Here is a 57,671-nt window from a genome sequence, read left to right on the forward strand (position 1 = left end):
ACCATTGAAAGAAACACTTAAAGAGCAAGGCATTGATTTAATTACTTATCCAAGAAAAAATATGAGAGTGACCTTATTGCCATTTTCTGATGAATTTCATCTACGACAACGTAAAAGAATTGAAACATTGATAGGATTATTGAAAGAAAAATATCACTTAGTTACGAGTAAACATCGTTCGATTGCTGGTTTTTTAGCAGGCGTATTTTCTTCACTATGTGCGTATCAACTTTGCCAAAAGAATAAGCCTAAAATTCATGTGATTAAATCTTTGGCTTATCCGTAACTGGGGTTATATTAAGGATTTGTTATCAAAATTTTGATTTATAATGAAAAAATAAAAATAATCACGCAAAAATTTGAGTAGTAATTTTAAACAGTTTTATCCACCGATTATTCCGTTACACAACTGCTCTAGGATTGAACAGCAAGAGTTATCTATAGTCTTGACTAATTCAATTGAACCAATTTTATCGCAAGATTTGTGCAGGCTTGCATTTCAAATCATTAGACTTTGTGAATCGTGGCTGAGGGGAATTTAATGCAATATTTAAAATCACAGGTGTTTTTGGGTGCTGTCGCTTTAAGTTCAGTATTGCTATTGACTGCATGTCAGCCAAAGAGTGAGGCAACTTCTAAAACCGAAGCAGAGCAAGCTGCGCCTGCATCTATCGCAGCTGATATTCCTGTGATTCAAGCTAAAGTGGTGGCGCTTAAATTGCCACAACAGCAAATTTGTGATGAAGGTGGTTGTACTGCTTACGATATTCAGACGGTAAAAACCAATGTGGCGTGGATTGATGAATATTTTATGCAGCGCTTGCAAAAGGCAGACCCAATTGCATTTTCAAAAGCTGCGGCATCAACTGAAACGCCAAAGGTAGAAGAAACTGATCCTATGCGGCTGAGTCAGAGTTCAAGCTATGTGCGATATATCGGGCAACATGCCAATTTAGCGACGTTTAGTTTGCAAAGCTACAGTTACCCTGCGGGTGCGGCGCATGGTATCCATCACCAAGAATTTGTGACTTTTGATTTAAAACAGAAAAAGCGTTTGGCGTTGCAAGATATTATGCTGCCCAATACGGAAGCCAAAATGACAGAAGAATTATTTAACCATAATTATAACTGGCTAGATGAACATGATATTTCCCGTGAAAAGTTTAAATTGAGCGATAATTTTTATTATGGCGCTAATGGTTTGGTCTTTGTCTATCCGTTGTATGAATTAGCATCTTATGCAGAAGGTATGCCTGAGTTGATTCTGCCTTACTATGCGACGGAAAAATTAATTAAGCCTGAATATTTGCCAAGTTTGCCGCAGTATCCTCGCCAATAAAATTGCACAAAAATACGCAGAGATTGCTGTAATAAGGTGCAGCCGTGAATCGGGTTACTGTATTTTTTAACCCGAAGCGCTTACACTATAGCCAGTTTTTTTCTTATTCCAAGATTGGCTATGATTGACCCGAAATTACTCAGAAATAATATTGAGGCTGTAAATTTAGCCTTGGCAAAACGTGGTGTGCAATTAGATGTGGCAGAGTGGGCAGCACTTGAAGCACGTCGTAAAGAATTGCAATCTAAAACCGAAGCATTACAGGCAGAGCGTAATTCGGGCGCAAAACAAGTCGGTCAGATTAAAAAAGCAGGTGGTGATGCTTCTGAAATTATGGCTCGCATGGCTGCTATTGGCGATGAAATCAAAGCCGCTGAAGTCGCTTTGGCAGAGTTACAAGATGAGTTAGAAGCTAAATCATTGTCTATTCCAAACTTGCCAGATGAGTCTGTGCCTGAAGGTAAAGATGAAGCTGATAATGTGGAAGTATTGAAATGGGGCACACCACGCCAGTTTGATTTTGAAATTAAAGATCATACCGACCTTGGCGAAATGATGGGTGGTTTGGAATTTGAAACTGCAACCAAATTAACAGGTTCTCGTTTTAGCGTTCTGAAAGGGCCATTGGCGCGTTTACAACGTGCGATTACACAGTTCATGTTAGATACGCATACTGTTCAAAATGGTTATACCGAAGCGTATGTACCGTATTTGGTCAATGCAGATTCATTGCGTGGTACTGGTCAGCTGCCTAAATTTGAAGAAGATTTGTTCAAGCTACAAGGTGAAAAAGAATACTATCTAATTCCAACTGCCGAAGTTCCAGTAACCAACTTTGTGCGTGATGAAATCATTGATCCTGAACGCTTGCCATTAAAATATGCCGCTCATACCCCTTGTTTCCGCAGCGAAGCAGGTTCTTATGGTCGCGATACTCGTGGTTTAATCCGCCAACACCAATTTGATAAAGTCGAAATGGTGCAGATTGTAAAACCAGAAACCTCAATGCAGGCTTTAGAAGAATTGACTGGACATGCAGAAGGTATTTTGCAGGCACTTGGTTTACCGTACCGTAAAATTATTCTATGTGGTGGCGATATGGGCTTTGGCGCAACCAAAACCTATGACTTAGAAGTTTGGGTGCCAAGTCAAAACACTTACCGTGAAATTTCATCATGCTCAAACATGGGGGATTTCCAAGCGCGTCGTATGAAAGCACGCTACCGTGCCGACCAAAAGAAAACTGAATTTGTGCATACATTAAACGGTTCAGGTTTGGCGGTAGGACGTACTTTATTGGCTGTTATGGAAAACTATCAACGTGCCGATGGTTCGATTGAAATTCCTGCAGTATTACGTCCGTACATGGGCGGTTTAGAGTTTATTGACTAAGTTGAGTGCAGGTCGACTTAGGATGAAATTGCTTACAATCAGATTTAAATATTGAGGTTTAGTGTGGATATTTTTCCAATCTCGTTAAAGTTGCAGCAGCAACCTTGTCTGATTGTGGGCGGTGGACATATTGCTTATCGCAAAGCGGTGTTACTGGCTAAAGCGGGCGCAAAAGTTGATGTGCTTGCCCCTGAAATTGATGTCAATTTATTGCAACTGGTGCAACAAAGTCAGGGGCAGTATGTACAGGATGTTTTTAGTCCATCTACTGCGTTACGTCACTATCGTTTGGTGATTGCTGCAACGGATAACAATTTGGTCAATCAGCAAGTTTTTGCAGCTTGCGAAGCCGAAAATGTGCTGGTCAATAGTGTTGATGATCCACCACATTGCCGTTTTATGGTGCCTGCCATCATTGACCGTTCGCCTTTGGTGATTTCAGTCGCGAGTAATGGCACATCGCCTGTATTGTCACGTCAAATTCGTACACAACTGGAAAGTACCATTCCGCATGGTATGGGCAAACTGGCAGAGTTTTCAGGTCAGTGGCGTGCCGCAGTAAAACAGAAAATTGTAAATCCAGATGAGCGCCGTATTTTTTGGGAGGAGCTATATGCCAGTCCTCTTAAAGAACAGGTGTTCAACGACAATCTTGACGCTGCAAACCAAAGTATCCAACAGGCTTTAGCGGAATGGCAAACACCGAAAGGCGAGGTGTATTTGGTTGGTGCAGGGCCAGGTGATCCTGAGTTACTGACCTTAAAAGCCTTGCGTTTAATGCAGCAAGCCGATGTGGTGATTTATGATCGTTTGGTGTCTGCACCTATTTTAGAATTGTGTCGCCGTGATGCCGAAAAAGTCTATGTCGGAAAAGCACGTTCTAACCATGCTGTACCGCAAGAAGGCATCAATGCATTATTGGTGAAATATGCACAAGCAGGTAAGCGAGTTTGCCGTTTAAAAGGTGGCGATCCGTTTATTTTTGGGCGTGGCGGTGAAGAAATTCAAGAATTGTATGAAGCAGGTGTGTCATTTCAGGTCGTACCGGGCATCACCGCAGCCTCGGGCTGTTCGGCTTATGCAGGTATTCCACTGACTCATCGAGATTATGCGCAAAGTGTGCGTTTTCTTACTGGACATTTAAAAGAAGGTTCGCCTGAATTGCCGTGGTCAGAATTGGTGTATGAACAGCAAACTTTGGTGCTGTATATGGGCTTGGTTGGCTTAGAAAGCATTTGTGAAAAACTGATTGCACATGGACAACGGGCGGATATGCCTGTCGCCTTAATTTCTAAAGGCACGACACCTGAACAGAAAGTGGTGGTGGGGACGTTGGCGGATATTGCCAGTAAAGTCGCACAGCATCACATTCAGGCACCTACCTTGACCATTATTGGTGAGGTGGTCAATTTACGTGAACAGTTGAAATGGTAATGAATCTCCCCCAACCCCTCTTTTAAAAAGAGGGGAGTTCCCACATTTTCTAAAGGGAGCTGAGGAGGGATTGTGAAAAGTAGAGAAAATTTGTGATCCACGTTGTTTTATATGAGCCTGAAATTCCAGCCAATACAGGCAATATCATTCGTTTGTGTGCCAATACAGGTGCGCAATTGCATTTGATTAAGCCATTGGGTTTTGAGCTGGATGATAAAAAGCTGAAACGTGCAGGTTTGGATTATCACGAATGGGCACGTATGCAAATTTGGGACAATCTTGAGCAATGCTTGGCTAATTTAGACAGCAAAGGCGTGGGGTTGGATGCGATTTATCCATTAACCACCAAAGGCACAGAAACACCACATACTTCGGATTTAAACCGACCTGTTGCCTTGTTGATGGGGCCTGAAACACGTGGTTTGCCAGAAGCAGTACGCATGTTGTTTCCGCAGCAGCACTGGATTCGTTTACCCATGGCAGAAAACTCACGCAGTTTAAACTTGTCTAATGCAACGGCTGTGATTGTGTATGAGGCATGGCGTCAGCAAGGTTTTAAAGCATTGCTCTAATTTGAGCATCAATTCATTTCAAATTTAATGCGATCTTTAGCATCAATGCGTACAATTGATAGATAAAAAGCTGAGACAAAACTGTACTCAGCTTTTTTGTTTTCGCTATTTTGCTGATTTAACGCTGCAATCCATTTGAGGCATAAGAAAAGGCGCATAAAGCGCCTGATCTTAAAGTTGTGATGCTATTTGTCTTAGCGATCATCAAACTCATTGTGCTGCGGAGCAGGGTGTTTAAAGCCTTTGGTTTTATAACCGAGGTATAAAACCCCAAACATTGCCCACCATAAGCCATACTTCAATGAAGTTTCATCGACTTCGAGCCATAAAGCAAAGACTGCAATAAAGCCGCACAACGGTACGATCACAAAATTGAGAATGTCTTTAAAGCCTTTGGTGCGACCATCACGTAGCGCATAACGTGAAATCACCGATAAATTCACAAAGCTAAATGCGGTGAGGGCACCAAAACTGATTAATGAAATGACAAAATCCAAGTTCATAAAACCAGCAGTTAACGCCACAGCACCTACAATTAAAATATTGTATGAAGGTGTATAGCTACGTGGGCTGATATGACCAAAGATTTTTTTGTTAATCACGCCATCACGACCCATCACGTACATTAAACGCGAAACGCCTGCATGAGCCGAAATACCAGATGCCATTACCGTTACAATAGCAAAGGCAAGCACATAAGACTGGAACAGCGAGCCGCCGACCAAGAGCAGAATTTCTGGCTGCGTTTCTGCAATATTTTTAAAGTAGCTGCCCGGTTCATTTGGGAAGAAAATCTGCATGAAATAGGTGCTGACAATAAAAATTACACCCGCAATTAGCGCAGTTAAGAACATTGCCTTCGGTAAGGTTTTTTCAGTGTCTTTGGTTTCTTCTGCAAGTGAGCTGAGTGAGTCAAAACCTGTAAATGAGAAGCAGAGTAGGGTTGCACCTGTAATCAATGCGCCTACCGAAGTAAGTTCATTCCAGAAAGGTTCTAAGCTCCATAACTGATAACGTTGCTCGGCAGTAATTGGACCATCGGCATTGAAGCCTGCCTGAAGTTTGGTGTACATCATCCATGTAAATACGCCAATGACCACCAACTGTACCAAAACGATCATACTGTTAAAGTTGGCGACAAAACGCGCGCCACGCAAGTTGACACCCGTCATAAATGCCGTGAGTACCACCACCCAAATCCAGTGATTCACATCAGGGAATAAGGCTTCCAGATAAATCACCGCCAAGATGATGTTGACCATTGGTGAGAGTAAATAATCTAGCCAAGATGACCAACCCACCATAAAACCAACGTTGGGATGAATCGATTTTTGTGCATAGGTATACGCCGACCCAGAAGAAGGATAACGACGAATCATGTGACCATAACTTAAAGAAGTTAAAAGAATGGCAACCAGTGCAAAAATATAAGATGTGGGTACGTGAAAATGACTTTCTTCCGATACTAAGCCGAAAGTGTCGAATAACGTCATCGGTTGAATGTAGGCTAAACCAATAATAATAATGTGCCAGAGTCCTAGCGTTTTTTGCAGTTTAGCTGCCGATTGAGTCCCAGAGATATTTGTCAACGGCGTTATCCTCTTAATCGTTGATCAAGGATCAGTCATGTTTGTTCAGGATTGTTTGAGACGAACAATCCCCCCTACATAAAAAGTAAAAACGCGCCAATCTACTCCATAATGACGCGCTTTGTCAGTATCTTTGCTTTCTTTTTTAGCAGAAAAAACGCCATATTGATGAAAAAACATCAGACGCAGCAGTCTACCAATGAAAAGCCCGATGTTTAGAAAAACATCAGGCTAGATTTTCGGCTATGTTCGCCTATTTTGTAGGAATTACCAAGCCTTTTTTAAGATAGCTTTGAGTTCTTCTAAATTGGCTTCTTTCGGGTTGTAAATAATCGAACCATCGTTCAGGGCTTTTTCAGCGACTTCATCTAATTGTGCTTCGCTGACTCTACCAGTTTCTTGTAAAGTGCGTGGCAATTTGGTCAGTGCATATAAGCGGTCACGAATAGCTAAGAGTGTCGCAATGGTTTTATCGGCACGTAAATGTGCAGGGGTTTGCGCATAGACGTCTGCGCCTGCCAACGGTAATAGCAGCTCGGCAATTTTATCGGCATTGACGTCTTTGTTGTATTCCAACACGTATGGCAAGAATAAATTCATGCACAGTCCATGTGGCAAATGTGCCACAGCACCCAACGCATGACCTAGGGAATGCACTAAACCAACCATGGAATTTGAAAATGCAATGCCCGCCATAGTAGATGCTTGTGCCAGTTCCAAACGGCCTTGTTCATCGCTTGGGTTGTCTAATACATTGAACAGGTTATTGCTGATTTTTTTAATTGCTGCAGTAGCATAAGCATCAGAAATTGGGTTGGCTGCCATGCAACTATAAGCTTCAATGGCGTGCGTCATGGCATCCATAGCCGTCATTGCTGTTAAATGTGGTGGCAAAGTTTGCGTCATACGTGAGTCTAAAATGGCTGCATGTGGCATTAAGTAATACGATGCAAATGGCATTTTGACGTTCTTTTCGGTGTCGGATACCACCGCAACCATAGTCACTTCTGAACCTGTGCCTGATGTGGTTGGAATCACAAAAAAAGGTTTCAGTGGACGTGGTAAGTTATGCGCACCTGAATATTGCAATAAGTCATCACCACCTTCACTGACTAAAATATTGGTGGCTTTAGAGGTGTCAATGACTGAACCGCCACCCACCGCGATAATGGCATCACAGTTGTTTTCGCGGTACAACTGCGCAGCACGGCGAACTGTCGCCACACTTGAATCTTGCGGGACATCATCAAAAACATAGCCAATCACGGCATCGGTAGATTCAAAAGCCGCTTCAATCGGTGCAAGCAAATTGTTGGAACGCACGCCTTTGTCGGTAATGATCATTGGGCGCTGCGAACCGAGTGTCGCCAATTCAAACGGAATATGTTCAAGCGCTGCATGACCTGCAATGACTTTGACTGGGCAAAAAAATTCGTAATAAGGCTTCGCCATGTTATGCACTCCGTTTGAAATAAGATTGGGCAACTTTTAGATAGATATTGGCTGCACCTGATAGTTTTTCTTTTAAGCTGAGTTCAGTCGGATATTGTTTTACCGCCAGTTCTGCCAGTAATTTAGGCAAGATCAGTGCTTCCATTTTATTCAGGCAACGTACCAAGCGAATTGCATAAGACACATCACCATCAGCAATCATGCGGTCATGCGCAAAGGCCTGTGCGGTACTTTCCTGAAATGAAAACACTAAAAATGCATGATTTAAGTGTTTGAAGGTAATGGTTAAATCGGGTTTTTGTGCCGTATTCTGTAACAGTTCTAATTGATGATCTGCAGTGACTTTGGCAACAAAGGCTGGACCATTCGGAAAAACTTTCATAGACAACACAAAGTTGCTGGGGAATTTTGCAACTTCCTGTTTAATTTCTTCATCGACCTGACTTGCCATGACTAAACCTCTGCCAATCACATCCATCATGAGTTTGACATAGGCCAGTTGCAAAGCGGGTTTCACAGATTTAGTTGAAATCACGCGCTGAATCCCTGTGTTATAAATCATTATTTAGAGTAAATACTCTATTTTATTTCTTATTGAAAAGAAAGCCATTTATACGTGAATGACTTGAACGTCATTAAAGTAACCGCTGTTTTGTAAAGTTTCAATGATATCTGCGCAGAAGTTTTCAAAATGTGGATAGTCATTGACTAAATCCATCACACGTACCATTTCCAAACCTGCATAGCCGCAAGGGTTGATACTTTGAAAACCAGTCAAGTCACAATCAATATTGAGGGCTAAACCGTGATAACTACGGCCTTTACGAATTTTAAAACCGAGTGAGCCAATTTTTCGTTCATTGACATATACCCCTGGTGCATCTGCTTTGGCATAGGCTTCAATGCCGTATTTTTTAAGCAGCTCAATCATCAAGTTTTCAGCATAAGATACCAAAGTACGGACATTCCAGCCTAAACGGTTCAGGTCAAACATGAAGTAGGCGACCAATTGGCCTGGGCCATGCCATGTGACTTGACCACCACGATCAGTCTGTACCACAGGAATATCTGTCGCCATTAAAATATGTTCGGCTTTGCCTGCTTGCCCTTGGGTCAGTACATTCGGATGTTGCAAAATCCAGAGTTGGTCAGGGCTGTCTGCATCACGTTGTTCAGTCCACTCTTTCATTTCCTGAAAGCGTGCTTGATAGTCAGTCAGGTCATGATATTGACGAATAATCAGGTTTGGCCGTTGTGCAGTATCCACAGTGATGCAGTCCTATCCATAAAAGCAAGAAATTGATTTTATTATACGAAAATGTGGCGGTAGTAGGGGATTTGTGGATTGAATAAGATTTTGTCGGTACAGAAACAAAAAACACGCCCGAAAGCGTGTTTTTAAGACCAATCTGCAAAATTACAATGCAGTTTTAATCAGTGGGCAAGCTGCCAAATCTGCATAAATGGCATGCACTTGTTCCAATTCTTCAAAACGCAATTGTGCTGTAATTGAATGATACTTGCCTGTGCGTGATGGGGTAATGCTGATGCTTTGTGCATCAAACTCAGGGAAGTGTTTCACTAAAATTTCAACCACAGCAATACGCAGTTCATCACCCGCGTCACCAATGAGTTTAATTGGGTAATCCATTGGAAACACCCAAAGATGCTCTTGTAGTTCACGAGATGGGGTACGGTTGAATAACGTCATAAGCGTGTGTCTCTATCTCTATATCAAACGCCTGCATAGGGCAGGCGTTTTTTTCTTGTTGAATAAATGAGGCTGAATTTTAAAATTTCAATAGCTCATTTATGCAGTAATCTTAGTCATTTTCCAAGAACGAGCGTAAGTGTTCAGAACGAGAAGGGTGACGAAGTTTACGTAAGGCTTTGGCTTCAATCTGACGGATACGTTCACGGGTCACATCAAACTGCTTCCCAACTTCTTCCAAAGTATGATCGGTTGGCATATCAATACCAAAACGCATTTTCAGAACTTTGGCTTCACGTTCAGTCAAGTTTTCAAGCACTTCACGGGTCGCTTCTTTTAAGCCTTCAGAGGTTGCCGCATCAACAGGTGAGGTGATGTTGCTGTCCTCAATGAAGTCACCCAAATGTGAATCTTCATCATCACCAATTGGCGTTTCCATAGAAATCGGCTCTTTGGCAATTTTCAGAACTTTACGAACTTTAACTTCATCCATTTCCAAGCGTTCGCCTAATTCTTCTGGAGTCGGTTCACGACCCATTTCCTGAAGCAATTGACGCGATACACGGTTGATCTTGTTAATGGTTTCGATCATGTGTACTGGAATACGAATGGTACGCGCTTGGTCGGCAATAGAACGGGTAATCGCCTGACGAATCCACCATGTTGCATAAGTCGAGAACTTATAACCACGACGGTATTCGAACTTGTCTACCGCTTTCATCAAGCCGATGTTACCTTCCTGAATCAAGTCTAGGAATTGTAAACCACGGTTGGTGTATTTTTTTGCAATCGAAATAACCAGACGCAAGTTGGCTTCAACCATTTCTTTCTTCGCACGACGGGCTTTGGCTTCGCCTACTGCCATACGCTTAGAAATTTCTTTGATGCCTTTAACATCTAAGCCTAACTCTTTTTCAATGTCGGCAATTTTTTGTTGGAACGCCAAAATATCTGGACGTACTTTTTCCAAATAGCCTTTTTGGTCGGCAGGTGCTTTGGCAATGTGCTCGTCTAACCAAGCAAAGTTAGATTCCTGACCTGGGAATGAGGTACGGAATTGAGTACGATCCATACGACCACGACGCACCGCATAACGCATCACTTCACGTTCAGCAGTACGAATTTGTTCATGTGTACCACGAATCATTTCCGAAATAATATCGAATAAACGTGGCGTAAATTTAAACATCATGAATACAGTCGCTAAAGCTTCTAAAGCCTCTTGAGCTTCGGCACTTTCACGACCATGTTTTTCAATGGCAGCAATTTTTGCAAGATAAGCCTGTTCCAATTCACCAAAACGCATTCTTGCAATTTCTGGGTCTGGACCTGAATCTGCTTCAGATTCTTCTTCGGCTTCAGCTTCTTCTTCCTCATCGTCATCATCAAGTTTGACGTCTTTGGTTGGTTTGTTGCTGGTGTCTTCTTCTTTGTCTAAATCGGCTTCGTCTTCTAAAACTTCTGGAATTTCTTCATCGGTTTCAGGGTCTAAATAACCTGATAAAATATCGGCAAGGCGACGTTCGCCTGCTTCATAATCTTTATATTCTTGCAGTACCACTTGCACTGCGTTTGGCCAGTAGGCAATCGAGTGAAGTACATCGCGAATCCCTTCTTCAATACGTTTCGCAATGCTAATTTCACCTTCACGCGTTAACAGCTCAACCGTACCCATTTCACGCATATACATACGCACAGGGTCTGTGGTGCGACCAGGCTCATTTTCTACAGAGGCAAGTACCGCTGCAGCTTCTTCTTCAGCAACTTCGTCGGCAGCTTCCGCATTATCCTCGAACATTGCATCATCAGATTCAGGCGCACGTTCATGCACAGGAATACCGACGTCTTGAAGCATTTGAATAATGTCTTCAATCTGCTCGCTTTCTGTGATTGAGTCCGGGAGATGATCGTTAACCTCAGCGTAAGTTAGGTAACCTTGCTCTTTGCCTCGGCTAATCAGAGCCGCTACTTGCGAAGTAGGGGAATTCATATCGCTCATCTTTGCTTACTCTTCGTTGAATCTGTGGCAGTGAAAAACCGTGCATGATAGCACAATTCGCTTTAAATAGGGGGTGAATTGATCAATCAAGCATGATTTTAAAATGATGTTTGAATGAAGAATGTGATAGGAATATGGGGCTTCATTACTGTTTTTCAAGTCAATTTCCTTTTTGCCCGCAAAATATTTTTATGATTGGGGCGAATCTCAAATAATGATACTAACTTGTTCATAAATACACAAATTTGCCGCAATGTTGCAAGCTGTCTATGTTGCAGTTTTTTGAAAAAAATAAATAAAACTTGACAATATTTATAAAGGCAGATAAATAGCGGCTAGACCCTTCACATTTTTTCATTCTGAGGTAGTTTTAGTGTCTTCTACAGATTTTGAACTAGATGATAACTACGGTGATGATGATGTTAATTTCGATGAGGCATCAAACAAAATAAGCGCGAAAGAATCTTTAGAAAAGCGCCGTTTGATTGATGATTTACTCGCACAACGTCGTTTGGAACGTGAGCTCAAAGATTTTGATTATGATTTTGACGATGACGACGATTTTGACGATGAAGATGACTAAAATCAGGTACTGTATCTGGCATTGAAAATGCTATGCTACACCCCTAAATTGACACCGATGGATTTGAAATGACTGCTTTAGATTTAGACCTGTTAAGTGAATATCTAGATGGTGACCAAAACGAGTATGGTCTAGACTTCGCTGCAACGCATGGTTTCTTGTGTGCCATTGCAGTTGGACCTCAATTTGACCCATGGTTAAATGAATTGTTTGAAGGCAACCAAAAGAAAGTGCCTGCTGAAATTATTGCGCAAATTCAGGCTTGGTTAGAAAGCATTCGCCAAAGTTTAGCCAATGAAGAAGGCATTGAGTTTCCATTTGAAATTGAAGAAGCAGAAGTTGATTCAAGTTTGGGTGATTGGAGCGTTGGCTTTGTCGATGCGATGTTCTTAAACGAAGAAGCATGGTTTACGCCTGAATTTGAAGAGCAATTGGTTGATTTAACTTTGCCAATGATGGTGTTTAGCGGCATTGATGAAGAAGATCCACAAATGGAATCTTTCCGTCGCAATGGTCAGTTAATGGACGAAATTGCAGAAGAAATTCCTGAAAACCTGAATGAATTATATTTGATGTACCACACGCCTGATTAATGGCTTGGTTTACATATTGTGTAATATGTAATCCTCATAAAAAAAACGCACTGCGCAAATCGCAGTGCGTTTTTTATTATGGCGCTTCAATGATCATGTTACCAATTAGCGTGTCGCACGATCCCAAGCATCTTTGACAGCAAATTTAGCTTGTTCCCACGTTAAGCGTGAACTGCCTTTAATTTGCCCCCATTTGCTTCTTAGATCGGGCTCAACATCTTCGAAACGTGTGTGCGTATCATAATGTGGGCGGTTTTCATAACCAATGCGATAGGCATTTTGATAGTCACGATCATAATCTAAATCATGATAATGGTTGCGTGTTTCTGTAAAGTAGGTTGTATTTAAGCTATTGGTACGCCAGTAAGCTTCTTCTTCGGTAGGGTTCACAACTTCTGCTGCACCTTTACCTGCCAAACCACCCACTACAGCGCCTACAGCACCACCGACCACAGCACCTACTGGACCACCCAGCGCACCTACTGTTGCACCAGTAGCCGCACCGCCAACAGCACCTAAACCAGTACCGACAGGGTGTGCACCAGGTTCTCCTGTAATTGGATCGGCATTTAAGCGATCACGTTCTTCTTTTGGTAAGTTCTTAACCACATCACGGTCAATTTTTTCATTGCGTTCAAAATCTGACATTCGAATCACCTTTTTATCTTTGTATGCGTTATAGCGTTCCTATATTCATAAATCGCTATGAATAGGCTTAATCTACGCTGCTACAATGTAGGCTTATAGCCTATTCAGAATGCATTTCAGTTACAGCGCATGTCAGACGTAAATTTATGTGTGATATATCAGCCTGATGTTGATTTTAAGTGTTTGATGTTGCGGTTCAGTGTGAAATACGTACTTTAGGTAAGCTTATAAGTACTTTTTTTGATAATAACGGTTCGCATACCAACCATAGGCAACATGAAAAACTGCACCATGAATCGCAATCAAACACAGCATCACCACCGCAGCCAGTGCTAGTCCTGCTTTATCTGCAGCTTTTAAAATGGCTTCTGCATTCGGATTCATCAGCACCAAGAAAAACACAAAGAAGCTACCAATAATAATTGCCACCGCACTTGAGCCCCAAACCAGTTGAATTTTTTCATCACTGCTCGGTAAGCGTTGTTCTTTTTTGACAAAATGTCCTGCGCTAATGAATGCTGCGGCAATTAATGCAGGGAGCAAGGTCAAGCCACCTAAGTTCAGACCAAAAATCAATACGGTAATGAGTAAGACCAGCGTAATACTGTAAACCGCAGCAAAAAATAATAAATATGGTTTCATGTCTGATTTTCCCCAAAAAATTGATTCAATTGCGCAGCAACACAAGCATTAGTCACGCATTTTACGGCGATGCCTACGGTATAAAATAATTGCGATGACTAAGAGCACCAAGCCTATAATGACATGGCTGACCTGACTGAAAATTTGCTGCATCAATTGTTGGTTTTCACCAAAATAATAACCCACGCAAGCTAAAAAAGTGGTCCAAATAATTGTGCCTAAACCACTATAAAACATAAATTTCCAAAATGGCATGTGGCTCATGCCTGCAGGAATACTGATGAGAGAACGAATAGCGGGAATCATGCGCCCAAAAAATACAATCCGATGTCCATATTGTTCAAACCAATGCAGGGAGTTTCGGACGTCTTGTTCTTTAATCCATAGATATTTACCGTAGCGATTGACCCAGTGGTAAATACTTTCATGTTTGCAGCGATAACCTACCCAATATAACACTGCCGCTGCGAACAACGAGCCGATACAGCCTGCAATGATGACACCCAATAGCAGTAATTGCCCTTGCGATGCAGAATAGCCTGCAGAGGGCATAATAATTTCAGAAGGAACGGGTGGAAAAACATTATCTAGAAACATTAACAGGGCAATACCAAGGTAGCCCAGTTGTTCCATAATGGAAATAATCCATTCAGTTAAGTTCATGCAGGTTGTGCTTTAGAAAAGTGCTTCTATCCTAAGCAGTATTGGACGAACAGTAAAGTCTTGCGCAATTTAGACTTAATCAAGCTCTGCATGGGTCAGGGTATAGATATATACACGTCTTAAGCTATATGCCACAAGTATAGGAATGGCACAGAGCAGGGCGTAATTCAAGAAATGCGCTTGTAGATGATAGCCAACAAATGCCGCAATAATACCGCCTAAAATTGCACCTAAAGCCACAATAAAAGTATGAGATTCATGTTCCAAACCATCTTGCATTGTTGCGCTATGCGTAGCAGTCACAGATTTTACAGGCGTAAAACGTAGTGTGTGCATTGAATTTGAAATTGTTGTTTTAGGCATAGCGTCACTCCTGATTGCGGCATATAAATTTAGGAATACATAACGATCCTTGAATTTTGGGTTATGGGAGATGTTGAGTTTGTGCTGAACATCTGCACCAATATAGCCACAGATTTTGTGGCTTATTTTGATTGAATGCTATCACCCAATCTGGGGATATTGCGCAATGCTTGGTAAACAAGCGTTGTATTTTTATGTTCTATGTAATCTTGCGTGAAGCATATATGTAGACATAAAAAATCCCCATACTGGATGAGGACTTTTTCAATATGATTAGAGTGGTCGATACAACATCAACATGGCTTTTGTTAGACCTTGTTGATGTGTATGAGCCTGTACGGATTACAGACGTTTACGTTTAGCTGCGGCAATTTGTGATTGGCGCATACGGAAACCTTCTTTTTGTTTCTCACTGGTTTTATCAATACAGTACACACAAGATACACCGTGTTCATAGCTTGGTAATTCAACTTCTTCAGGCAGTAATGGCCAACCGCAAGCATGACATTTGGTGTTTTGACCTTCTTGCATACCATGTGTCACCGCAGTACGGCCATCAAATACGAAACATTCACCTTCCCATAAGCTTTCATCTGCTGGTGTTTCTTCTAAGTATTTAAGTACGCCACCTTTTAAGTGATAAACCTCGGTAAAACCTTCTTGCAACAATAACGAGGTCGATTTCTCACAACGAATCCCGCCTGTGCAGAACATCGCAATTTTTTTATCTTTATGCTGTTCTAGGTTTTGTTTCACATATTCTGGAAATTCACGGAACGTTTCAGTTTTCGGGTCAATTGCGCCCTTAAACGTTCCTGCTTTGTATTCATAGTCATTACGGGTATCAATCAGAATGACATCGTCACGGGCAATCAGTTCATTCCATTCTTTCGGGTCTAGGTAGTGACCGACTAAATCACGTGGTTTTACTTCTACACCCAAAGTCACAATTTCTTTTTTCAGCTTGATTTTCATTTTACGGAATGGCTTTTCAGAGCTGTGCGACTCTTTGTATTCCATTGTAGTAAAGCCTTCATTCAACAGAAATTGGTGAACTTGATCAATCGCGGCACGATCACCCGCTACAGTTCCATTAATGCCTTCACCTGCCACAATAAGAGTACCGCAAAGGTTGATTGAATTTACCAAATCTAATAAGCGTTGTTGAAGATCGGCAGGATCTGCAACTTCTTTGAATTGATAAAGTGCGGCAACAACCCAAGTCGTGGTCGCTGGCTGTTCTACAGGTGCAAGCTGTTCTACAGTAGCGTTCATGGAGTACTCCAATAGATGAAAGACAAAAATTTAAGGCGCATATTCTAACCTGCTTTGTGTGAATATGCGAGAAAACCGAGTGCGGTACATGGTTTTAAAGCACGACACAACATTTTAAAAATGTAGCAGAACGGGGTATGATGCCACTCGTTTCAAAGAAGAATGTTGTGTTCATGTTGATGCGCCAACAGGTGTTGTTAAATATTGGAGTGTTGTGTTGAGTAAGGATCGTCAAATTGCCACTTTAACCCCGTGTGCAGGTCGTTGTTCTACGGTGTTTGGTGATGCTGTCTGTCGAGGTTGCCGTCGCTTTAACCATGAAGTGATTCAATGGAACAGTTATACGCCTGAACAACACACTGCCGTTTGGCGTCGTTTAGATGCACAGCTTGATCAGATTTTAGTGCCTATGTTGCCTTTTGCTGACTTGCGTCATGTCGAAGGGTTTATCCGCTCTAAGCGTGTGCGTTTACGCGATGATGCTTCAAAAGGGCGTAAGCTGTATCACGCACTGAAAATTTGTGAAAAAAATCGACATTTTACCGATGAAAGCGGCTTGGGCATTCACTACAAAGAAGTGCGACCTTTGTGGCAGGAGTTTGAACGTCGCGTGTTGGCGCTTGCAACCGCAAGTTATGATTTTGCATTTTTAAGGGCTGATGGTATTAGCCATAGCTTATTGCATAGCTTGCAAGATGATTAATTTGTAATTCTTGCGATTAAAGGTTAGAAAGACTTTTATTGAACCATAAAAAAACTCGCAAAATTTGCGAGTTTTTTTATTTTGTACAGGAATGGCTTAAGCCACTTGTACAGGAATACAGTTTGCAGTGTGACTCACGGTATTGTCTGGGTTTGCATAGACCAAACGTGGTTCGTGTGCATTGGCTTCTGCTTCAGTGAAGTCACCAAAGGTTGCAATAATAATAATATCGCCTACATCGGCTTGGTGTGCAGCACCACCATTGACTGAAATGATGCCTGAGTTGTCTTCACCACGAATTGCATAAGTTGTGAAGCGCTTACCATTGGTCACGTTCCATACGTGGATTTCTTCATATTCACGAATGCCAGCCAAATCCATGAGTGTTCCGTCAATTGCACATGAACCTTCGTAGTGAAGTTCTGCATGAGTTACAAAAGCACGGTGGATTTTGCATTTTAATAAACGAGATAGCATGGTGAGCGTCTCCTTAGTGGACCTAAGATTTTATCTTATGGTTGAATTCAAACACTGCTTGCTGGATGTCAGTTCCGAGCAGAAAGCGCATTTTGCTCTGAAAATTGCGACATGGCAAGTGTGATTGTTCAACAATTGTGGATTCATCAGTTCGGTTTATAGGCATTGATTTGATTCATGGCTTGTTGTACTTCGCCATTGACCAGTAACTTGATACGACCTAATGCATGTGCAAGTGCATCATCCATTAAAGTTTGCTCGCTACTTGGTGCTTTGCTCAGTACATGACCAGACACGCGTTCTTTTGAACCCGGATGCCCAATACCAATGCGTAAACGATGGAAGTTTGGACCTGTGTGCGGCACGATGTCACGTAAACCATTATGTCCACCATGACCACCACCCGTTTTTAGGCGAATGATCCCTGGGTTCATATCCAGTTCATCATGGGCAATCAGCATTGCTTCAGGTGCAATTTGATAGAATTTGGCGAAGGGAACAACACTTTGACCAGAACGATTCATAAAGGTTGTGGGTAATAACAGACGAATGTCTTGACCTTCGATATTACCACGTCCGCTGATCCCGTGAAATTTAGGATCGGCTTTTAATGTAATGCCATATTGATCTGCAAGGCGTTCTACAAACCAGAAGCCTGCATTATGGCGGGTTTGGGCATACTCTTTACCAGGGTTGCCCAAACCAACAATCAGTGAAATATTAGCCACTAATTATACCATGAACACTTATGCGCGTTTGAAGTCAGCGTGCATAGGTGTGTTTTTAGCAGGGTGACGTTGTAACGCTTGGATTTTCACGTTTTCAACTTTGTCGCCTACTTTGATTTCTACAACTTCTTCAAAGAAAGCATTGCTTTCTAAAGCTTTTACAAGCTCACGAAGTTCTAAAGTGATTGTTACAGGCTCAGCGTCGCCACCATAAATGATAGCTGGAACTAATGCAGCGTGACGAAGGCGGCGGCTCGCACCTTTCCCTTGGTTAGCTGCTTCACGCGCTTGAGCGTTTAATACGAAGTTTGCCATGATAGACATCCTTATTTTGAGTTTAAATAAACTAGATCTGCGACCAATCTAGTGATAGAAAACCCTGCCAAGTGGCAGGGCTTTGAAAATTTAGCGCTCTATTATAGATAAGAATCGAACATTGCGCTAATAGATTCTTCGTTGTTAATACGGCGAATTGTTTCTGCAACCATACTTGCTACAGATACTTGGCGAATTTTACCAAGTGCTTGAGCTTCTTCTGAAAGAGGAATGGTGTCTGTAACAACCAGTTCATCAATCACAGAATTTTTCAGGTTTTCAATCGCTTTGCCTGAAAGTACAGGGTGGGTAGCATAAGCAACAACGCGGCGAGCACCAAAAGTTTTAAGTGCATCGGCAGCTTTGCATAATGTACCTGCAGTATCCACCATGTCATCTACAATGACACAGTCACGATCTTTTACATCACCAATCAAATGCATCACTTGTGATTCATTCGCTTTTTGACGACGTTTATCGATAATTGCAAGATCGATATCACCCATTTGTTTTGCAACAGCGCGCGCACGAACCACACCACCAACGTCTGGTGAAACTACCATGAGATTGTCGTGTGACTGTTGACGCAGGTCAGCCAATAGCGCAGGCGTACCATAAATGTTGTCTACAGGGATGTCGAAGAAACCTTGAATTTGGTCTGCGTGCAAGTCAATCATCACTACACGGTCAATCCCTACAGTGGTGAGCATATCTGCAACCACTTTAGCGGTAATTGGAACACGTGTAGAACGAGGACGACGGTCTTGGCGGGCATAACCGAAGTAAGGAATAACGGCAGTAATACGACCTGCACTTGCACGACGCAACGCGTCAGCCATCACCAAGATTTCCATGAGGTTGTCATTGGTTGGCGCACAAGTAGGTTGTACGATAAATACGTCTTTACCACGGACATTCTCGGTAATCTCTACAGCAATCTCACCATCAGAGAAGGTAGAAACTGATGCAGCACCTAAAGGAATGTGCAAGTGGCTTACGACTTTTTGAGCGAATTGTGGATGCGCGGTTCCACTAAAAACGACAAGATTGGGCATGAAGCACCCTTGGCGGTTGGTGTATGTAAGAATAGATGGCAGGGGTAGCTGGATTCGAACCAACGGATGCCGATATCAAAAACCGGTGCCTTACCACTTGGCGATACCCCTAATGCGGCAGAACTTTAATATTTTTACTGCGTTCTGTCAAGGTAAATTAACAGGATAGCGGTAATATTGGGGGTTCTGTCTAATGCGAGAAAATGGCAGGGGTAGCTGGATTCGAACCAACGGATGCCGATATCAAAAACCGGTGCCTTACCACTTGGCGATACCCCTAGATTTGATCACTGTAAGATGGCAGGGGTAGCTGGATTCGAACCAACGGATGCCGATATCAAAAACCGGTGCCTTACCACTTGGCGATACCCCTAATACAGTAATCTACAGGTGAAAGAGATGGCAGGGGTAGCTGGATTCGAACCAACGGATGCCGATATCAAAAACCGGTGCCTTACCACTTGGCGATACCCCTATTGTACTGTGAAATGTCGTAATGGAGATTCATCTAAGCTGTTCACAACGTACGCAGTACATGGTGAGTGTGCCAAAATGTCGTCTACATTCATTTCTGCAGTCACTTCAGTAAAGACACAAGCACCTGTACCTGTAAGCTTTGCTTGACCAAATTGGTCTAAATAACGCATTGCTTCATCAACTTCGGGGTATAAATTTCGTGCCACAGGCTCAAAATTATTTCCAAAGTCAGATGGCTTTATCTGATAGCCGCAGAATTTAGTGGGCTTCGTGTTTCTTGTCAATGTTTTTTGTGAAAAAAGTAGTTGAGTGCTGATAAAACAGTCAGGTTTTAACACAATATATTGTTTTGGGGCTAAGTCTATGAATGTTAACTGTTCACCAATGCCTTCTGCCCATGCATTACGACCATGCACAAAGATCGGTACATCTGCTCCGAGCTGTAAACCAAGTTCAGCTAGTTTTTGAGTATCCAAGCCACATTGCCAAAGTTGATTGACTACAATTAAGGTGGTTGCGGCATTGGATGAACCTCCGCCAAGCCCTGCACCCATAGGGATGTGCTTCTCAATTTTAATATTTAAACCTGTGGCTTGTTTCGCGTAGGGTTTTAAAATTTGCGTGGCTTTGTAAATCAGGTTTTGCTCTAAATTGACACTGTTTAAACCCTGAATTTGAATGCTTTGAGTATCATTGACTTCAAATTCTAGCCAGTCGTATAAATCAATCAGTTGAAAAATAGTCTGCAATTCATGGTAGCCGTTGTCACGACGCCCAGTAATGTGCAAAAACAGATTTAATTTGGCAGGTGAGGGTACACGAATCATGGCGAAACTTGGCAAGTGATTAACGATTTTGGATGAGCATTGTAATACGGTTTTCTTGCCCTGATTCAAGTGCTTGTTTCAAAATCAGACGGTTTGGCAAACTGGCACTGTCGTTATAGCTCAAATCGACCGTCCAACCATCTTCAATAAATTGAGTCGGGCGCTGTTGGGGGTCTTTTTGAATTTGGGCATTGACCGTTGCAGGTCGGGCTTGTACCCAATCGACCAAGTGGGTGATGGGCGCTTGCCAACCTGTGGCTTGTTCTAACAGTTCTTCAGGACTTTCGGCATAAATTATCCCTGTTTTGGCACTGTTGAGGGTGACTTGTCCTGGTTGTCCGCTAATTTGCGTTTTACCAACGCCCAAAATGCCGCTCAGTTCAATATCAAACTGCTGTTGCTGCTGTACCCAAGTAAAAAAGGCACTGCCAGATTGCTGCGGAGTGCGCACACCAATTTTGCCTTGTAGGTTAAACTGATTTTCGGCTTCAACTTGCTGTGAAACATGGGCAGGAGATTGCACAAAAGGCTGACAACCTGTGATGAACAGACTGGTACTGACAAACAGGGTAAGACCTAATTTTGAGAATAAACGCATAAAATCACTTAACTCTTTTTAACGGGCTGCGCTAACAATAGCGAATTTAATTGTTGCAATTGCGGATCATTCGGATGATTTTGTTGTAATTGTTGTAACACTTGGCTGAATTTTTGAATATCTCCTTGCATATACAACGATTTTGCATAACGTGAGCCAATCGCGGCACTATGACTCAGCGCGTAGGCTTTTTCCAAAGCCTGTGCCGAAGCAGTGTAGTCATTTTGCAAATAGCTGACATAACCTAAAGTATCTAAAATAGAGGCTTGTTCAGGTGCAAACTCAAGTGCTTGCTCTACATAGCGACGCGCTTCATCCAAACGACGATTTTGCAGTGCAAGAGTATAGGCGTAGGCATTTAAATAGGTTGGGCTGTTCGGCTCAATTTCCAGTAACTTGGTGAGCAGTTGATCCAGTTTGTCTTTTTCCTGATGTGCATCCAATAGTAAGACTTCTGAATAGATCAGGTCAGGATCATCGGGCAGGTTTTTGATGGCTTCATCTAACAAACGCAGTGCTGCTTTTTTATTGTCCATGCGTTTTAAAATATCGGCCTGTGCCTGATATAAAAAACTGGCGTGCTGCGGATAGTTGACCCGTTCCTGCGTTAAAAAGCGCAGGGCATCGTTCAGTTTATCTTGCTGGGCAAAAATACTGATCATGTTGCGACGTGAAACCGTATAAAGGCTACCATCGACCAAACGATAATAGGCTTTGGCTGTTTCAAAGTGCTGTTTACGCTCGGCATTGACTGCCAAATAGAAATAGGCTTCGTTTTGATATTGGGCTGAATAGCGCAACTCTACTAAATATTTTTCGGCTTTTTCGTATTGTTTCAAGTCAATACTGGTCAAACCTGCAATAAATAAGGCTTCATCTTCCGTAGGCCATTTTTTTAAAATAGCTTCTAGCTTTGTTAGCGCCAAAGTTGCTTCATTTTTTTTGACCAAATATTTGGCTTCGGCTAAACGGACTTCAAAATTATTTTTGTGTTTACGGCTGGATTTTGCATACCAAGCTGCCGTTTCTTCTTCATTGCCAAGTACGCTCAACAAATTGGCTTTCATTAAAATATAGCCAGTGACTTTCGGGCGTTTGCGCAACGCTCTGTTAATGGTGTCGAGCGCGGCTTGATATTGTCCATTTTGCGCTTTTAAACCTGCAATCAATACCAAAATAGATGGATTGTCTTTGGCTTTGCTGGTGCGCAGGGCTTGAATCAGAAATTCACGGTCTTCTACAGATTCAGGGGAAATTCCCGCCAAAATTTGTTCTAAGTCAGCCGTGGCATCAATATTTAGAATTTTATCTAAGGTTTCTGCAGCCAAGTCATATTCATGCGCTTTGAGTGCAATGTGCGCCAAATAAAACAGTGCAGGGACATCGGATGGTTCTTGTACCACCCAATGTGTTGCAATATCTAATGCGGCACGTAGGTCATTTTGTTCAATGGCAATATTCAGGGCGCGTTGTTTAATGGAAGTCGAATTGTTCTTAATTGCCAAGACCGTGTAGTTGTGTAATGCAGTTGGAATATCGCCATAAGCCAAGGCAAATTCTGCCACCATGGTTTGTTTTACCGCATTATAATTTGAATTTGCATGATAAATTTCTTCAGATGCTCTAAGATGAGCAACTGAAGCCATGCTACCGACCAGTAAGAATGTGGTAGAATATTGCTTAATTGTCGCGCCGTATGGTCGGCTATTTGTTTGACGCAATTTTTCTTGATCCAAGTAATGCTTTTTATGACACCGTTATTGCACAATAGCATAAATTTAGCGAAATGATGATCTGATATGTCTTTCTTTGCATTGGGTGTCAACCATCAAACCGCCTCTGTAGAGTTGCGCGAGCAAATTGCATTTAACCCAGAAAAGTTAAGTGCCTTACTTGCTGAGCAAAGCCAACATCCCGAACTGAATGATTTGGTGGTGGTGTCTACCTGCAACCGTACCGAAGTCTACGCCATGTCTGAACATCCAGAACAGGTGTTGGATTGGCTTGCACACGTCAATGGTATTGATGCGAAGCAATTGAGTCGTCATGTTTATCGTTATGAAAATGCACAGGCGGTGTCGCATTTAATGCGCGTAGCCAGTGGGCTAGATTCACTCATGTTGGGTGAGCCGCAAATTTTAGGTCAGGTCAAAACTGCGCTGTCTTTAGCCAAAGACTCACATACGGTTTCGCAACAACTCAACCGAATTTTTGAATATGCGTTTTATGCTGCCAAACGGGTACGTTCAGAAACTGCCGTAGGCAGCCATGCCGTGTCTATGGGTTATGCGGTAGCGCAACTGGCGTTACAAGTATTTAGCCATCCTGAAAAACTAACAGTGATGGTGGTGGCTGCAGGCGAAATGAATAGCCTTGTGGCGAAGCATTTGGCCGAGATGGGCGTCGCTAAAATTTTAATTTGTAACCGTACCCGCGCTCGTGCCGAAGCTTTGGCACAAGAAATTGCGCATCGGGTTGAAGTTGAAATTATTGAATTTGATCAGTTAGCGGCCAATTTACACCGCGCTGATGTAATTTCAAGCTGTACGGGTAGTTTGCATCAGGTGATTGCTTATCCTGAAGTAAAAGCAGCGTTAAAGAAACGTCGCTATCAGCAAATGTTGTTGGTCGATTTGGCCGTACCACGTGATATTGATCCTAAAATTGAAAACTTGGATGGCGTGTATTTGTACGGGGTCGATGACCTGCAAAGCGTGATTGATGAAAACTTGGCGCAGCGTCGTCAGGCGGCTGTGGAAGCAGAGCTAATGGTCAATCAGCTTGTGACTGAGTTGGTGACCCATCAAAAAGTTCAGCAAGCAGGTGCGACCATTCATGCTTACCGTGAACATGGCGAAAGCTTGCGTCAGGAAGAATTAAATTTGGCGATGGCGCGTATTGCCAAAGGTGAAGATGCTGCACAGGTTCTGCAGGAATTTTCCTATCGTTTAACCCAAAAACTGCTGCATCCAACTTCTATTTTATTGCGTGAAGCAGCCAAAGGTGATGAGCCTGAATGTTTTGAGTTTATGCAGGAAAATTTAGCAGCGACTGCCAAACATCGTCGCAAATAAGCAAGATTAACGTGATTCACAAAAAAGATTTTTGATGATACAAACTTAATCTAATCAGATCGCTTATTCCTCTAACAAGGTCAGCGATCTTTTTTTATCAATTTCATAAATTTGATGTTTCAATCGCTTCATTTCTTCAATACTGCTGAATTTTTTGGAGCGAATTTTTTGCTGTAAACAGTCGTATTGCAATTTGGTCGAAAAATCCTGCGCCAATTTATCGACGTGTTCAGGAGAAGTCGTGTAATCACTGACATTGGCTTGTTGTAAAATGCGCTGTAATTCATAGTGATACGCTGAGCATGCACCCAAAATATAATATTTGGCTTGTTCAGGATCATCGGGTAGATCATCAAAAATAGTATTTAAAATATTTAAGATTTGGTGTAGCAGATGATCATTTGGAATCAGCGCACGTAACGGTTCAAAGTGAATATACAAATACGGGTGATTGATTAGAATCGCAATCACATATTCTTCGGCATCGACTTTGGTGCTAAAACTCAAAGATGCATCGTTATTGGTCTGTGCCTGCCATTTACGGTTAAAGCCTAACTTTTCACGGAAAAACTGTTGCAGCAAATAGCGATAAGAACCCGTTTTGGGCAAAAGTTCGGTCAACTGCCGCAGTTCACCCATGACCTGACTTTTGCCTTCAGGGGTACTGATATTATGGTTTTGGGTGAGATGCGCAAAGACAAAATCTGATAGCAAAGGTGCTTGATCTAATAAACGTCGGAAATTTTCGATGCCTTCACGACGAATAAGTGAGTCAGGGTCGTGCTCATTGGGTAAAACAAAGAACTTCAGTTCACGTCCATCATTGAGCAAAGGCAGTGCAATTTCCAGTGTACGACGTGCGGCTTTTTGACCTGCGGCATCGCCATCAAACGCGATGGTAATGCGGTTGTTTTGGCGGAATAGAATGTTTAAATGATCGGTATTACTGGCTGTACCGAGTGTCGCTACAGCACCATGAATGCCGTATTGCTGCAAGGCAATCACATCCATATAGCCTTCGACCATTAAATAATCTTGGGCTTTTTGTTTGCGTCCTTCATATAAACCATAGAGCAATTGGTTTTTATGAAACACTTCCGAATCGGGCGAGTTGATGTATTTGGGTTTGATTTCATCATTAAGTGCGCGACCACCAAAGCCGACCACACGTCCTTTGCTGTCACGGATTGGAAAAATCACCCGATCACGTAATAAATCGAAGTCACGTCCCTTGTCACTGGTACGAATTAAGCCTAGCAGTTTTAAACCTGCAATGTCTTGCGGAAAGGCTTTTTCTAAATGCTGCCAATCTTCGGGTGCGTAACCCAAGCGCCAAAACTGCAAGGTTTGTGCGGTTAAACCACGTTTTTGAAAATACTGTTGCGCGGCAGGGCTGTGCGGCAATTGCTGCTCATAATATTGCGCTATATTTTCTAGCAAGTCGTATAAGTTGCCTTCTTGTGCAGGTGTGTCCTGCATGGTGTCCCATTGCTCAAAACCTGCAAACGGGTCGGCATTGTTTTGAAATTCCGAGTTCTGAAATTCCGAGTTTGCGTATTCAGCACTTTGAAACTCGGCAAAAGGATCAAAGTCGATGCCAGAAGCTTCAAAAGTATGTTCGCTTGATGTGGTTTGAGCTGCAGAAGTTTCATTCTGGTCTTTTGCTGTTGGTTTGGGTTGAGCTATCGGTGTTGGCTTTTTGGCTTCACGTTTATAAGAGAGTTTTTTATTGTCGTGCTGATCTTTTGGGAGTTCGATGCCTGTTTGACTGGCCAAGTCTTTCATGACATCTACAAAATTGCGGTTATCAATATCCATTAAAAAACGGATGGCGTTACCATTTGCCTGACAGCCAAAGCAATGATAATACTGCTTGTCACGGTAAACGTGAAAAGACGGGGTTTTTTCCTGATGGAACGGGCAGCAGCCCGAATAGGTACGACCAGTTTTTTTTAATTTCACGCGCTGACTAATCAGATCGACAATATCAGTGCGATCTAAAATTTGATCAATCGTGTGCTGTGGAATGGCCATACGGTTTTGTCTGTTATCTCTTGGTAGTGAAAGGTTCGCCGAACAGGTTGAATACATCAGACTGTGCTGATTGACTCAATGAGTATTCTCTTTTGTATCTTTTTCTAGGACAGGAAACAAGCCCATAAAAGAACAAAGGGCAAGTATCATAACTTGCCCTTTGCATTTTTCAAAACTGAAAAATCAGTCGGAATGGTTTTATTCAGTGCTGTCGTTTTGAGATTTTGGACGATCGAGCAAGCCAAAACTCAAACGGTTGGTGAGGCTGCGTGATGGCTCTGCTTGTGCTTTAGTATCTGACTGTTGTGCTTCGGTGCTGCTTTGCGCTTCACGTCCGAAAATACCCAAAGTTGCACGGTTAATCCAGCTTGCGTCATGACGGGCAGCACGTAAATTCACGCTACCATCTGCTTTAACCAAATTTGGATAGTTCAGTTTCAACACATCAATATATTGTTGAGCTGTGGCTTGATCGCCCAATTTGCCATAACCATAAGCCACCGTTGCCAACGCTTCCGGAATTTGCGGAGTTTGCGGATAATGCTCAACTACCCACAATGAACGCTCTACTGCAGCCACCCATGCTTTACGTTTAATGTTATAACGTGCCGCATTCATTTCGGCTTCCGCCAGTTCCTGACCAATAAACTGCATGCGCTGTGCAGCATCTACCGCATAAGTGCTTGATGGATAGCGACGGATAAAATCGACAAAGTTTTGATACGCCAATTTTAAATAGCTAACATCACGGTGTGATTGCTTGAGCGAGGTATAACGCAACAAACCATCATAGTTTTGTTCCATATTCGCCACACCACGTACATAGTAGGCATAATCGGCTTTAGGATGCTGCGGGTTCATGCGGATGAAACGATCTGCAACAGCAATTGCGCCTTCATAATCTTTTTGCTGGAATTTTGCATACAACAATTCAAGCTGCGCCTGCTGCGCATAATCACCCGTTGGGTAATAGGTTTCTAAAGCTTCAAGATGCTTAACGGCATCGGTGTATTGACCACGATCCAGTGCTTTTTCTGCTTTTTCAATATAAACCTGTTCGCTAGATTGCGGACCAGTATCGACCACTTCTTTTTTTGGATTGCTGCTACAGCCCACAATTGCAGACGCAACGCCGAGTGAAAGAGCAAGCATTGTTATTTTATAACGTGGTAGCGACATAAAAATTCCTCTGTTAATACGGGCAATGAGCTACAATTGCGCTATTAAACCACTTTTGTCTGAATGAGCAAATGAGTCAAGCACAATCTACCCATTCCAATTTACCTGAAACTGAGTTCAATTTACTTGAAGATGCTGAGGATGCAGATAACCATACTTCAGACTCAACTGCAACACGTTTATCGTTGCAATTTCAATTGGATGACAGCCACTTAGGACTACGCATCGACCAAGTTGCAGCCATCATTTGGAGTGAATTTTCACGTGAAAAGCTAAAACAGTGGCTCAAAGACGGTCATTTGTTGGTAAATGGTAACACGGTCAAACCTAAATATAAGTGTGAAGGTGATGAGCTTCTTACCCTAGAAGTCGAGCTTGAAGCGCAAACCCGCAGCCTACCTGAAGATATTCCACTGGATATTATTTATGAAGATGATGACATCATGGTGATTAATAAACCTGTGGGCATGGTGGTGCATCCGGGGGCGGGAAATAGCTCTGGAACTCTGGTAAATGCCTTGCTGCATCATTATCCAAAATCGGCAGAGTTAACTCGTGCAGGTTTGGTGCATCGTATTGATAAAGATACTTCGGGTTTGCTGGTGGTTGCCAAAAATCTGGAAGCACAGTTTGCCTTGACCAAGCAACTGGCGAAAAAGTCAGTTTATCGTTTATACGACTTGGTGGTGTACGGCAACATGATTGCGGGAGGCACTGTCGATGAGCCGATTAAACGCCATCCTGTAGATCGAGTGAAAATGGCTGTTTTGCCGGGCGGCAAAGACGCCGTCACACATTACAATGTTAAAGAACGCTTTCAGCATTTCACTCGTGTTCAGGCGCGTTTGGAAACTGGACGTACTCATCAAATTCGTGTGCATCTAAGTTATATTGGTTATGGTTTGGTTGGCGATCCTGTTTATACGCCACGTGTACGTGTGCCAGCAGGCGCATCGGCATTATTAAACGATACCTTGCGTAACTTTAAACGTCAGGCCTTACATGCCGTCAAACTCGGTTTGGTGCATCCACGTACTCAAGAAGAAATGATGTTTGAAGCGCCGTGGCCTGAAGACTTTAAACAATTGGTAGACGTGTTACGCAGTGAAAATGCTGCCTATTAATTGTTGCATAGACAGCATTAACAAGATCAACTCAGATACGGCAATGCCAGAAAACGACTAAGGATAGATTTATGCAATTTGTTCAAGGATTACCTGCAGGTGTGTATGTTGGGCAAACCCGCATACAACATGTGCAAGCTTTAGCGACAGACTGTGCCGATGTATCTGGTTTTAATCTGGCGCTGCATGTGCAGGATGATGCATGGCGTGTGCAGCAGCATCGTATGAGTTTACTGGCAGAGTTTGCTGAATATGGGGTCGATAAAATGACGTGGATGACGCAAACACATAGCGTGTTGTGTCAGACCATTAATGAGCAAATCACTTGTGAAGCTTTAGAAGGCGATGGTTTGGTCACTCAGCGTAAAGCGCATGCTTTAATGATGATGACCGCAGACTGTTTACCTGTGGTTTTGGGCAATGCCGAAGGCACTGAGGTTGCGAATCTGCATGCAGGCTGGCGTGGTCTTGCCAACGGTATTATCGAAAACACCATCGTCGAAATGCAAAGTGCTCCAACATGGGCGTGGTTGGGTGCGGCTATTAGTCAGCCGTGTTTTGAAGTTGGGGCTGAGGTGAAACAGGCATTTTGCGATAAATATCCTGAATTAGACACGGCTTTTATTGCAGGGCAGCAGCAAGGTAAATATCTTGCTGACTTGTATGCGATCGCGCGTTTTATTTTGCAGCAGCATGGTGTTACAACGGTCTTGGGCGGTGATCAGTGCTCGTATCAACAAGCCGATGATTACTATTCTTACCGCCGTCAAGCACGTACAGGACGTATGGCAACATTCGTGTTTATGCAGGCTTAGTGTTAAACTTGACTTAATTATTTGGTTTTAAACATTCTCATGTCAGTGACTCATTCAACATCTTCTTGCGCTGCTATTCGTGTGGCGGTGGTTTATCACAGTCCTTATGGTCATACTGCTAAGGTGGCACAGCATATTGCACAAGGTGCTGCGCAAATGGATGCTCAGGTGACTTTGATGGATGTGGCTGAAATTGAATGGGATAGCCTAGATCAAGCCGATATTATCATTATGGGCTGTCCAACTTATATGGGCAGCATTACTTCGGCTTTAAAACAGTTTATGGAGCAATCGTCTAAGCGTTGGTTGGCCAGAACTTGGCAGGGCAAACTGGCGGCAGGTTTTACCAATGGCGGTGGTTTAAGTGGCGATAAACTGGCGGTGCTGCAACAAATTAATTTATTTGCGATGCAGCATGGCATGTTGTGGTCAGGTTTACCGTTTATGCCGACAGGGCGTAGTCCACACGATATTAACCGCATGTCGAGCTTTTTGGGTTTAATGACGCAGTCTGATAATGCCTGTGTTGAAATTACGCCACCCGAAGGTGATTTGGAAACTGCAGTCAAATTTGGTAAATATTTGGTGGAATTAAAACTTAAAGACTAAGCATTTTTAGTTTTACAACTTCCATAAAAAATGCTCGATGTTGATCTCGAGCATTTTTTATGGGCGGAATGTGCAAAATTATTTGTGCATCAAACGTGCTTTATCACGCTGCCAATCACGGTCTTTTTCAGAAGCGCGTTTATCGTGCAATTGTTTACCTTTCACCAAAGCAATTTCAAGCTTCGCTAAAGGGCCTTTCCAATAACATGCTAAAGGTACGCAAGAATAACCTTTTTGATTGACTGCACCCATCAACTTTTCAATTTCACGTCGTGAAAGTAAGAGTTTGCGGGTACGGGTCGCTTCAGGCACTACATGCGTTGAAGCCGACAAGAGTGGTTGAATTTGTGCACCAAATAAAAAGGCTTCATTGTCACGAAACAGGATATAACTTTCGGTAATAGTCATACGTCCTGCGCGCAAAGATTTGACTTCCCAACCTTGCAAAGAAAGTCCTGCTTCAAATTTTTCTTCAATAAAATAATCGTGGCGTGCACGTTTATTCTGTGCAATTGTTCCGCCCGTATTTTTTTTAACTACAGTTAGCTTCGCCATATTCAATTACTTCCAAACTTATGACTATTGTGCCTCAAACCAAGGCTTGCTGACAAATCAAAATCATCACAACTGTTGGCTAAACTGCTTTGATATTTCATAATTTGGTAGACTTTAGTTCACTAAAATTTTTTGTATTTGTTAAACTAACTTTGACAAAACCAACTAGAGCATAATGGATGTCTAAAACTCGCGTAATTTATCCGGGCACCTTTGACCCGATTACTAATGGTCATATTGACTTGGTGACACGTGCTGCAAAAATGTTTGATGAAGTCGTGGTCGCAATTGCCATTGGACATCATAAAAATCCAATTTTTACTTTGGAAGAACGTGTGGAATTGGCACAGGCATCTTTAAAGCATTTGCCTAATGTTGAATTTGTCGGATTTGATGGTTTATTGGTTAATTTTTTCCGTGAGCAAAATGCGACTGCAGTTTTGCGTGGTTTGCGTGCTGTTTCAGATTTTGAATACGAATTTCAGTTGGCAAATATGAACCGTCAATTAGATGCGAAATATGAAGCGGTATTTCTGACTCCTTCAGAGCAATATTCATTTATTTCTTCTACATTAGTTCGTGAAATTGCACGCTTAAAAGGTGATGTGACTAAATTTGTTGCACCTGTTGTGGTCGAAGCCTTTGAGCGTAAATTACGACAAGGTTGGTAGCGTGTCTTTATATATTACCGATGAATGTATTAACTGTGATGTCTGTGAACCTGTATGCCCAAATGAGGCAATTTATATGGGTGAGCTGATTTATGAGATTAATCCAGCATTATGTACTGAATGTGTAGGACATCACGAGCAGCCGCAGTGTCAGTTATTTTGCCCAGTCGATTGTATTCCGCTCGATCCAGAGCATGTAGAAACACAGGAACAATTGCTGGAAAAATATAAAAAACTGATTGCTCAAAAAAGCGCAAGCAATTAACTTATAATTTTGCTAAGATGCGCCTTCGAAGTGAACCAGACGATCGCTGCTGTGGAGGTCTCCGTGACTGAAACAGGGGAGGAAAGTCCGGGCTTCATAGGGCAGGGTGCCAGGTAACGCCTGGGCGGCGTGAGCCGACGGAAAGTGCAGCAGAGAGTAGACCGCCTTCGTATGGTTTCTTTTTCGGAAGAAATTGAAGGTAAGGGTGAAAGGGTGCGGTAAGAGCGCACCGCATGGCTGGTAACAGTTCATGGCATGGTAAACCCCACCAGAAGCAAGACCAAATAGGAATCCTGAGGTACGGCCCGTACTGGATTCGGGTAGGTCGCTTGAGCGTATGAGTGATTGTACGCCTAGAGGAATGATCGTTCTCGACAGAACCCGGCTTATCGGTTCACTTCACCAAATTTTAAGCAATTGATGCGTGATAAGGCTTGACGTTACCTAGATTACAGCAGATAATGCGCGCACAGTTTTTGGCTATGTAGCTCAGTTGGTTAGAGCACCGCACTCATAATGCGGGGGTCACAGGTTCAAGTCCCGTCATAGCCACCATTTTTCAGACCACGTTCACTAACGTGGTCTTTTTTTGTTTAAAATTTGTCTGCGCAATCTATTTGAGCTGTATCCAGTTGAATCTGCATTTGTAGGTTTTGAATCTGTTGCCAATTGGCTTGTTGATCAGAGTGAGCAAAAATTTTGGCATCGACCTGATTTAATTTTTTTAGCGAAATGTGTTGTGATGCACAATAACGCCCTACAGCACGCTCATAAGCCAGTTGTTGCTGCGCTGCAGCATTGAGTTGATGTGCCGTTAAAATCTTTTGCTGCCCTTTGGCATAAGCAACCAAGACACGTCGGTCTGCGATGCTATAACTCATTTTAGAATTAATAAATTGCGCAACATCACGCCGTACACCGTTGTAATCTACAAAAATAGGTGAAACCAAAGCGCAGGAACTTAAGCCAACAACAAGGCTACTCAGTATTATAGACTTCAAGATCATGGTTAAATTTATTCTCTTTTTTCTGTGTGACTTGATATAGATTTTGCTGCAAATATTTAAGAATCTCCGTAAGAAAATAGTAATTTGATTAAAATTAAACAAATTGCACTGTTTTTGCTTAAACTGTGAGCGTTTGTAAATTAAAATACTTGACGATGCAGGGCTAAGTTTAGATAATGCGCACACAGTTTATGGCTATGTAGCTCAGTTGGTTAGAGCACCGCACTCATAATGCGGGGGTCACAGGTTCAAGTCCCGTCATAGCCACCATTTTTATAGACTAAGCTCTCAGCTTGGTCTTTTTTTATGTCAAAATTTTAGGCTACTTTTTGCAGCATTGGTTTAATGGCAGGTACAAAAAAACCAAGCCGTAGCTTGGTTTTTATATCTTTGTTTAAGCAATGCTTTAGCGTTAAATCCCTGCTTTCCAACCATTGACGAGCGGATAGCGACGTTCACGACCAAAAGCGCGTGAACTAATACGTGGTCCTAATGCACCTTGGCGACGCTTGTACTCGTTGCGATCAACCAATTGAATGACTTTCTCGACCATCGCGCGTTCAAAGCCTTTGCTAATGATGTCTTCTTGGCTCTGATCTTCTTCAATATACGCATACAAAATCGCATCGAGCACTTCGTATGGTGGTAAAGAATCTTGGTCTTTTTGGTCAGGACGTAATTCTGCTGAAGGTGGGCGCGTGATCACACGCTCAGGAATCACAGGAGTATCGGCAATACTGTTACGGTATTTAGCCAGTTCAAACACAATGGTTTTGTACACATCTTTGAGTACCGCATAACCACCGACCATATCGCCATAAAGCGTGCAATAGCCAACTGCTAACTCAGATTTGTTACCTGTAGAAAGCACGAGGTTACCAAACTTATTCGACAAACCCATTAAGATTGTGCCGCGGGCACGGGCTTGTAGATTTTCTTCTGTGGTATCGCTAGGGCTGTTACCAAAGAAAGGATACAGCGTTTGCATAAAGCTATTTACGATCGGGTGAATTTCGGCAATACCAAAAGTCACGCCTAAAGTTTTGGCTTGCTCTGCAGCATCTTCCACACTAATTTGCGCGGTATAAGTGTACGGCATCATTACCGCTTGTACCTTATCTGCACCAATTGCATCAACCGCAATAGCAAGAGTGAGCGCTGAATCAATTCCGCCCGACAAGCCAAGAATTACACCAGGGAAGCCAGAGCGTTGCACGTAGTCACGGGTTGCTAATACTAAACCTTGATAGATTTCTGCAAGGGTGTCTAAAGCTGGGCTAATTTCGGCAGTTTTAAAGTGCTTCTGTGCAGCGTCATATTCTGCGTAGAATAAACCTTCTTGGTAGGTTGGGGCTTGTAATGCAACATTGCCTGCTTGGTTAATCACAAAGCTCGTACCATCGAAGATTAAATCATCTTGACCGCCAACTTGGTTTACATATACCACATTGAGATGTAATTGTTTTGCCAGTTCGGTCATGGTCTGTACACGATGCTGCGGTTTACCCACTTCATAAGGCGATGCGTTCAAGACCAATGCAGTTTCTACATTCAACTGTGCCAATTGCTGCACGGTTGGCAAAGACCATAAATCTTCGCAAATCAAAACGCCAAATTTATGACCAAGGTATTCAAAAACTAAGTGTTGATGACCTTCATCAAAATAGCGTTTTTCATCAAATACAGCATAATTTGGTAAATTTTGCTTGTTGTAAATACCTAAGATGTTGCCATCTTTCATGACGGCAGCCGAGTTAAAGCGCTGACCATCTTCAGTTTCATTGACAAAGCCGAAAACTAAAACAATATCTTTAATTTCACGTAATTGTTCAAATGCTTGTTGTGTGCGTTGATTCAAGCTTGGGCGCAGTAATAAATCTTCTGCAGGGTAGCCCAAAATTGAAAGTTCAGGAAAAATAATCAAATCTGCATGTTGTTTTTTCGCTTCATTTGCTTGTTCAAGCATTTTTTGCGCGTTTGCTTCGAGATTGCCAATGTGTGGAGAGAACTGTGCAAGGGCAATTTTAAAAGATTTCATTTAAATTAAGTCCTATTCCTATAGGTGTAGAATACACGTAAGTGGCTGATGATTATTGTTATAAAAATTTCAGCGTAGTGTATTGTGGATTAAACGACTGCCGAAAGGCACAAATAAAAACCATTTATTATCTAACAGATAAAGATCTTATTTTGCAGTGCAAAAATGGAGACTTTTGCTATTTTATCTTAATTTAGAATAGATGCTAGCATCGAATACACTTTATTGTCTTGTCTGCAAGAATATTATTGAAATGTGACAGAATTTTTATGCTATTTATTTGAAAAGCATTATATTTTTAGGTTGTATGATGCATGTGTTTTTCGTGAAATAAGCATGTACCAAGATGAGTGAGCTAAGTCGAGCGGTGCGGGCTGTTTAAAATAATATTGTCTATTTTTTTAAGAAAAATATCTTTGGCAATTTCACCTTGTTGCTCAATGTTGTAAGCAAAAAAAGGTTTCGCTTCAATTAAGCGATAATGATATGGATTGTAACGCTTAAAACTCAAAAAATACGCGGTTTGCAATACCGCACCACGCAGTAAGACATTGATGTGATGTTGATGCTGTAAAATGTGCGCCATCTCATGAATAAAGATCGCTTGATAGCCACGGTGTGCTTGGCTGTAGTCGGCTAGATAATGCCGATTACGCACATGAATATAGCCACAGGGGGCCATAAAAATGTGCTGTGGCTGCCAAGGCAAATAAGGATGGTTCATAACTTTGACTTGGCTGTAGTCAATCAGATTGCCAAACACAGATTGGCACAACTGTATTTCCATTGCAGTTAGGCTTCGACATCTAAACTGATCTAGTTTGAGCAGTCGCATCAATAAGCTGAGAATGAATAAATGCAGTTGTAGCATAGAAATGAGTTGTAAGTAGCTGACATCAAAAATATAGCCTAAATCTGCAATGATCTAAATTTTATTTTGTGGCTTGGTGGTTGTTTGGAATAAGTAAAGCTGTAACGAGTTTTATCGGCTAAATAAAAGCAATAAAAAACCACCCGAAGGTGGTTTTTTTGTCGTGTCGTTTTACACGCTACAACGCAGACCGAATTAACGGTTGATGTCGCGTTGAGTGTGGCCAGTGTAAAGCTGACGAGGACGACCGATTTTGTAAGGACCGCTGTGCATTTCTAACCAGTGGCTGATCCAACCAACTGTACGTGCAAGTGCGAAAATTACAGTAAACATTTCTGTTGGGATACCAATCGCTTTAAGGATGATACCTGAGTAGAAGTCTACGTTAGGGTATAAGTTACGCTTGATGAAGTATTCATCAGATAACGCAATACGCTCAAGTTCCATTGCAAGTGCAAGTTGTGGATCGTTGATACCTAAGTCGTTAAGTACTTCGTCACAAGTTTGCTTCATTACAGTCGCACGTGGGTCATGGTTTTTATAAACGCGGTGACCAAAGCCCATAAGTTTAACTTCTTTAGTCTTCACTTTTTCCATGAACTCAGCAACGTGTTCTACAGAGCCGATTTCATCAAGCATCTTAAGAACAGCTTCGTTCGCACCACCGTGAGCAGGACCCCAAAGTGCAGAAATACCTGCAGAGATACATGCGTATGGGTTAGCGCCAGTAGAACCAGCTAAACGTACAGTTGAAGTAGACGCGTTTTGTTCGTGGTCAGCGTGAAGCGTGAAAATACGATCCATTGCGCGAGCGTGAACAGGGTTTACTTTGTAATCACGGTCTGCTGGTGTAGCAAACATCATGTACAAGAAGTTTTCTGCGTAGCTTAAGTCGTTACGTGGGTAAACAAATGGTTGACCAACAGTGTACTTGTAGCTCCAAGCCGCTAAAGTAGGAATCTTCGCGATTAAACGAATCGCTGTGATTTCACGGTGGTTAACATCTTCGATGTCTAAGTTGTTGTGATAGAACGCAGATAACGCACCAACAACACCTACCATGATTGCCATAGGGTGAGCGTCACGACGGAAACCGTTATAGAAACGTTTTACTTGGTCGTGAACCATAGTGTGGTTACGAACTTTAGCGTCAAAATCAGCTTTTTGTTCTGCAGTTGGAAGCTCGCCATTTAATAATAAGTAGCAAGTTTCTAAGTAGTCAGCTTTAGTCGCTAATTGGTCAATTGGGTAACCACGGTGTAAAAGAATACCTTTGTTACCATCAATGAACGTAATTTTAGACTCGCAAGACGCTGTTGCCATAAAACCAGGATCAAAAGTAAAGTGACCTGCCGCCAACACATCCTTAACGTCAATTACATCTGGGCCTAATGTGCCGCTGTAAATTGGTAATTCAATTTCTTTTCCATCAAGCTGTAATACGGCTTTTTTGCCAGTTGCTTCAGACATTCAATAGATCTCCTGTCCTGGTGAATGTTGATCTGACTCGAAGTATCAATCTTTTAATGCGCAAGTCAGACGGATTAAAAATTAGCTCTAAGATTAGAGAGTACTGAAATTTTGTCAATTATACTTATGGATTAAGCAGACGACTATTTATAGAAAAAGTCGAAAAAATTCCAGTAAAAAAATCAATAAAATCACAGCACAGCCGCCGTATCATAAGTCAAAATTTGTCGGATGTGCAGAAAAAAATCATCAATACGGATTAATTGTAAGCAATTTTAAATACTAGTTTTGATGTGCTATTTCTTTAGCAGGATTCAGTCCAATACTTAAATTTATCTAATTCTCATAACTTACACGTTTTTACATACACGGTAGGGTGGTCAGATTGTTTGTAATAGGCAGTAAGTCTGGTATTTAAATTCGATATTGATTGATCAAAAAATGACTGATTAAACTCCTGAAAATAGCCATAACCCATCATATTTTGAGTGGGAAATGATGAAATCTTTGTGAATAAAGCGCGGTTATTTATCCATACAGATACAAAAAATACTGGATAAGTCATTCATTCGCATGATGATTATCATTTTTAATATTTATTTAGGTGTGGTGTTTAAAGTAAATATAAGTTGTATAAATAGATTGAGGTATGTGCCGACATTAAAGTTTAATCCATGATCAGGTGTACCTTGACCAAAGCAAAGTGATGGGCTGTCTGGATCTAAGAGTCTTGTGTTGTGGTTGTAAATTGCTGCAAACAGTGGAGTACACACATATATAGTGCTGCTACTTATATATAAGTATGTGAAAACCCGAAGAACATCTGAAAAACAAAGTACAAATTTATCTTTAGTCTAAATATTCTAAAGCCACTGATTGTGTCATCAAGAGTTTTCACTTTAATAATTTATTTAAAAAACATGGATTTATGTTTGCTTGTGTGGTTATTGATGGCGAGTGGTTTGCTTTTATAATTGTTAATGATTCTTATTTAAAGGATTTTTAGCCAAAAAGCCGAGTAGAGTTGTTTGTATTTTAACAGTTGACGTTTTATAATTCAGTGTCGTTTTAAGGTTAGGCATGAATTTGCCTGACAATGCCAGCTTTCCTTCGAATTTATTCCAACAAACTCCGGATGGAGTTTTTACTTACAGGATGCCCGCTGTGAAAAGCAACAGACCTGTCAATTTGTCCATGGGTCAAGTTTTAGAAGTAAACTTAAAATCGCCCGTGGCTATTGCATCAATTCTACACCGTCTTTCTGGTGTCATCGTATTTTTACTCGTACCGGTACTTTTATGGTTGTTAGACAAGTCTTTGTCTTCACCTGAAGGTTTTGCTCAAGTTCAAGAAATTTTTAACGGTTTCTTTGTGCGCTTTATCGTATGGGTATTTGTAGCCGGCTTAATCTATCACTTCATTGCTGGTGTTAAGCACTTACTTGCTGACCTTGGTTTTGCAGAAGAACTGCAAAGTGGTCGCATTGCAGCTACTATTTCATTGATCTTGTCTGCTATCGGTATCGTTGCAGCATTTGTATGGATTGTAATCTAATGAAAAGTGCTACAGGTTTAACGGGTTCAGGTTCTCGCGATTGGTTTATCCAACGTATTAGTGCTGTTGTTCTTGCTGTTTATACCGTTGTGGTATTTGGTTGGATTCTTCTTAACGGTGGATTCAACTTTGAACAGTGGTACGGCTTTATGATGACATTACCAATGAAGATTATGTCTTTATTGGCAGTCTTATCTCTTGTTGCACATGCTTGGATCGGTATGTGGCAAGTATTCACTGACTATGTGACTACTCGTCAAATGGGTCCTTCAGCTTCAGGTTTACGCCTAGTGCTGACTTCAGCAGTGATTATTGCTGTTTTTGCATACGCAATCTGGGCAATCCAGATTTTCTGGGCGAATTGATAGGAAAATATCATGGGCGCGATTAACCCTAAAGAAGATTATACAAATATTCCACACCAATTCTTTGACGCAGTCATCGTTGGTGGTGGTGGTTCAGGTATGCGTGCATCTTACCAACTTGCTCAAGCAGGTTTGAAAGTTGCGGTATTGACCAAAGTATTCCCTACACGTTCACACACTGTTGCAGCGCAGGGTGGTATTGGTGCATCTCTTGGTAACATGCAAGAAGATAACTGGCACTACCACTTTTACGACACAGTAAAAGGTTCTGACTGGTTGGGCGACCAAGACGCGATTGAATTCATGACGCGTGAAGCGCCACAAGTGGTTTATGAATTAGAACACTTGGGTATGCCATTTGACCGTAACGCAGACGGTACAATTTACCAACGTCCATTCGGTGGTCACTCTGCAAACTACGGTGAAAAAGCAGTTCCACGTGCATGTGCTGCAGCTGACCGTACAGGTCACGCACTTCTTCACACGCTTTATCAAAGCAACGTGAAAATGGGTACTCAATTCTTCGTAGAATGGATTGCTCTTGATTTGATCCGTAACGAAGCTGGCGATGTACTAGGTGTGACTGCAATTGACCAAGAAACAGGTAAAATTGCAGTATTCCAAGCGAAAGCGACATTGTTTGCTACAGGTGGTGCAGGTCGTGTGTACCGTGCATCTACAAACGCATATATCAATACTGGTGACGGTCTTGGTATGGCTGCGCGTGCAGGTATTCCATTACAAGATATGGAATTCTGGCAGTTCCACCCAACAGGTGTTGCGGGCGCGGGCGTATTGTTAACGGAAGGCTGTCGTGGTGAGGGGGGTATCCTTCGTAACGATTCAGGCGAGCCGTTCATGGAGCGTTATGCACCAACTTTGAAAGACTTGGCGCCACGTGACTTCGTATCACGTTCTATGGACCAAGAAATTAAAGAAGGTCGTGGTTGTGGTCCAAACAAAGACTACATCTTGCTTGATATGACGCACTTAGGTGCAGACACAATCATGAAGCGTCTTCCATCTGTATTTGAGATTGGTAAGAAATTCGCGAACGTTGACTGTACTAAAGAGCCAATTCCTGTTGTGCCTACAATCCATTACCAAATGGGTGGTATTCCAACCAATATTCATGGTCAAGTGGTTGTTCCAGAAAGCCGTGAAACTCAAGAGTTGGTTGCGAACTACAACGCAGAAACTGATACATATACAACCAACGCGGGTGACCGTGACTTTGCTAAACCAGTAAAAGGTTTCTATGCAATTGGTGAGTGTTCATGTGTATCTGTACACGGTGCAAACCGTTTAGGTACAAACTCATTGCTTGACTTGGTTGTATTTGGTAAAGCTGCGGGTCAACACATCATTGAGTATGTGACTAAGCAACACGATGGTGAGTACGAACCACTTCCAACAACTGTACTTGAAAACACTGTGAACCGTATTCGTAAACTTGACGAATCGACTTCAGGTGAAAACGCTCAAGAAGTTGCTGATGCAATTCGTAACATCGTTCAAGACCACGCAGGTGTATTCCGTACTTCAGCATTGCTTGATGAAGGTGTGAAACAAATTCTTGCGCTTGAGCCACGTGTTCGCAACATTCATTTGAAAGACAAATCTAAAGTATTCAACACTGCACGTGTAGAAGCATTAGAAGTTGAAAACTTGTATGAAGTTGCTAAAGCGACACTAATCTCAGCTGCTGCACGTAAAGAATGTCGTGGTGCGCATACGGTTGTAGACTTTGAGTTACCACCAGATCACCCAACTTATTCTTATGGTCGTCGTGATGATGAGTGGATGAAGCATACTTTATGGTTCTCTACAGATAACCGTCTTGAGTACAAACCAGTACGTTACAAGCCGCTTACTGTAGCTGCTATTCCACCTAAACCACGTACATTCTAATTGGGAGAAGTAAGATGAGTAGAGGTACTCGTACATTTAATATCTACCGCTACGATCCTGATAAGGATAAAGCACCGTACATGCAAACTTTTAAGCTTGAATTGACTGATAAGCACCGTATGTTGCTTGATGCACTTCTTGAATTGAAGGTACAAGACGAATCTTTGACATTCCGTCGTTCATGTCGTGAAGGTATTTGTGGTTCTGATGGTGTAAACATCAATGGTAAAAATGGTTTAGCGTGTCTTTGGAACCTAAACGATTTACCAGAAGTGATCACAATTCGTCCGCTTCCAGGTCTTCCTGTAATTAAAGACTTGGTTGTAGACATGAATCAGTTCTACGATCAGTATAACAAGATTCATCCGTTCTTGATCAACAACCAACCTGCGCCACCAAAAGAGCGTTTACAATCTCAAGAAGAGCGTGAGCATCTTGATGGTTTGTATGAATGTATTCTTTGTGCATGTTGTTCAACTTCATGCCCATCATTCTGGTGGAACCCAGACAAGTTCTTGGGTCCTTCAGCGTTGTTGAATGCATATCGTTTCATTATCGATTCGCGTGATACTGCAACTCAAGAGCGTTTGGCTCGTCTTGACGATCCATTCTCTTTGTTCCGTTGTAAAGGTATTATGAACTGTGTATCTGTATGTCCTAAAGGCTTGAACCCAACTAAAGCAATCGGTCACATCCGTAACATGCTTTTAGATATGGCTGGCTAATAGACTGCGTGATCAGTTGAGAAAAGCACACCTAGGTGTGCTTTTTTTTGTGCCAAAATTACGATAAAAGTCGTGTGATAAGTTGCTTGTTTTTGATGAGTACGTAAATGAAAAATGTTGCATGCAAAGAAGTGATTAAAAAGTGAGTATTTGATATTTTTTAGGTATAACTGTTGGATAAATAGACAAAAACAGCATTTAGCCGACTAAAGTTGCACACAATTGTAATCCAGTGCTGCTATTTTGTTGTAAAGCATGGGCAAATGCCAAGTTTAGCTGCAATATTTATTTTTAGATGTTATCATGTAACGTGTAAGTGAGAGGGCAGATTGAGAGATGTGCTCTCTTTTATTTTATCTGAAATAGCGGTGTTGGACTTTGGTCTAAATTGCATCTGTTTTTTAAATAAAGCACCATATGTTAGATGAAAATAGAATCAGTGTATTTCGCCAATTTATAGGAGGTATGTGTCAAAAAAATCAATTGCATTTCTGAGATCATGTTACGATTAACAAATGACTATATCTGAAAAATGTTGAATTTTCGTACATTTTATCAACATTTTAAGTGCAAATGATGTGTTATTAAATCAGGACTATTGCAGAAAAGTCGTATTAGAAAAGCTAAGACTGAGCACTTATTTTTTCTAAAACGATTTTGCAAAAAATTGCTCGGCTTGGGTCGAGTATATAAATGAGTGATGATGCCAATGAGGGCGTTATGATTCATAAATGACATTGGGTTTTCCTAATGTAGTGATAACGCCTCATGACATATGTCAACTGGGGACTAATGTCATGTTACCAATTTGACATTATCAATCATGGGTTTTGCTTAAAAAGCATCCTGGAAAATGTTTTTGCAATAGGAAATGGGTCCACAAATGCAAGAAGTTGCTGACGCACTGCGTCTTGACACTGAACTTTCCGCTGATAGTGCAGCGTATATTGAAGAACTTTACGAGCATTATTTGACGTCACCGGAATCAGTCGGTGCTGATTGGCGCGAATATTTCGATAAATTCCCGAAGGGTGATCAACCACACAGTAATGTACGTGAGCAATTCCTTTTATTAGGTCGTAATTCAAATCGCGTTCAAGCCATTGTTCAAGGGTCAGTGAGTTCTGAACATGAACAACGTCAAATTGGCGTGTTGCAACTGATTGCTGCTTACCGTAACCGTGGTCACCAAAAAGCAAAATTAGATCCACTAGGTTTGGCAAAACGTGAAGACGTGCCAGATCTTGATCTTGCTGCACATGGTTTAACCAAGTCTGATTTAGATACTGTTTTCCATACAGGTAATTTGGAAATTGGTAAGTCTGAAGCAACACTAGGCGAAATGGTTGATGCCATGCAGGCGATCTACTGCGGTTCAATTGGTGCAGAATACATGCACATTGTTGATACCAAAGAAAGACGCTGGATTCAACAACGCTTAGAAAGCGCACGTGGTAAGTTCACATTTACTGCAGATCAAAAGAAACACGTTCTTGAGCGCTTAACAGCAGCTGAGGGTCTAGAAAAATATCTAGGTAATAAATACGTTGGTGCGAAACGCTTTGGTGTAGAAGGCGGTGAATCATTTATCCCTATGGTGAATGAAATCATTCAACGTGCGGGTGCTGTTGGCTGTAAAGAAGTCGTGATTGGCATGCCACACCGTGGTCGTTTGAACCTGCTTGTGAACATCATGGGTAAAAACCCTGCAGACCTATTTGGTGAGTTCGAAGGTAAGAGCTTGCATAAAAAAGGTTCTGGCGACGTAAAATATCACCAAGGTTTCTCATCTAACGTGATGACTCCGGGTGGTGAAGTGCACTTGGCACTTGCGTTTAACCCATCGCACTTAGAAATTGTTGGACCTGTGGTTGAAGGTTCTGTACGTGCGCGCCAAGTACGTCGTAAAGACATTGGTGGTGATGATGTATTGCCATTAATCGTTCACGGTGATGCCGCATTTGCAGGTCAAGGTGTTAACCAAGAAACCTTCCAAATGTCACAAACTCGCGGTTATACCGTAGGTGGTACAGTTCACATTGTGATTAACAACCAAGTTGGTTTCACAACATCTGACCCACGTGACGCACGTTCTACTGAATACTGTACTGACATTGCAAAAATGATTCAGGCGCCAATTTTCCACGTGAATGGCGATGATCCTGAAGCGGTGATTTTTGTATCTCAATTGGCACACGATTTCCGTCATACATTCCGTAAAGACGTTGTGATTGATTTGTTCTGCTACCGTCGTCGTGGTCACAACGAAGCTGACGAGCCAGCAGCAACTCAGCCAATGATGTATCAAGTGATCAACAAAAAGACTACAACACGTACTTTATATGCTGACCAATTGGTGCAAGAAGGTGTGTTGGATCGTGCTGCGGCAGATCAAATGGTTGAAGACTACCGTTCTGATTTAGAAGCGGGTAATCACGTTGCGAATGCGTTGGTACTTGAGCCAAATACCAAAATGTTTGTAGATTGGTCTCCGTACTTAGGTCACGATTATACAGACGTTTGGGATACGACTTTCCCTGTTGAGCGTTTGAAAGAACTTGGTCAAACCATGCGTAAACTTCCAGAAGGTTTCGTGATGCAGCGCCAAGTTGCCAAAGTGATTGACGATCGCTTGAAAATGCAAACAGGTGAAATGCCACTGAACTGGGGTGCAGCTGAAACTTTAGCTTATGCAACTTTGTTGGATGAAGGCTATTTAGTTCGTTTGACTGGTGAAGACGTAGGTCGTGGTACTTTCTCACACCGTCATGCGAAATTGCACAACCAAGTCGATGGTAAAACTTATATTCCGTTATGCCATATCAAAGAGAACCAACCACGTGTTGCAATCTACGACTCTTTATTGTCTGAAATGGCAGTATTGGCATTCGAATATGGTTATGCAACGACACTTCCAAAGAGCTTGATCATTTGGGAAGCACAATTTGGTGACTTCGCAAACTGTGCTCAAGTGGTGATTGACCAGTTCATCTCATCTGGCGAAACCAAATGGGAGCGTGTATGTGGTTTAACGATGCTTCTTCCACACGGTTTTGAAGGTCAAGGTCCTGAGCACTCATCTGCACGTTTAGAGCGTTTCTTACAGCTTTGTGCGGAAGAAAACATGCAAGTGATGACACCAACAACACCTGCACAGATTTTCCACGCTTTACGTCGTCAGGCGATTCGTCCAATCCGTAAGCCAATGATCATCATGTCGCCGAAGTCTTTACTTCGTCACAAGTTAGCAGTGTCTAACCTTGATGAGCTTGCAACTGGTACATTCCAGACTGTGATTGATGAAATTGACAACATCAACAAATCAGACGTGACGCGTTTGGTATTGTGTGGTGGTAAAGTGTATTACGACTTGCTTGAAAAGCGTCGTGAATTAGAATTGAACAATACTGCAATTGTTCGTATTGAACAGTTGTACCCATATCCAGAACAACGTCTTGCTGAAGTTCTTGCTTCTTATCCAAACGTAAAAGAATTAGTTTGGACTCAAGAAGAGCCGAAGAACCAAGGTGCTTGGTTATTCATCGCGCCACGTTTATATGATGACGTAATGAAAACTGGTAAACAGATTCGCATTAGTTATGCGGGTCGTGAAGCATCTGCAGCACCAGCGTGTGGTTCACCATATTTGCATGCAAAACAACAAGCTCAGCTCATCAATGACGCGCTTGCGATCGTAGCTGAATAACAGGAGATTCGAAGTAATGGCAACCGAAATTAAAGCACCGGTATTTCCAGAGTCAGTTGCAGACGGTACGATTGCAACTTGGCACAAACAACCAGGTGAAGCAGTTTCACGTGATGAGGTGATCTGTGATATTGAAACCGATAAAGTTGTTTTGGAAGTAGTCGCTCCTGCTGATGGCACAATCTCTGCAATCATCAAAAACGAAGGCGATACAGTTCTTTCTGACGAAGTAATTGCTCAATTTGAAGCGGGTGCTGTTTCTGGCGCTGCTCAAACTCAAGCAGTTCAGTCTGAAGCACAAGTAGAGCAAGCTGCGGCGAAAACTGAAGCGGGCGCTGCGCCAGTTGTTGAGCGTGCACAACCTGTTGCTGACCAAGCACCGGCAGTACGTAAAGCGTTGACTGAAACAGGTATCAATGCTGCAGACGTGTCAGGTACAGGTCGTGGTGGTCGTATCACTAAAGAAGATGTTGCAAATCATCAAGCTAAACCTGCTGCTGCAGCTGCGCCATTAAGCGTTGCGGTAGGTGAGCGTATCGAGAAACGTGTTCCTATGACACGTTTACGTAAGCGTGTTGCAGAGCGTTTACTTGCAGCGACTCAAGAAACTGCAATGTTGACAACATTCAACGAAGTGAACATGAAGCCAATCATGGAAATGCGTGCACAATACAAAGACGCATTTGAGAAACGCCATGGTGCACGTTTAGGCTTTATGTCTTTCTTCGTAAAAGCTGCAACTGAAGCATTGAAACGTTACCCAGCAGTAAACGCTTCTATTGATGGTGAAGATATCGTATATCACGGTTACTACGACATCGGTGTAGCGGTTTCTTCTGACCGTGGTTTAGTGGTTCCTGTATTACGTGATACAGACCGCATGAACTATGCTGAAGTTGAAAACGGTATTCGTGACTATGCTTACAAAGCACGTGACGGTAAGCTTGGTATTGAAGATATGACTGGCGGTACATTCACCATTACTAACGGTGGTACTTTCGGTTCATTGTTATCTACACCAATTCTAAACACGCCACAAACTGCTATTTTGGGCATGCACAAAATCCAAGAGCGTCCTATGGCGGTAAATGGTCAAGTTGAAATCTTGCCAATGATGTACTTAGCGCTTTCTTATGACCACCGTTTAATTGATGGTAAAGAAGCTGTAGGTTTCCTTGTAACAATCAAAGAATTGTTAGAAGAGCCAGCTAAACTCATCCTTGACCTTTAATTCTAAAGAATAAATCAGTGGGCTTGGAGCGATCCTCTAAGCCCATTTTTGGAGATAAAAATGTCTCAACAATTTGATCTTGTTGTTATTGGCGGTGGCCCAGGTGGTTATGAAGCGGCAATTCGTGCGGCTCAACTTGGCTTTAAAGTTGCGTGTATCGAAAAACGTATTCACAAAGGTAAACCATCTTTGGGCGGTACATGCTTAAACGTGGGTTGTATCCCATCTAAAGCATTACTTGATTCTTCACATCGTTATGAAGATACGGTTCATCACTTGGCTGATCATGGTATCACCACAGGTGAAGTACAGTTTGACCTTGCGAAGCTATTAGCACGTAAAGACAAAATCGTTGACCAATTAACTGGCGGTATTGATCAGTTATTAAAAGGTAACGGTGTTGAGTGGTTAAAAGGTACAGGTAAATTACTTGCAGGTAAAAAAGTTGAGTTCGTTTCTCACGAAGGTGAAACTCAAGTTTTAGAGCCTAAATATGTGATTCTTGCGACTGGTTCAGTTCCTGTAAATATTCCTGTTGCTCCTGTAGATCAAGACATTATTGTTGATTCTACTGGTGCATTAGAATTCCCAGAAGTGCCTAAGCGTTTAGGTGTGATTGGTGCAGGCGTAATTGGTCTTGAACTTGGTTCAGTATGGCGTCGTCTAGGTGCAGAAGTTGTTGTATTTGAAGCAATGGATGCATTCTTACCAATGGCTGACAAAGCTTTGGCGAAAGACTACCAAAAACTATTGACTAAGCAAGGTATGGATATCCGTATCGGTGCGAAAGTTTCAGGTACTGAAGTTAATGGTCGTGAAGTGACTGTTAAATATACCCAAGGCGGCGAAGACAAAGAACAAACTTTCGATAAATTGATCGTTTGTGTAGGTCGTCGTGCTTATGCTGAAGGTTTATTGGCAGATGACTGCGGTATTAAACTGACTGAACGTGGTTTGGTTGAAGTAAACGATTGGTGTGCAACTTCTGTTGAAGGTGTATATGCAATTGGTGACTTGGTACGTGGTCCAATGCTTGCACACAAAGCAATGGAAGAAGGCGTAATGGCAGTTGAGCGTATTCATGGTCATGCTGCACAAGTCAACTACGACACAATCATTTCAGTAATCTACACACACCCTGAAGCGGCGTGGGTTGGTTTAACTGAAGAGCAAGCGAAAGAAAAAGGCCACGAAGTGAAAACTGGTCAATTCGGTTTCGCGGTAAATGGTCGTGCTTTAGCAGCAGGCGAAGGTGCTGGTTTCGTGAAGTTTGTTGCAGATGCAAAAACAGATCGTTTATTGGGTATGCACGTGATTGGACCTGCTGCGTCTGACATCGTTCACCAAGGTATGATTGCACTTGAGTTCGTATCTTCAGTTGAAGATTTACAATTAATGACATTTGGTCACCCAACCTTCTCTGAAGTGGTGCATGAAGCCGCTTTAGCTGTAGATGGGCGTGCGATTCACGCGATTCAGCGTAAACGTAAATAAAACTAAAAAGAGCGGCTTAGGCCGCTCTTTTTGCATTTGATGGTTGTATTTATGGGAATAATCATCTAAAAGTAAAGAGCATAGGAAAAACACCACACAAGGAAAGCAATATTAAAACTTCGGTTTGATATTGGTGGTGATAACTGAATAAAAGAAGTAGTAAAAGGTTAGTCAATGAATCTACATGAGTATCAAGCAAAAGCGCTATTAAAAAAATATGGTATGCCAGTACAAGAAGGCATTTTGGCAACTACAGCCGTAGAAGCCGTGCAAGCTTTCGAGCAACTGGGCGGTAAATTTGCAGTGATGAAAGCTCAGGTGCATGCAGGTGGTCGCGGTAAAGCGGGCGGCGTGAAGGTCGTAAAATCTGCACAAGAAGCAGCAGACTATGCCAACCAAATTCTTGGAACACGTTTGGTAACCTATCAAACCGACGCCTATGGTCAGCCTGTAAACAGTATTTTAGTGGCTGAAGATGTTTATCCTGTAGAGCGTGAACTGTATTTGGGTGCAGTGGTAGATCGTTCTAGCCGTCGCGTCACTTTTATGGCATCTACTGAAGGTGGTGTTGAAATTGAGAAAGTGGCTGAAGAAACCCCAGAAAAAATTATTAAAGTAGAAGTTGATCCTTTAGTGGGTTTATTGCCATTTCAGGCACGTGAAGTGGCTTTTGCATTAAAACTCAAAGACAGTCAAATCACGCAGTTTGTGAAGATTATGACAGCGGCTTATCAGGCATTTATCGACAATGATTTTGCCTTATTTGAAATTAACCCATTGTCTGTACGTGAAAATGGCGAAATTTTATGTGTGGATGCCAAAGTTGGTATTGATTCCAATGCGTTGTATCGTTTGCCTGAAGTCTTAGCACTGCGCGATAAAACACAAGAAAATGAACGTGAATTGCGTGCATCAGAATTTGACCTGAACTATGTTGCTTTAGAAGGCAATATTGGTTGTATGGTGAATGGTGCAGGTTTGGCGATGGCAACCATGGATATTATTAAACTCTATGGTGGTCAGCCTGCGAACTTCTTGGATGTAGGTGGTGGTGCAACCAAAGAACGCGTAATTGAAGCCTTTAAAATTATTTTGGCAGATCACTCGGTTAAAGGCGTACTGATTAATATTTTTGGTGGAATTGTACGTTGTGACATGATTGCGGAAGCAATTATTGCAGCGGTTCAGGAAGTAAATGTGACAGTACCTGTAGTGGTTCGCCTAGAAGGGAACAACTCGGAACTTGGTGCAAAATTACTCGATGAATCAGGATTAAAACTTATTTCTGCAAACGGCTTGTCTGATGCCGCAGAAAAAATTGTTGCTGCAGTGAAAGCTTAAGGAGAATCAGGATGAGCGTATTAATTAATAAAGACACCAAAGTATTGGTACAAGGTTTCACTGGTAAAAATGGTACTTTTCACTCAGCACAAGCACTTGATTATGGAACTAAAGTGGTGGGTGGGGTAACGCCAGGAAAAGGTGGTCAAACCCATTTGGAATTACCTGTATTTAACACCATGAAAGAAGCTGTACGTGAAACAGGTGCAGATGCATCGGTGATTTATGTGCCTGCACCGTTTGTTTTAGATTCGATTGTAGAAGCAGTCGATTCTGGAGTAGGTTTGATTGTGGTGATTACGGAAGGTGTGCCAACCATCGACATGCTCAAAGCCAAGCGTTATTTAGAAACCAATGGCAATGGTACACGTTTGGTGGGACCAAACTGCCCAGGTGTGATTACACCAGGTGAATGTAAAATTGGCATCATGCCAGGGCATATTCATCAACCAGGACGAATTGGCATTATTTCACGTTCAGGTACTTTGACCTATGAAGCTGTGGCACAAACCACCAAATTAGGTTTAGGGCAATCGACCTGTATCGGGATTGGTGGTGACCCAATTCCAGGTATGAACCAAATTGATGCTTTAAAATTGTTCCAAGACGACCCAGACACCGATGCGATTGTTATGATTGGTGAAATTGGTGGTACGGCAGAAGAAGAAGCTGCGGAATATATCCAGTCGAATGTTAGCAAACCTGTGGTGGGTTATATTGCAGGAGTGACAGCACCTAAAGGTAAGCGTATGGGACATGCGGGTGCAATTATTTCAGGCGGTAAAGGCACTGCGGAAGAAAAATTTGCAGCCTTTGAGCGTGCTGGAATTGCTTATACGCGTAGCCCTGCTGAATTGGGTTCTACCATGTGGCAAGTATTAAAAGATCAAGGTTTGCTTAAATAACAAATTTTGAAGATCTTGATTTTATTCAGTACTCAATCCCCAATTTTGGGGATTTTTTATGTTGAAAAATTAGCCACATTTGAGAGATAAAGTATATGATAAGAGTTAATTTGGTATTGCTTTGTTGCATAAATATGTAAGCATCTGATTTAAATAAATTTAATTTTGTATCAAAAAATAATCAAAACTTTTAAATCATATAGTTATGAAATCTTTGTGCGACAAAGCCGTTCAAGTAGTTTTTGCATCTAGGGAAATGATTTTTTATTGTTGAACAAGCTGTATAAACAGCTGATTCAAATAAAAAAAATACGCAATGATTGGGGTGATCATTGCGTATGAAAACGAATCTGCTTTCACAGCTTCGATAACGGAGAAATGTTATGAAATTAGGATTACTCCTAAAGCATGTAAGTATACTAAACTGAGAAGAAATACTAATCCGCAGTATTCAGGTTACGTGATGTTAAATCACGTAAGTAATAAGTGTTTTTTGTGAATCACGTCATCTTATGTTGATTTTTCACTCAAATAAAAAGTCTCTTATTCATGTGAATAAGAGACTTTAAAATATTTGTATCTACAAAATGCTTAGAAGCGGAATACACCCAAGCCAGCTTTCACTTCATCTAAAGTTTGCTGGGTAATATCACGGCATTTGTCGGTGCCTGTTTTCAAAATATCCATAATGTAGTCAGGATCTTTAGCAAGTTCGATACGACGTTCACGGATCGGCCCAATCAATTCTTTTAGAATGCCTTCCAAACGCTTTTTCACCGTACCATCGCCCAAACCACCACGACGATAATGCGCTTTCAGTTCTTCAAGTTCTTCTTTGTTGGTATCGAAGGCATCTAAATAAGTAAATACTACGTTGCCTTCAACCTGACCTGGGTCTTCGATACGCAGGTGATTTGGGTCGGTGTACATTGCATTGACAGCTTTTTTAATGTCTTTGTCTGTGGCATCTAACACAATGGTATTGCCCAGTGATTTTGACATTTTCGCTTTACCATCAAAACCAGGTAAACGTCCGACATTTGACAACAATGCCTGACATTCAGGTAGCAAGTCATGACCAATTTGACGATTCACCCGACGCACAATTTCATTGGTCTGTTCAATCATTGGAATTTGGTCTTCACCTACAGGAACGACCGTTGCTTTAAATGCAGTAATATCGGCTGCTTGAGCTACAGGGTAGCACAGGAAACCTGCAGGAATATCACGCTCAAAACCACGCATCTGAATTTCAGATTTAATGGTTGGGTTACGCTCCAAACGTGCCACAGTCACGAAGTTTAAATACAACATGGTGAGTTCGTTTAATGCAGGCAGGCAAGATTGCACGCAAATGGTGGTTTTTGTTGGATCAATCCCCACCGCTAAATAATCGGTTGCTACCTCAATAATATTACGACGGACTTTTTCAAAGTTATCGGCATTGTCAGTTAAGGCTTGAGCATCGGCAAGTAACAGATGTTGATGATGTGAGTCTTGTAAACCTACACGTGAACGTAAAGAACCCACAAAGTGACCTAAATGTAGTTGTCCAGTTGGACGATCGCCTGTCAAAATCACAGGACGATTATCTTGATTACTCATTTTTTATTCCAAGTCGTATCTACGACATCTATGTACCGATGAATTGCTACATTGTAAGGCATAACATTTTTCAATGTCACTTCCTTAAGTGAGTTGAATAGAATTTACTGTAAAAAATTTTGCTGTAAAAATTAATGAAGTAAATACAGACCCTATATAAATTCAGTTTTAAAATAACTTGAAAATCATATAAGGATAACAACGCAATGGCGAGCAGCTTATTACTTTTATTAGATGACATTGCAACAGTTTTAGATGATGTGGCAGTTATGAGCAAAATGGCTGCAAAAAAAACCGCAGGGGTTTTGGGCGATGATTTGGCGTTGAATGCGCAGCAAGTCAGTGGTGTACGTGCAGAGCGTGAGTTGCCTGTGGTATGGCGTGTGGCTAAAGGTTCATTCATCAATAAGCTAATTTTAGTACCGCTCGCGTTATTAATTAGTGTCGTTGCGCCGTGGTTAATCAATCCTTTATTGGTGGTTGGTGGTCTATTTTTAAGTTATGAAGGTGTGGAAAAAATCATGCACACCTTACAACACAAAAAAGCCCAAACGGCTAAAGAAGCGCAACTTGAGCTAATTCAAACTGAGCAAGACCTTGCGGCTTATGAAACCGAAAAAATTAAAGGTGCTGTGCGTACTGACTTTATTTTATCGGCGGAAATTGTGGTGATTTCTTTGGGGACTGTGGCTGCGGCAGGCTTTCTAACCAAAGTGACAGTATTAAGTTTAATTGCGATTGCCATGACGGTGGGTGTCTATGGGTTCGTTGCGTTAATTGTCAAAATTGATGACATTGGTTTATACCTCACAGAACAAGCTGCCAATTTTAAACAACGTATTGGGAGTGGTTTACTGGCATTTGCTCCAATTTTAATGAAGACTTTATCTGTGGTGGGTACTGCAGCGATGTTCTTGGTTGGTGGAGGAATTATCAATCATGCTATTCCTTTTGTGCACCATTTCACAGAAGATACGGTAGAGTATGTACAAGATATCCCAACGATGGGCAGTATTGTAGGTTCACTCACGCCAATGTTGATGAACCTTGTCGTGGGTATTTTGGCAGGCATCTTGGTGGTGATTGTGGTCGCACTTGTTCAAAAAGTGTGGTCAAAGTCTAAATCGGCTTAATCTATTATCAGAGTTTAAGAGAAGGATAAGAATAATGCGTTGGAAAGGTCGTCGAGTTAGCACGAATGTAGAAGACCGCCGTGGTGGCGGTGGAGCAAAAGCGGGCGGTATCAGTATTTTGGGCTTAGTGGTGGCCTTTGTTGCATGGAAGTTCTTTGGCATCGATCCGCAATCGGCTTATCAAGCGACCAAGCAAGTCACATCACATGCGCAAAGTGCTGAAACTAAAGGTTTAGATAATCCAACTCCTGAACAACAAGAGGCGATGGAGTTTGTGGGCACTGTTTTGGCCGATACAGAAGATACGTGGTCACAAGTGTTTCAGCAGCAGTTAAATAGCCAATATATACCACCTAAACTGGTGTTATTTACAGGTGTGGTCAATTCTGGCTGTGGTACGGCACAATCGGCAATGGGGCCATTTTATTGTCCTGCCGATCAAAAAGTATATATTGATACTTCATTCTTCCAAGCCATGCGTCAGCAAATGGGCATTGGTGGTGAACAAAATCAGACTGAATTAAGCCGAAATGATCAGGCGGGCGATTTTGCTCAAGCCTATGTGGTGGCGCATGAAGTTGGGCATCATATTCAGACCATTTTAGGGATTTCAGAACAAGTGCATAAAGCACGTCAGCAAGTCAGCGAAGTACAGGGTAATCAGCTTTCGGTACGTCAGGAATTACAAGCGGACTGTTTATCGGGAGTGTGGGCGCATCATAACCATCAACGTACTCAATTCCTCGAACAAGGTGATATTGAAGAAGCGATGGATGCGGCACATAAAATTGGCGATGACTATTTACAAAAACGTGCACGTGGGCAAGTCGTGCCTGATAGCTTTACGCATGGTACCAGTGCACAGCGCGTACAATGGTTCCAGACTGGCTTAAAATCAGGCTTGATCAGTGATTGTGATACATTCAATGCCGCAATTTAACTGACTTAAAAATCAAGTTTTATAAACAAAAGGAGTGCTGCCAGTCGCTCCTTTTTTATAGGCTAAATGAATGCGAGTGGATAGATGCAAACAACGTTAAGCCGTAAACCGAGTGATGAATTAGCACACATGATTTTGAACGTGGTGTGTTTGATTCCAGCAGGTCAGGTTGCGACCTATGGGCAAGTGGCACGCCTAGCGGGTCTGCCCAAACATGCACGTTTGGTCGGTTATGTCCTCAGGCATTTATCGGCAGAACATACTGTGCCGTGGCATCGGGTGATTAATGCGCAAGGAAAAATTAGCCTAAGCAAACTAAACGCCCAAGGAGAAAATATACAAACTTTAAAATTACAGGAAGAAGGGATTGTGGTAATTGCAGAAAAGGTGAATTTAAAACAATACCAATGGCAGAATTAAACTGAGCTGCTAAATCGAGCGTTTAATATTGAGATATGGTGATACTGAGAAAATTTGCTGAATAGAGTGCTGCAAATAAAAATTTTAGAACAAACAAAGAAATCTAAATGAGAGGGGAAGTTCCTCACTTCCGTAGAAATGAGGAACACGCAATCTTATTGACGTACAACCAATACAGGTGTTGTACCTTCACTTAGGATGCTTTGCGCAACGCTACCTAAGAATAATTTTTTCAAGCCAGTGCGGCCATGTGAACCAATCACGATAAGGTCAGCATTTAAGTCTTTTGCAGCATTGGTAATTTCGCGTGCAATTACTTGACCTTCAAGTAGTTTAGTTTCAGCTTCAACACCTTGTTCAGTGAATTTTTGCTTTGCTTCTTCTAAGGTTTTTACGATAGAAGCGCGAGCGCGTTCAATCAAGTCATTGGTTTGGTTTGCAGTGATGTATTCTGCAGCAATATACGGGTCAAGTGTAAGTACTTGTACCACAGTGATTTTACTACCAAATGCTTTTGCAAGTTCAGCAGCTTTTGCAACAGCGGCAAAAGAAGTTTCAGAACCGTCCACTGGTACGAGGATGTTTTGGTAAGCCATGAGTGTTTCTCCTTATTGTAATTTCAATACTTTAATAAAATATTCGCTCTGAGTCCTGTCTTATCTTACGCTGAATTCATATAGAATAAAACCCAGTAATTTCATAAAGATAATTGAGTGCTGTAAGTCCTTATTTCACCTTAATTTAGCATGAAATTATGAAGCTGTGCTTTCAATTCAACTAAAGTTTTAGTCATTTTTTGTTTGCGTGTTTGTCAAAAAATCGATCAGTTGATTGACATCATTACTCTGCAATTGTTCGCGGATTTTCAGTAAATATTTTTCATCAAAATCATACAGTTTTAGCGCCAAAAGTTGAGCAATCTCTGTTTCACTAAAGCGGTATTTAATTACTTTGGCATGCACACCTGCCACAATAGCGTAAGGCGGTACATCTTGCGTAACCACTGCACCTGTCGCCACAATTGCACCTTCGCCTAGTTCAACACCTTGCATAATCATGGCGCGACTGCCAATCCAGCAGCCATCGCCAATTGTGGTATCACCTGCCGCAACAAAACTGCGAGTATCAAACGGAAAAGCCGAAACCCAGTCACTGCGATGCAATTGATTGCCACCCATCATAATCACGCATTCCGCACCAAAACAGACAAAATTGCCAATATGTAATTGATCAATTGGCTTGTCTGCTGTTGCAGGTTTGTCATGTAAATAACGCACCACACAACGTTCAAAACCCTGATCCCAATAGGCTGAATAATAAGAGTAATTGCCTTTGATGTGGATGTTGGGGTTTTTCACAGTTTTGGAGATGAACTCAAATTCGCACCAGTGTTTAACAGGGGAATTAATCAGCGTTTCGGACATGGTTTTTTCGTGTGGAGAGATGAGGGGATTATATCTGAAATTTTGAACCTCTCCCTAGCCCTTTCCTAGAAGGAGAGGGAATGTTCAAAATATTAGTTGACCACTACACTTTAGTGATTTGAAAGCTTAAAGTATCTATCTTAAAAAATTCCACAAATACATAAAAACATTTTTAACACTGTTTGGAAATAAGAATCCCCAAATAGCAAAAAAGAGTGATGATGCCAATACGATACTGACAGGACTGGTTTGTGTATTGATAAAGAGTCCCCAGACTGGAATTAAAATCAGTCCTAACACAGCCCCAGAAAGCGCATAAACAAATGCATGAATGATGCGATTTTCCATCTTATTTTCCTCTATTTTTATCGCAGTATAATCTATAAGCTCGGCTGTATGATTTATAGGCAATAAAAAACCCCTCAAAGAGGGGCATCGCGTGTAGTCATCTTTATTAAAACTTAAAGATATTCTACATTCACAATTTCATATTCCACTTCGCCTTGCGGAGTGACAATTTTGGCTTCATCGCCTGCATTTTTGCCCAACAAACCGCGTGCAATAGGCGAATTCACTGAAATTTTATTGATTTTAAAATCAGCTTCATCATCACCTACAATTTTGTAGGTTTTTTGCTCTTCGGTGTCTAGGTTTTCAATGGTCACAGTCACACCAAAAACCACACGTCCGTTTTGTTCCAATTCTTTAACATCAATTACTTGGCAAGCGCCTAATTTACCTTCGATGTCTTGGATACGACCTTCGCAGAAACCTTGCTGTTCACGTGCGGCATGGTATTCAGCATTTTCTTTTAAATCGCCATGTTCACGCGCTTCTGCAATCGCTGCAGTAATACGTGGACGTTCAACCGATTTAAGTTGTTGTAATTCTTGCTCTAAAGCGTGTTTACCTTCAGGCGTCATAGGATAACGTTGCATGTTGTCCCTCTTTAAAAATATTGAAGTCTATAAATGAAAAAAGCCCGCCACCCGAAAGGTGACGGGACTTTATTGAAATGTATTAACCTACAGTAAGATCTTGCAGGCGATATACATCCATTGGTAATTTAATCGCTAAGGCTTGGCATACAGCATCTGCGCCATTCAAGGTCGTGGTGTAATACACTTTACCTTGCAATGCAGAACGACGGATTGAGAATGAATCCTGCTGAGCTTGTTTGCCTTCAGAAGTATTGATGATGAGGTGAATCTCACCATTTTTCAAGCGGTCTACAATGTGTGGGCGACCTTCAGTCACTTTATTCACACGTTCACACTCAATACCTGCATCGGTGATGACTTTATGCGTACCACCCGTTGCAACAAGTTTGAAGCCAAAATCAGCCAATTGTTTTGCAATACGCGCCACATGCGGTTTATCTGACTCACGTACAGATAAGAATGCATGTTTTACTTCGCCTTCAGTTGGGATTCCTGGTAAGCGATCATTCGAGCCTAACACAGCTTTATAGAATGCTTCACCAAAAGTTTTGCCCACACCCATCACTTCACCTGTAGATTTCATCTCAGGCCCAAGCACAGGGTCTACACCAGGGAACTTGTTGAATGGGAACACAGCTTCTTTCACAGAGAAGTGTTGCGGAATAATTTCTTTAGTAAAGCCTTGTGCTTCTAAAGATTGACCTGCCATACAACGTGCTGCAACTTTAGCCAATGATTCGCCAATACACTTAGAAACGAACGGAACAGTACGTGATGCACGTGGGTTCACTTCTAAGATATAAACGTCATTGCCTTTCACTGCAAACTG

Annotated in this window: 57 protein-coding genes, 6 tRNA genes and 1 other RNA gene (1 of these 64 running past the window's edge); 29 read left to right on the forward strand and 35 right to left on the reverse strand. The window is 41.9% G+C overall.

Features of this window, described 5'->3' with window-relative positions; genetic code table 11:
- The 5 genes from FTU58_RS00005 to FTU58_RS00025 all read left to right on the forward strand — a co-directional run.
- The coding region (locus FTU58_RS00005) for a transposase (protein ID WP_306670028.1) at positions 1-286 on the forward strand (286 nt) is incomplete at its 5' end.
- 255 nt (positions 287-541) lie between these two features.
- On the forward strand, positions 542-1,339 hold the full coding sequence (locus tag FTU58_RS00010) for an RsiV family protein (protein WP_180061903.1): 798 nt from the start codon (positions 542-544) through the stop codon (positions 1,337-1,339).
- A gap of 120 nt (positions 1,340-1,459) precedes the next feature.
- Positions 1,460-2,731, forward strand: coding sequence for a serine--tRNA ligase (gene serS / locus FTU58_RS00015; protein ID WP_104853137.1), 1,272 nt, complete (start codon positions 1,460-1,462; stop codon positions 2,729-2,731).
- Between the two features lie 63 nt (positions 2,732-2,794).
- On the forward strand, positions 2,795-4,165 hold the full coding sequence (cysG, locus tag FTU58_RS00020) for a siroheme synthase CysG (protein ID WP_004972262.1): 1,371 nt from the start codon (positions 2,795-2,797) through the stop codon (positions 4,163-4,165).
- 92 nt (positions 4,166-4,257) lie between these two features.
- Positions 4,258-4,737, forward strand: coding sequence for a tRNA (cytidine(34)-2'-O)-methyltransferase (locus FTU58_RS00025; protein WP_136144597.1), 480 nt, complete (start codon positions 4,258-4,260; stop codon positions 4,735-4,737).
- Between the two features lie 194 nt (positions 4,738-4,931).
- Here the strand turns inward: FTU58_RS00025 and FTU58_RS00030 are convergent, their stop codons facing one another.
- From FTU58_RS00030 to rpoD, 6 genes are all read right to left on the reverse strand, one after another.
- Entirely contained in the window at positions 4,932-6,326 is a 1,395-nt protein-coding gene (locus FTU58_RS00030; protein WP_131260687.1) for an APC family permease, read from the reverse strand.
- A gap of 267 nt (positions 6,327-6,593) precedes the next feature.
- The gene (locus tag FTU58_RS00035) at positions 6,594-7,778 is read right to left on the reverse strand and encodes an iron-containing alcohol dehydrogenase (protein ID WP_180061904.1); all 1,185 of its coding nucleotides are present in this window, start codon (positions 7,776-7,778) and stop codon (positions 6,594-6,596) included.
- Position 7,779: 1 nt separating this feature from the next.
- The gene (locus FTU58_RS00040) at positions 7,780-8,313 is read right to left on the reverse strand and encodes a hypothetical protein (RefSeq protein WP_026438100.1); all 534 of its coding nucleotides are present in this window, start codon (positions 8,311-8,313) and stop codon (positions 7,780-7,782) included.
- Positions 8,314-8,388: 75 nt separating this feature from the next.
- Positions 8,389-9,045, reverse strand: a complete 657-nt coding sequence (lipB, locus tag FTU58_RS00045) for a lipoyl(octanoyl) transferase LipB (RefSeq protein ID WP_131260686.1) — start codon at positions 9,043-9,045, stop codon at positions 8,389-8,391.
- 150 nt (positions 9,046-9,195) lie between these two features.
- Complete coding sequence (locus FTU58_RS00050) at positions 9,196-9,489, reverse strand: YbeD family protein (protein ID WP_019837061.1); 294 nt, start codon at positions 9,487-9,489, stop codon at positions 9,196-9,198.
- A 112-nt stretch (positions 9,490-9,601) separates the two neighbouring features.
- Positions 9,602-11,488 carry an RNA polymerase sigma factor RpoD gene (gene rpoD / locus FTU58_RS00055; RefSeq protein ID WP_004972247.1) on the reverse strand — a complete coding sequence of 629 codons (1,887 nt, stop codon included), beginning with the start codon at positions 11,486-11,488 and terminating at the stop codon, positions 9,602-9,604.
- 373 nt (positions 11,489-11,861) lie between these two features.
- Between rpoD and FTU58_RS00060 the strand changes: the two genes are divergently transcribed.
- Together FTU58_RS00060 and FTU58_RS00065 are read left to right on the forward strand one after the other, a co-directional pair.
- On the forward strand, positions 11,862-12,071 hold the full coding sequence (locus tag FTU58_RS00060) for a PA3496 family putative envelope integrity protein (protein ID WP_004972246.1): 210 nt from the start codon (positions 11,862-11,864) through the stop codon (positions 12,069-12,071).
- Positions 12,072-12,139: 68 nt separating this feature from the next.
- Positions 12,140-12,664: a YecA family protein gene (locus FTU58_RS00065; RefSeq protein WP_004972244.1), complete on the forward strand. Its 525-nt coding sequence runs from the start codon at positions 12,140-12,142 to the stop codon at positions 12,662-12,664.
- Positions 12,665-12,769: 105 nt separating this feature from the next.
- Here FTU58_RS00065 and FTU58_RS00070 read toward each other — a convergent pair whose 3' ends face one another.
- The 5 genes from FTU58_RS00070 to FTU58_RS00090 form a co-directional block, all read right to left on the reverse strand.
- Positions 12,770-13,312, reverse strand: coding sequence for a hypothetical protein (locus FTU58_RS00070; RefSeq protein ID WP_131260684.1), 543 nt, complete (start codon positions 13,310-13,312; stop codon positions 12,770-12,772).
- A gap of 225 nt (positions 13,313-13,537) precedes the next feature.
- Complete coding sequence (locus tag FTU58_RS00075; protein WP_004972241.1) at positions 13,538-13,954, reverse strand: ABZJ_00895 family protein; 417 nt, start codon at positions 13,952-13,954, stop codon at positions 13,538-13,540.
- A gap of 48 nt (positions 13,955-14,002) precedes the next feature.
- Entirely contained in the window at positions 14,003-14,617 is a 615-nt protein-coding gene (locus FTU58_RS00080; protein ID WP_004972240.1) for a DedA family protein, read from the reverse strand.
- A gap of 75 nt (positions 14,618-14,692) precedes the next feature.
- Complete coding sequence (locus FTU58_RS00085; protein ID WP_096901025.1) at positions 14,693-14,980, reverse strand: hypothetical protein; 288 nt, start codon at positions 14,978-14,980, stop codon at positions 14,693-14,695.
- Between the two features lie 342 nt (positions 14,981-15,322).
- Positions 15,323-16,255: a rhodanese-related sulfurtransferase gene (locus FTU58_RS00090; protein WP_104853141.1), complete on the reverse strand. Its 933-nt coding sequence runs from the start codon at positions 16,253-16,255 to the stop codon at positions 15,323-15,325.
- Positions 16,256-16,472: 217 nt separating this feature from the next.
- Here FTU58_RS00090 and FTU58_RS00095 point away from each other — a divergent pair, with 217 nt between their 5' ends.
- Positions 16,473-16,958: a DUF1289 domain-containing protein gene (locus tag FTU58_RS00095; protein WP_096901048.1), complete on the forward strand. Its 486-nt coding sequence runs from the start codon at positions 16,473-16,475 to the stop codon at positions 16,956-16,958.
- Between the two features lie 96 nt (positions 16,959-17,054).
- Here the strand turns inward: FTU58_RS00095 and panD are convergent, their stop codons facing one another.
- The 11 genes from panD to FTU58_RS00150 all read right to left on the reverse strand — a co-directional run bounded on the left by panD (position 17,055) and on the right by FTU58_RS00150 (position 23,156).
- Positions 17,055-17,435 (reverse strand): aspartate 1-decarboxylase, encoded by a 381-nt coding sequence (gene panD, locus FTU58_RS00100; protein WP_004972232.1) that lies wholly within the window; start codon positions 17,433-17,435, stop codon positions 17,055-17,057.
- A 146-nt stretch (positions 17,436-17,581) separates the two neighbouring features.
- Positions 17,582-18,163, reverse strand: coding sequence for an aminoacyl-tRNA hydrolase (gene pth / locus FTU58_RS00105; protein WP_179990210.1), 582 nt, complete (start codon positions 18,161-18,163; stop codon positions 17,582-17,584).
- Between the two features lie 18 nt (positions 18,164-18,181).
- On the reverse strand, positions 18,182-18,478 hold the full coding sequence (rplY, locus tag FTU58_RS00110) for a 50S ribosomal protein L25 (protein WP_004972228.1): 297 nt from the start codon (positions 18,476-18,478) through the stop codon (positions 18,182-18,184).
- A gap of 101 nt (positions 18,479-18,579) precedes the next feature.
- Positions 18,580-19,533, reverse strand: coding sequence for a ribose-phosphate pyrophosphokinase (locus tag FTU58_RS00115; RefSeq protein ID WP_004972226.1), 954 nt, complete (start codon positions 19,531-19,533; stop codon positions 18,580-18,582).
- 36 nt (positions 19,534-19,569) lie between these two features.
- Positions 19,570-19,644 (reverse strand) — tRNA-Gln (locus FTU58_RS00120).
- A gap of 93 nt (positions 19,645-19,737) precedes the next feature.
- A tRNA-Gln gene (locus FTU58_RS00125) sits at positions 19,738-19,812 on the reverse strand.
- Between the two features lie 19 nt (positions 19,813-19,831).
- A tRNA-Gln gene (locus FTU58_RS00130) sits at positions 19,832-19,906 on the reverse strand.
- A 27-nt stretch (positions 19,907-19,933) separates the two neighbouring features.
- Positions 19,934-20,008 (reverse strand) — tRNA-Gln (locus tag FTU58_RS00135).
- Positions 20,007-20,837: a 4-(cytidine 5'-diphospho)-2-C-methyl-D-erythritol kinase gene (gene ispE, locus FTU58_RS00140; protein ID WP_131260682.1), complete on the reverse strand. Its 831-nt coding sequence runs from the start codon at positions 20,835-20,837 to the stop codon at positions 20,007-20,009. The genes FTU58_RS00135 and ispE overlap by 2 nt, the downstream gene beginning before the upstream one ends.
- Before the next feature lie 19 nt (positions 20,838-20,856).
- Positions 20,857-21,435, reverse strand: coding sequence for a lipoprotein insertase outer membrane protein LolB (gene lolB / locus FTU58_RS00145; RefSeq protein ID WP_154320977.1), 579 nt, complete (start codon positions 21,433-21,435; stop codon positions 20,857-20,859).
- Positions 21,436-21,443: 8 nt separating this feature from the next.
- Positions 21,444-23,156 (reverse strand): tetratricopeptide repeat protein, encoded by a 1,713-nt coding sequence (locus FTU58_RS00150; protein ID WP_179989237.1) that lies wholly within the window; start codon positions 23,154-23,156, stop codon positions 21,444-21,446.
- A 78-nt stretch (positions 23,157-23,234) separates the two neighbouring features.
- On the opposite strand from FTU58_RS00150, the gene hemA reads away from it, so the two are divergent.
- Positions 23,235-24,509, forward strand: coding sequence for a glutamyl-tRNA reductase (hemA, locus tag FTU58_RS00155; RefSeq protein WP_131260679.1), 1,275 nt, complete (start codon positions 23,235-23,237; stop codon positions 24,507-24,509).
- A 63-nt stretch (positions 24,510-24,572) separates the two neighbouring features.
- Here hemA and FTU58_RS00160 read toward each other — a convergent pair whose 3' ends face one another.
- Both FTU58_RS00160 and FTU58_RS00165 read right to left on the reverse strand, forming a co-directional pair.
- Complete coding sequence (locus tag FTU58_RS00160) at positions 24,573-26,543, reverse strand: DNA primase (RefSeq protein ID WP_096901021.1); 1,971 nt, start codon at positions 26,541-26,543, stop codon at positions 24,573-24,575.
- 198 nt (positions 26,544-26,741) lie between these two features.
- Positions 26,742-27,722, reverse strand: coding sequence for an outer membrane protein assembly factor BamD (locus FTU58_RS00165; RefSeq protein WP_004972213.1), 981 nt, complete (start codon positions 27,720-27,722; stop codon positions 26,742-26,744).
- 71 nt (positions 27,723-27,793) lie between these two features.
- On the opposite strand from FTU58_RS00165, the gene rluD reads away from it, so the two are divergent.
- The 3 genes from rluD (at position 27,794) to FTU58_RS00180 (ending at position 30,270) form a co-directional block, all read left to right on the forward strand.
- The gene (gene rluD, locus FTU58_RS00170; RefSeq protein WP_004972212.1) at positions 27,794-28,846 is read left to right on the forward strand and encodes a 23S rRNA pseudouridine(1911/1915/1917) synthase RluD; all 1,053 of its coding nucleotides are present in this window, start codon (positions 27,794-27,796) and stop codon (positions 28,844-28,846) included.
- Positions 28,847-28,917: 71 nt separating this feature from the next.
- Complete coding sequence (pgeF, locus tag FTU58_RS00175) at positions 28,918-29,661, forward strand: peptidoglycan editing factor PgeF (protein WP_167845845.1); 744 nt, start codon at positions 28,918-28,920, stop codon at positions 29,659-29,661.
- 39 nt (positions 29,662-29,700) lie between these two features.
- Positions 29,701-30,270: a flavodoxin family protein gene (locus FTU58_RS00180; protein ID WP_180043600.1), complete on the forward strand. Its 570-nt coding sequence runs from the start codon at positions 29,701-29,703 to the stop codon at positions 30,268-30,270.
- A gap of 78 nt (positions 30,271-30,348) precedes the next feature.
- Here FTU58_RS00180 and smpB read toward each other — a convergent pair whose 3' ends face one another.
- Entirely contained in the window at positions 30,349-30,825 is a 477-nt protein-coding gene (smpB, locus tag FTU58_RS00185) for an SsrA-binding protein SmpB (protein WP_004972209.1), read from the reverse strand.
- A gap of 179 nt (positions 30,826-31,004) precedes the next feature.
- Between smpB and coaD the strand changes: the two genes are divergently transcribed.
- From coaD to FTU58_RS00205, 4 genes are all read left to right on the forward strand, one after another.
- A complete protein-coding gene (gene coaD, locus FTU58_RS00190) occupies positions 31,005-31,496 on the forward strand; it encodes a pantetheine-phosphate adenylyltransferase (protein ID WP_004972207.1) in 492 nt (163 codons plus the stop codon).
- A gap of 1 nt (position 31,497) precedes the next feature.
- The gene (locus tag FTU58_RS00195) at positions 31,498-31,761 is read left to right on the forward strand and encodes a YfhL family 4Fe-4S dicluster ferredoxin (RefSeq protein ID WP_004972206.1); all 264 of its coding nucleotides are present in this window, start codon (positions 31,498-31,500) and stop codon (positions 31,759-31,761) included.
- Positions 31,762-31,788: 27 nt separating this feature from the next.
- Positions 31,789-32,166, forward strand: an RNA gene (rnpB, locus tag FTU58_RS00200) — RNase P RNA component class A.
- A 73-nt stretch (positions 32,167-32,239) separates the two neighbouring features.
- Positions 32,240-32,316, forward strand: a tRNA-Met gene (locus tag FTU58_RS00205).
- A gap of 38 nt (positions 32,317-32,354) precedes the next feature.
- Here FTU58_RS00205 and FTU58_RS00210 read toward each other — a convergent pair.
- The gene (locus FTU58_RS00210) at positions 32,355-32,768 is read right to left on the reverse strand and encodes a hypothetical protein (RefSeq protein ID WP_179996887.1); all 414 of its coding nucleotides are present in this window, start codon (positions 32,766-32,768) and stop codon (positions 32,355-32,357) included.
- 193 nt (positions 32,769-32,961) lie between these two features.
- Between FTU58_RS00210 and FTU58_RS00215 the strand changes: the two genes are divergently transcribed.
- Positions 32,962-33,038 (forward strand) — tRNA-Met (locus FTU58_RS00215).
- Between the two features lie 142 nt (positions 33,039-33,180).
- Here the strand turns inward: FTU58_RS00215 and FTU58_RS00220 are convergent.
- From FTU58_RS00220 to gltA, 3 genes are all read right to left on the reverse strand, one after another.
- The gene (locus FTU58_RS00220) at positions 33,181-34,806 is read right to left on the reverse strand and encodes an NAD+ synthase (RefSeq protein WP_004972204.1); all 1,626 of its coding nucleotides are present in this window, start codon (positions 34,804-34,806) and stop codon (positions 33,181-33,183) included.
- Between the two features lie 355 nt (positions 34,807-35,161).
- On the reverse strand, positions 35,162-35,677 hold the full coding sequence (locus FTU58_RS00225; protein ID WP_004972203.1) for a hypothetical protein: 516 nt from the start codon (positions 35,675-35,677) through the stop codon (positions 35,162-35,164).
- 195 nt (positions 35,678-35,872) lie between these two features.
- Positions 35,873-37,147, reverse strand: a complete 1,275-nt coding sequence (gene gltA / locus FTU58_RS00230; RefSeq protein ID WP_004972202.1) for a citrate synthase — start codon at positions 37,145-37,147, stop codon at positions 35,873-35,875.
- A gap of 1,155 nt (positions 37,148-38,302) precedes the next feature.
- Here gltA and sdhC point away from each other — a divergent pair.
- The 9 genes from sdhC to sucD all read left to right on the forward strand — a co-directional run bounded on the left by sdhC (position 38,303) and on the right by sucD (position 50,379).
- Entirely contained in the window at positions 38,303-38,701 is a 399-nt protein-coding gene (gene sdhC / locus FTU58_RS00235) for a succinate dehydrogenase, cytochrome b556 subunit (RefSeq protein ID WP_026438062.1), read from the forward strand.
- Positions 38,701-39,066, forward strand: a complete 366-nt coding sequence (gene sdhD / locus FTU58_RS00240) for a succinate dehydrogenase, hydrophobic membrane anchor protein (RefSeq protein ID WP_004972200.1) — start codon at positions 38,701-38,703, stop codon at positions 39,064-39,066. Before sdhC ends, sdhD begins: the two co-directional genes overlap by 1 nt.
- A gap of 12 nt (positions 39,067-39,078) precedes the next feature.
- Positions 39,079-40,977, forward strand: coding sequence for an FAD-binding protein (locus tag FTU58_RS00245; protein WP_004972199.1), 1,899 nt, complete (start codon positions 39,079-39,081; stop codon positions 40,975-40,977).
- Positions 40,978-40,991: 14 nt separating this feature from the next.
- Positions 40,992-41,702, forward strand: a complete 711-nt coding sequence (locus FTU58_RS00250) for a succinate dehydrogenase iron-sulfur subunit (protein ID WP_004972196.1) — start codon at positions 40,992-40,994, stop codon at positions 41,700-41,702.
- 883 nt (positions 41,703-42,585) lie between these two features.
- The gene (locus tag FTU58_RS00255) at positions 42,586-45,408 is read left to right on the forward strand and encodes a 2-oxoglutarate dehydrogenase E1 component (RefSeq protein ID WP_178866163.1); all 2,823 of its coding nucleotides are present in this window, start codon (positions 42,586-42,588) and stop codon (positions 45,406-45,408) included.
- Positions 45,409-45,424: 16 nt separating this feature from the next.
- Positions 45,425-46,639 (forward strand): 2-oxoglutarate dehydrogenase complex dihydrolipoyllysine-residue succinyltransferase, encoded by a 1,215-nt coding sequence (gene odhB / locus FTU58_RS00260; protein WP_004972191.1) that lies wholly within the window; start codon positions 45,425-45,427, stop codon positions 46,637-46,639.
- 60 nt (positions 46,640-46,699) lie between these two features.
- Positions 46,700-48,133, forward strand: coding sequence for a dihydrolipoyl dehydrogenase (gene lpdA, locus FTU58_RS00265; RefSeq protein ID WP_004972188.1), 1,434 nt, complete (start codon positions 46,700-46,702; stop codon positions 48,131-48,133).
- A 174-nt stretch (positions 48,134-48,307) separates the two neighbouring features.
- Entirely contained in the window at positions 48,308-49,474 is a 1,167-nt protein-coding gene (gene sucC, locus FTU58_RS00270; protein WP_179988550.1) for an ADP-forming succinate--CoA ligase subunit beta, read from the forward strand.
- 11 nt (positions 49,475-49,485) lie between these two features.
- Positions 49,486-50,379 carry a succinate--CoA ligase subunit alpha gene (gene sucD, locus FTU58_RS00275; protein WP_136144279.1) on the forward strand — a complete coding sequence of 298 codons (894 nt, stop codon included), beginning with the start codon at positions 49,486-49,488 and terminating at the stop codon, positions 50,377-50,379.
- 591 nt (positions 50,380-50,970) lie between these two features.
- Here the strand turns inward: sucD and trpS are convergent.
- Complete coding sequence (gene trpS, locus FTU58_RS00280; protein ID WP_004972183.1) at positions 50,971-51,984, reverse strand: tryptophan--tRNA ligase; 1,014 nt, start codon at positions 51,982-51,984, stop codon at positions 50,971-50,973.
- A 206-nt stretch (positions 51,985-52,190) separates the two neighbouring features.
- Between trpS and FTU58_RS00285 the strand changes: the two genes are divergently transcribed.
- The 3 genes from FTU58_RS00285 (at position 52,191) to FTU58_RS00295 (ending at position 54,477) form a co-directional block, all read left to right on the forward strand.
- Positions 52,191-53,117, forward strand: coding sequence for a DUF808 domain-containing protein (locus FTU58_RS00285; RefSeq protein WP_167845849.1), 927 nt, complete (start codon positions 52,191-52,193; stop codon positions 53,115-53,117).
- 34 nt (positions 53,118-53,151) lie between these two features.
- A complete protein-coding gene (locus FTU58_RS00290) occupies positions 53,152-54,057 on the forward strand; it encodes a neutral zinc metallopeptidase (RefSeq protein ID WP_104853154.1) in 906 nt (301 codons plus the stop codon).
- Between the two features lie 84 nt (positions 54,058-54,141).
- Entirely contained in the window at positions 54,142-54,477 is a 336-nt protein-coding gene (locus FTU58_RS00295) for an MGMT family protein (protein ID WP_004972177.1), read from the forward strand.
- 155 nt (positions 54,478-54,632) lie between these two features.
- On the opposite strand, the gene FTU58_RS00300 is transcribed toward FTU58_RS00295, so the two are convergent.
- The 5 genes from FTU58_RS00300 to carB all read right to left on the reverse strand — a co-directional run.
- Positions 54,633-55,073: a universal stress protein gene (locus FTU58_RS00300; RefSeq protein WP_004972175.1), complete on the reverse strand. Its 441-nt coding sequence runs from the start codon at positions 55,071-55,073 to the stop codon at positions 54,633-54,635.
- 189 nt (positions 55,074-55,262) lie between these two features.
- Positions 55,263-55,901 carry a CatB-related O-acetyltransferase gene (locus FTU58_RS00305; RefSeq protein ID WP_180061905.1) on the reverse strand — a complete coding sequence of 213 codons (639 nt, stop codon included), beginning with the start codon at positions 55,899-55,901 and terminating at the stop codon, positions 55,263-55,265.
- Positions 55,902-56,036: 135 nt separating this feature from the next.
- Positions 56,037-56,249: a hypothetical protein gene (locus FTU58_RS00310; protein ID WP_004972171.1), complete on the reverse strand. Its 213-nt coding sequence runs from the start codon at positions 56,247-56,249 to the stop codon at positions 56,037-56,039.
- A 113-nt stretch (positions 56,250-56,362) separates the two neighbouring features.
- Positions 56,363-56,839 carry a transcription elongation factor GreA gene (gene greA / locus FTU58_RS00315; protein ID WP_180061906.1) on the reverse strand — a complete coding sequence of 159 codons (477 nt, stop codon included), beginning with the start codon at positions 56,837-56,839 and terminating at the stop codon, positions 56,363-56,365.
- An 82-nt stretch (positions 56,840-56,921) separates the two neighbouring features.
- Positions 56,922-57,671, reverse strand: partial view of a carbamoyl-phosphate synthase large subunit gene (carB, locus tag FTU58_RS00320; RefSeq protein ID WP_004972166.1) — the final stretch only. It continues 2,481 nt past the right edge of the window; 750 of the gene's 3,231 nt are visible here — the last part of the coding sequence; its start codon lies off the right edge, out of view; the stop codon is at positions 56,922-56,924.

Source organism: Acinetobacter sp. YH12120 (assembly GCF_013418795.1).
GTDB classification, from domain to species: Bacteria; Pseudomonadota; Gammaproteobacteria; order Pseudomonadales; family Moraxellaceae; genus Acinetobacter; species Acinetobacter towneri.

What these genes read in the sequence shown, in the direction of transcription:
- FTU58_RS00010 (WP_180061903.1), top strand. Translation starts at nt 542, where the DNA reads ATGCAATATTTAAAATCACAGGTGTTTTTGGGTGCTGTCGCTTTAAGT.
- serS (WP_104853137.1), top strand. Translation starts at nt 1,460, where the DNA reads ATGATTGACCCGAAATTACTCAGAAATAATATTGAGGCTGTAAATTTA.
- FTU58_RS00035 (WP_180061904.1), bottom strand. Translation starts at nt 7,778, where the DNA reads ATGGCGAAGCCTTATTACGAATTTTTTTGCCCAGTCAAAGTCATTGCA.
- FTU58_RS00050 (WP_019837061.1), bottom strand. Translation starts at nt 9,489, where the DNA reads ATGACGTTATTCAACCGTACCCCATCTCGTGAACTACAAGAGCATCTT.
- rpoD (WP_004972247.1), bottom strand. Translation starts at nt 11,488, where the DNA reads ATGAGCGATATGAATTCCCCTACTTCGCAAGTAGCGGCTCTGATTAGC.
- FTU58_RS00065 (WP_004972244.1), top strand. Translation starts at nt 12,140, where the DNA reads ATGACTGCTTTAGATTTAGACCTGTTAAGTGAATATCTAGATGGTGAC.
- FTU58_RS00070 (WP_131260684.1), bottom strand. Translation starts at nt 13,312, where the DNA reads ATGTCAGATTTTGAACGCAATGAAAAAATTGACCGTGATGTGGTTAAG.
- FTU58_RS00075 (WP_004972241.1), bottom strand. Translation starts at nt 13,954, where the DNA reads ATGAAACCATATTTATTATTTTTTGCTGCGGTTTACAGTATTACGCTG.
- FTU58_RS00080 (WP_004972240.1), bottom strand. Translation starts at nt 14,617, where the DNA reads ATGAACTTAACTGAATGGATTATTTCCATTATGGAACAACTGGGCTAC.
- FTU58_RS00085 (WP_096901025.1), bottom strand. Translation starts at nt 14,980, where the DNA reads ATGCCTAAAACAACAATTTCAAATTCAATGCACACACTACGTTTTACG.
- FTU58_RS00090 (WP_104853141.1), bottom strand. Translation starts at nt 16,255, where the DNA reads ATGAACGCTACTGTAGAACAGCTTGCACCTGTAGAACAGCCAGCGACC.
- panD (WP_004972232.1), bottom strand. Translation starts at nt 17,435, where the DNA reads ATGCTATCTCGTTTATTAAAATGCAAAATCCACCGTGCTTTTGTAACT.
- rplY (WP_004972228.1), bottom strand. Translation starts at nt 18,478, where the DNA reads ATGGCAAACTTCGTATTAAACGCTCAAGCGCGTGAAGCAGCTAACCAA.
- FTU58_RS00115 (WP_004972226.1), bottom strand. Translation starts at nt 19,533, where the DNA reads ATGCCCAATCTTGTCGTTTTTAGTGGAACCGCGCATCCACAATTCGCT.
- ispE (WP_131260682.1), bottom strand. Translation starts at nt 20,837, where the DNA reads ATGATTCGTGTACCCTCACCTGCCAAATTAAATCTGTTTTTGCACATT.
- lolB (WP_154320977.1), bottom strand. Translation starts at nt 21,435, where the DNA reads ATGCGTTTATTCTCAAAATTAGGTCTTACCCTGTTTGTCAGTACCAGT.
- hemA (WP_131260679.1), top strand. Translation starts at nt 23,235, where the DNA reads ATGTCTTTCTTTGCATTGGGTGTCAACCATCAAACCGCCTCTGTAGAG.
- FTU58_RS00160 (WP_096901021.1), bottom strand. Translation starts at nt 26,543, where the DNA reads ATGGCCATTCCACAGCACACGATTGATCAAATTTTAGATCGCACTGAT.
- FTU58_RS00165 (WP_004972213.1), bottom strand. Translation starts at nt 27,722, where the DNA reads ATGTCGCTACCACGTTATAAAATAACAATGCTTGCTCTTTCACTCGGC.
- rluD (WP_004972212.1), top strand. Translation starts at nt 27,794, where the DNA reads ATGAGTCAAGCACAATCTACCCATTCCAATTTACCTGAAACTGAGTTC.
- pgeF (WP_167845845.1), top strand. Translation starts at nt 28,918, where the DNA reads ATGCAATTTGTTCAAGGATTACCTGCAGGTGTGTATGTTGGGCAAACC.
- FTU58_RS00180 (WP_180043600.1), top strand. Translation starts at nt 29,701, where the DNA reads ATGTCAGTGACTCATTCAACATCTTCTTGCGCTGCTATTCGTGTGGCG.
- smpB (WP_004972209.1), bottom strand. Translation starts at nt 30,825, where the DNA reads ATGGCGAAGCTAACTGTAGTTAAAAAAAATACGGGCGGAACAATTGCA.
- coaD (WP_004972207.1), top strand. Translation starts at nt 31,005, where the DNA reads ATGTCTAAAACTCGCGTAATTTATCCGGGCACCTTTGACCCGATTACT.
- FTU58_RS00210 (WP_179996887.1), bottom strand. Translation starts at nt 32,768, where the DNA reads ATGATCTTGAAGTCTATAATACTGAGTAGCCTTGTTGTTGGCTTAAGT.
- FTU58_RS00220 (WP_004972204.1), bottom strand. Translation starts at nt 34,806, where the DNA reads ATGAAATCTTTTAAAATTGCCCTTGCACAGTTCTCTCCACACATTGGC.
- FTU58_RS00225 (WP_004972203.1), bottom strand. Translation starts at nt 35,677, where the DNA reads ATGCTACAACTGCATTTATTCATTCTCAGCTTATTGATGCGACTGCTC.
- gltA (WP_004972202.1), bottom strand. Translation starts at nt 37,147, where the DNA reads ATGTCTGAAGCAACTGGCAAAAAAGCCGTATTACAGCTTGATGGAAAA.
- sdhC (WP_026438062.1), top strand. Translation starts at nt 38,303, where the DNA reads ATGCCCGCTGTGAAAAGCAACAGACCTGTCAATTTGTCCATGGGTCAA.
- sdhD (WP_004972200.1), top strand. Translation starts at nt 38,701, where the DNA reads ATGAAAAGTGCTACAGGTTTAACGGGTTCAGGTTCTCGCGATTGGTTT.
- FTU58_RS00245 (WP_004972199.1), top strand. Translation starts at nt 39,079, where the DNA reads ATGGGCGCGATTAACCCTAAAGAAGATTATACAAATATTCCACACCAA.
- FTU58_RS00250 (WP_004972196.1), top strand. Translation starts at nt 40,992, where the DNA reads ATGAGTAGAGGTACTCGTACATTTAATATCTACCGCTACGATCCTGAT.
- FTU58_RS00255 (WP_178866163.1), top strand. Translation starts at nt 42,586, where the DNA reads ATGCAAGAAGTTGCTGACGCACTGCGTCTTGACACTGAACTTTCCGCT.
- odhB (WP_004972191.1), top strand. Translation starts at nt 45,425, where the DNA reads ATGGCAACCGAAATTAAAGCACCGGTATTTCCAGAGTCAGTTGCAGAC.
- lpdA (WP_004972188.1), top strand. Translation starts at nt 46,700, where the DNA reads ATGTCTCAACAATTTGATCTTGTTGTTATTGGCGGTGGCCCAGGTGGT.
- sucC (WP_179988550.1), top strand. Translation starts at nt 48,308, where the DNA reads ATGAATCTACATGAGTATCAAGCAAAAGCGCTATTAAAAAAATATGGT.
- sucD (WP_136144279.1), top strand. Translation starts at nt 49,486, where the DNA reads ATGAGCGTATTAATTAATAAAGACACCAAAGTATTGGTACAAGGTTTC.
- trpS (WP_004972183.1), bottom strand. Translation starts at nt 51,984, where the DNA reads ATGAGTAATCAAGATAATCGTCCTGTGATTTTGACAGGCGATCGTCCA.
- FTU58_RS00285 (WP_167845849.1), top strand. Translation starts at nt 52,191, where the DNA reads ATGGCGAGCAGCTTATTACTTTTATTAGATGACATTGCAACAGTTTTA.
- FTU58_RS00290 (WP_104853154.1), top strand. Translation starts at nt 53,152, where the DNA reads ATGCGTTGGAAAGGTCGTCGAGTTAGCACGAATGTAGAAGACCGCCGT.
- FTU58_RS00295 (WP_004972177.1), top strand. Translation starts at nt 54,142, where the DNA reads ATGCAAACAACGTTAAGCCGTAAACCGAGTGATGAATTAGCACACATG.
- FTU58_RS00300 (WP_004972175.1), bottom strand. Translation starts at nt 55,073, where the DNA reads ATGGCTTACCAAAACATCCTCGTACCAGTGGACGGTTCTGAAACTTCT.
- FTU58_RS00305 (WP_180061905.1), bottom strand. Translation starts at nt 55,901, where the DNA reads ATGTCCGAAACGCTGATTAATTCCCCTGTTAAACACTGGTGCGAATTT.
- FTU58_RS00310 (WP_004972171.1), bottom strand. Translation starts at nt 56,249, where the DNA reads ATGGAAAATCGCATCATTCATGCATTTGTTTATGCGCTTTCTGGGGCT.
- greA (WP_180061906.1), bottom strand. Translation starts at nt 56,839, where the DNA reads ATGCAACGTTATCCTATGACGCCTGAAGGTAAACACGCTTTAGAGCAA.